This window comes from Streptomyces lavendofoliae, assembly GCF_014649735.1.
In the GTDB taxonomy this organism is placed as follows: domain Bacteria; phylum Actinomycetota; class Actinomycetes; order Streptomycetales; family Streptomycetaceae; genus Streptomyces; species Streptomyces lavendofoliae.
Genome location: NZ_BMTP01000006.1, coordinates 283,099 through 339,737, shown reverse-complemented (window position 1 = coordinate 339,737; position 56,639 = coordinate 283,099). Strand labels below are relative to the sequence as shown.

52 protein-coding genes and 1 pseudogene (2 of these 53 only partly in view) are annotated in these 56,639 nt (G+C 74.6%); 19 read left to right on the top strand and 34 right to left on the bottom strand.

The features are described 5' to 3' along the window. The 3 genes from IE109_RS14375 to IE109_RS14365 all read left to right on the top strand — a co-directional run. Window positions 1-1,271, top strand: the end of a protein-coding gene (locus IE109_RS14375; protein WP_189551226.1) for a SpoIIE family protein phosphatase. It extends 1,330 nt beyond the left edge of the window; the window shows 1,271 of its 2,601 coding nt (coding positions 1,331-2,601); its start codon lies beyond the left edge, outside the window; it ends in the stop codon at window positions 1,269-1,271. 60 nt (window positions 1,272-1,331) lie between these two features. Then, the gene (locus IE109_RS14370; RefSeq protein WP_189551225.1) at window positions 1,332-3,719 is read left to right on the top strand and encodes a SpoIIE family protein phosphatase; all 2,388 of its coding nucleotides are present in this window, start codon (window positions 1,332-1,334) and stop codon (window positions 3,717-3,719) included. A 287-nt stretch (window positions 3,720-4,006) separates the two neighbouring features. After that, window positions 4,007-5,041: a DNA topoisomerase IB gene (locus IE109_RS14365; protein WP_189551224.1), complete on the top strand. Its 1,035-nt coding sequence runs from the start codon at window positions 4,007-4,009 to the stop codon at window positions 5,039-5,041. Here IE109_RS14365 and IE109_RS14360 read toward each other — a convergent pair whose 3' ends face one another. Continuing rightward, on the bottom strand, window positions 5,042-5,788 hold the full coding sequence (locus IE109_RS14360; RefSeq protein ID WP_189551223.1) for an SDR family oxidoreductase: 747 nt from the start codon (window positions 5,786-5,788) through the stop codon (window positions 5,042-5,044). It lies immediately after the preceding gene. Window positions 5,789-6,185: 397 nt separating this feature from the next. Here IE109_RS14360 and IE109_RS14355 point away from each other — a divergent pair, with 397 nt between their 5' ends. Next, window positions 6,186-7,412 (top strand): MFS transporter, encoded by a 1,227-nt coding sequence (locus IE109_RS14355; protein WP_229891014.1) that lies wholly within the window; start codon window positions 6,186-6,188, stop codon window positions 7,410-7,412. A 210-nt stretch (window positions 7,413-7,622) separates the two neighbouring features. Here IE109_RS14355 and rfaE2 read toward each other — a convergent pair whose 3' ends face one another. From rfaE2 to IE109_RS14270, 18 genes are all read right to left on the bottom strand, one after another. Then, a complete protein-coding gene (rfaE2, locus tag IE109_RS14350) occupies window positions 7,623-9,023 on the bottom strand; it encodes a D-glycero-beta-D-manno-heptose 1-phosphate adenylyltransferase (RefSeq protein ID WP_189551221.1) in 1,401 nt (466 codons plus the stop codon). After that, window positions 9,020-9,697, bottom strand: a complete 678-nt coding sequence (locus IE109_RS14345) for a D-sedoheptulose-7-phosphate isomerase (protein ID WP_189551220.1) — start codon at window positions 9,695-9,697, stop codon at window positions 9,020-9,022. Before IE109_RS14345 ends, rfaE2 begins: the two co-directional genes overlap by 4 nt. An 81-nt stretch (window positions 9,698-9,778) precedes the next feature. Beyond that, window positions 9,779-10,993, bottom strand: coding sequence for a glycosyltransferase (locus IE109_RS14340; protein ID WP_189551314.1), 1,215 nt, complete (start codon window positions 10,991-10,993; stop codon window positions 9,779-9,781). A gap of 188 nt (window positions 10,994-11,181) precedes the next feature. Then, the gene (locus IE109_RS14335; RefSeq protein ID WP_189551219.1) at window positions 11,182-12,147 is read right to left on the bottom strand and encodes a glycosyltransferase; all 966 of its coding nucleotides are present in this window, start codon (window positions 12,145-12,147) and stop codon (window positions 11,182-11,184) included. Window positions 12,148-12,163: 16 nt separating this feature from the next. Next, window positions 12,164-13,831, bottom strand: coding sequence for a carbamoyltransferase family protein (locus IE109_RS14330; RefSeq protein WP_189551218.1), 1,668 nt, complete (start codon window positions 13,829-13,831; stop codon window positions 12,164-12,166). A 97-nt stretch (window positions 13,832-13,928) separates the two neighbouring features. Further along, window positions 13,929-14,897: a UDP-glucuronic acid decarboxylase family protein gene (locus tag IE109_RS14325; RefSeq protein ID WP_189551217.1), complete on the bottom strand. Its 969-nt coding sequence runs from the start codon at window positions 14,895-14,897 to the stop codon at window positions 13,929-13,931. Between the two features lie 420 nt (window positions 14,898-15,317). Continuing rightward, window positions 15,318-16,412 (bottom strand): carboxylate-amine ligase, encoded by a 1,095-nt coding sequence (locus IE109_RS14320; RefSeq protein WP_189551216.1) that lies wholly within the window; start codon window positions 16,410-16,412, stop codon window positions 15,318-15,320. A 56-nt stretch (window positions 16,413-16,468) separates the two neighbouring features. Next, window positions 16,469-16,600 (bottom strand): hypothetical protein, encoded by a 132-nt coding sequence (locus IE109_RS33720; protein ID WP_268251475.1) that lies wholly within the window; start codon window positions 16,598-16,600, stop codon window positions 16,469-16,471. Then, window positions 16,597-17,505: a glycosyltransferase gene (locus IE109_RS14315; RefSeq protein ID WP_189551215.1), complete on the bottom strand. Its 909-nt coding sequence runs from the start codon at window positions 17,503-17,505 to the stop codon at window positions 16,597-16,599. The genes IE109_RS33720 and IE109_RS14315 overlap by 4 nt, the downstream gene beginning before the upstream one ends. After that, a complete protein-coding gene (locus tag IE109_RS14310) occupies window positions 17,502-18,500 on the bottom strand; it encodes a glycosyltransferase family 9 protein (protein ID WP_189551214.1) in 999 nt (332 codons plus the stop codon). Before IE109_RS14310 ends, IE109_RS14315 begins: the two co-directional genes overlap by 4 nt. Continuing rightward, complete coding sequence (locus tag IE109_RS14305; RefSeq protein ID WP_189551213.1) at window positions 18,497-19,504, bottom strand: glycosyltransferase family 9 protein; 1,008 nt, start codon at window positions 19,502-19,504, stop codon at window positions 18,497-18,499. The genes IE109_RS14310 and IE109_RS14305 overlap by 4 nt, the downstream gene beginning before the upstream one ends. Continuing rightward, the gene (locus tag IE109_RS14300; RefSeq protein ID WP_189551212.1) at window positions 19,501-20,100 is read right to left on the bottom strand and encodes a D-glycero-alpha-D-manno-heptose-1,7-bisphosphate 7-phosphatase; all 600 of its coding nucleotides are present in this window, start codon (window positions 20,098-20,100) and stop codon (window positions 19,501-19,503) included. The genes IE109_RS14305 and IE109_RS14300 overlap by 4 nt, the downstream gene beginning before the upstream one ends. Beyond that, complete coding sequence (locus tag IE109_RS14295) at window positions 20,097-21,098, bottom strand: glycosyltransferase family 2 protein (protein ID WP_189551211.1); 1,002 nt, start codon at window positions 21,096-21,098, stop codon at window positions 20,097-20,099. Before IE109_RS14295 ends, IE109_RS14300 begins: the two co-directional genes overlap by 4 nt. Window positions 21,099-21,243: 145 nt before the next feature. Then, a complete protein-coding gene (locus IE109_RS14290) occupies window positions 21,244-23,547 on the bottom strand; it encodes a prolyl oligopeptidase family serine peptidase (RefSeq protein WP_189551210.1) in 2,304 nt (767 codons plus the stop codon). Beyond that, the gene (locus tag IE109_RS14285; protein WP_189551209.1) at window positions 23,520-25,304 is read right to left on the bottom strand and encodes an N-acetylglutaminylglutamine amidotransferase; all 1,785 of its coding nucleotides are present in this window, start codon (window positions 25,302-25,304) and stop codon (window positions 23,520-23,522) included. Before IE109_RS14285 ends, IE109_RS14290 begins: the two co-directional genes overlap by 28 nt. A 387-nt stretch (window positions 25,305-25,691) precedes the next feature. After that, entirely contained in the window at window positions 25,692-25,865 is a 174-nt protein-coding gene (locus IE109_RS14280; protein ID WP_189551208.1) for a hypothetical protein, read from the bottom strand. A 2-nt stretch (window positions 25,866-25,867) separates the two neighbouring features. Then, window positions 25,868-27,211, bottom strand: a complete 1,344-nt coding sequence (locus IE109_RS14275) for an MFS transporter (RefSeq protein ID WP_229891012.1) — start codon at window positions 27,209-27,211, stop codon at window positions 25,868-25,870. Between the two features lie 532 nt (window positions 27,212-27,743). Further along, window positions 27,744-28,526, bottom strand: coding sequence for a DeoR/GlpR family DNA-binding transcription regulator (locus tag IE109_RS14270; RefSeq protein ID WP_189551207.1), 783 nt, complete (start codon window positions 28,524-28,526; stop codon window positions 27,744-27,746). 203 nt (window positions 28,527-28,729) lie between these two features. On the opposite strand from IE109_RS14270, the gene IE109_RS14265 reads away from it, so the two are divergent. From IE109_RS14265 to IE109_RS14250, 4 genes are read left to right on the top strand one after another with little or no spacing between them, the layout of a single operon-like run. Then, entirely contained in the window at window positions 28,730-30,262 is a 1,533-nt protein-coding gene (locus IE109_RS14265) for an FGGY-family carbohydrate kinase (protein ID WP_189551206.1), read from the top strand. Beyond that, a complete protein-coding gene (locus tag IE109_RS14260; RefSeq protein WP_189551205.1) occupies window positions 30,255-31,739 on the top strand; it encodes an FGGY-family carbohydrate kinase in 1,485 nt (494 codons plus the stop codon). The genes IE109_RS14265 and IE109_RS14260 overlap by 8 nt, the downstream gene beginning before the upstream one ends. Next, complete coding sequence (locus tag IE109_RS14255) at window positions 31,736-32,356, top strand: histidine phosphatase family protein (RefSeq protein WP_189551204.1); 621 nt, start codon at window positions 31,736-31,738, stop codon at window positions 32,354-32,356. The genes IE109_RS14260 and IE109_RS14255 overlap by 4 nt, the downstream gene beginning before the upstream one ends. 14 nt (window positions 32,357-32,370) lie before the next feature. Then, window positions 32,371-33,414 carry a 2-hydroxyacid dehydrogenase gene (locus IE109_RS14250; protein WP_189551203.1) on the top strand — a complete coding sequence of 348 codons (1,044 nt, stop codon included), beginning with the start codon at window positions 32,371-32,373 and terminating at the stop codon, window positions 33,412-33,414. Window positions 33,415-33,675: 261 nt separating this feature from the next. On the opposite strand, the gene IE109_RS14245 is transcribed toward IE109_RS14250, so the two are convergent. Then, entirely contained in the window at window positions 33,676-34,524 is an 849-nt protein-coding gene (locus IE109_RS14245; RefSeq protein WP_189551202.1) for an SDR family NAD(P)-dependent oxidoreductase, read from the bottom strand. Window positions 34,525-34,611: 87 nt separating this feature from the next. On the opposite strand from IE109_RS14245, the gene IE109_RS14240 reads away from it, so the two are divergent. From IE109_RS14240 to IE109_RS14225, 4 genes and pseudogenes are all read left to right on the top strand, one after another. After that, a complete protein-coding gene (locus tag IE109_RS14240) occupies window positions 34,612-36,129 on the top strand; it encodes an MFS transporter (RefSeq protein WP_189551201.1) in 1,518 nt (505 codons plus the stop codon). A 329-nt stretch (window positions 36,130-36,458) separates the two neighbouring features. Beyond that, window positions 36,459-36,872, top strand: a complete 414-nt coding sequence (locus tag IE109_RS14235; RefSeq protein ID WP_189551200.1) for an SRPBCC family protein — start codon at window positions 36,459-36,461, stop codon at window positions 36,870-36,872. A 6-nt stretch (window positions 36,873-36,878) separates the two neighbouring features. After that, complete coding sequence (locus IE109_RS14230; protein ID WP_189551199.1) at window positions 36,879-37,187, top strand: hypothetical protein; 309 nt, start codon at window positions 36,879-36,881, stop codon at window positions 37,185-37,187. Window positions 37,188-37,212: 25 nt separating this feature from the next. Next, window positions 37,213-37,419: pseudogene (locus IE109_RS14225) on the top strand (Orn/Lys/Arg family decarboxylase); the annotation flags it as partial. A 153-nt stretch (window positions 37,420-37,572) separates the two neighbouring features. Here IE109_RS14225 and IE109_RS14220 read toward each other — a convergent pair. Both IE109_RS14220 and IE109_RS14215 read right to left on the bottom strand, forming a co-directional pair. Next, complete coding sequence (locus IE109_RS14220) at window positions 37,573-38,187, bottom strand: zinc-binding metallopeptidase family protein (protein WP_373297703.1); 615 nt, start codon at window positions 38,185-38,187, stop codon at window positions 37,573-37,575. Window positions 38,188-38,269: 82 nt separating this feature from the next. Continuing rightward, window positions 38,270-39,508, bottom strand: coding sequence for an FUSC family protein (locus tag IE109_RS14215; RefSeq protein WP_189551312.1), 1,239 nt, complete (start codon window positions 39,506-39,508; stop codon window positions 38,270-38,272). Between the two features lie 135 nt (window positions 39,509-39,643). Here IE109_RS14215 and IE109_RS14210 point away from each other — a divergent pair, with 135 nt between their 5' ends. After that, a complete protein-coding gene (locus tag IE109_RS14210; RefSeq protein WP_189551196.1) occupies window positions 39,644-40,453 on the top strand; it encodes an SDR family oxidoreductase in 810 nt (269 codons plus the stop codon). Window positions 40,454-40,559: 106 nt separating this feature from the next. Here IE109_RS14210 and IE109_RS14205 read toward each other — a convergent pair whose 3' ends face one another. The 5 genes from IE109_RS14205 to IE109_RS14185 all read right to left on the bottom strand — a co-directional run bounded on the left by IE109_RS14205 (window position 40,560) and on the right by IE109_RS14185 (window position 46,161). Continuing rightward, complete coding sequence (locus IE109_RS14205) at window positions 40,560-42,218, bottom strand: catalase (protein WP_189551195.1); 1,659 nt, start codon at window positions 42,216-42,218, stop codon at window positions 40,560-40,562. A gap of 103 nt (window positions 42,219-42,321) precedes the next feature. Further along, the gene (locus IE109_RS14200) at window positions 42,322-43,107 is read right to left on the bottom strand and encodes a metallophosphoesterase family protein (RefSeq protein ID WP_189551194.1); all 786 of its coding nucleotides are present in this window, start codon (window positions 43,105-43,107) and stop codon (window positions 42,322-42,324) included. Beyond that, window positions 43,104-43,358 (bottom strand): hypothetical protein, encoded by a 255-nt coding sequence (locus IE109_RS14195; protein WP_189551193.1) that lies wholly within the window; start codon window positions 43,356-43,358, stop codon window positions 43,104-43,106. Before IE109_RS14195 ends, IE109_RS14200 begins: the two co-directional genes overlap by 4 nt. Beyond that, entirely contained in the window at window positions 43,355-44,239 is an 885-nt protein-coding gene (locus IE109_RS14190) for a nucleotidyltransferase family protein (protein WP_373297702.1), read from the bottom strand. The genes IE109_RS14195 and IE109_RS14190 overlap by 4 nt, the downstream gene beginning before the upstream one ends. Before the next feature lie 77 nt (window positions 44,240-44,316). After that, on the bottom strand, window positions 44,317-46,161 hold the full coding sequence (locus IE109_RS14185; protein WP_189551192.1) for a collagen-binding domain-containing protein: 1,845 nt from the start codon (window positions 46,159-46,161) through the stop codon (window positions 44,317-44,319). Window positions 46,162-46,295: 134 nt separating this feature from the next. Between IE109_RS14185 and IE109_RS14180 the strand changes: the two genes are divergently transcribed. Beyond that, window positions 46,296-48,236: an ABC transporter ATP-binding protein gene (locus IE109_RS14180; RefSeq protein WP_189551191.1), complete on the top strand. Its 1,941-nt coding sequence runs from the start codon at window positions 46,296-46,298 to the stop codon at window positions 48,234-48,236. Between the two features lies 1 nt (window position 48,237). Here IE109_RS14180 and IE109_RS14175 read toward each other — a convergent pair whose 3' ends face one another. Next, entirely contained in the window at window positions 48,238-49,083 is an 846-nt protein-coding gene (locus tag IE109_RS14175) for a GNAT family N-acetyltransferase (protein ID WP_189551190.1), read from the bottom strand. A gap of 47 nt (window positions 49,084-49,130) precedes the next feature. Between IE109_RS14175 and IE109_RS14170 the strand changes: the two genes are divergently transcribed. After that, entirely contained in the window at window positions 49,131-49,739 is a 609-nt protein-coding gene (locus IE109_RS14170) for a DUF6629 family protein (RefSeq protein WP_189551189.1), read from the top strand. Here the strand turns inward: IE109_RS14170 and IE109_RS14165 are convergent. The 4 genes from IE109_RS14165 to IE109_RS14150 form a co-directional block, all read right to left on the bottom strand. Then, on the bottom strand, window positions 49,736-50,512 hold the full coding sequence (locus IE109_RS14165; protein ID WP_189551188.1) for an amino acid ABC transporter ATP-binding protein: 777 nt from the start codon (window positions 50,510-50,512) through the stop codon (window positions 49,736-49,738). The two genes, IE109_RS14170 and IE109_RS14165, sit on opposite strands and share 4 nt — an antisense overlap. Before the next feature lie 8 nt (window positions 50,513-50,520). Then, a complete protein-coding gene (locus tag IE109_RS14160; RefSeq protein WP_229891010.1) occupies window positions 50,521-51,321 on the bottom strand; it encodes an amino acid ABC transporter permease in 801 nt (266 codons plus the stop codon). After that, entirely contained in the window at window positions 51,318-52,166 is an 849-nt protein-coding gene (locus IE109_RS14155; RefSeq protein ID WP_189551186.1) for an ABC transporter substrate-binding protein, read from the bottom strand. Before IE109_RS14155 ends, IE109_RS14160 begins: the two co-directional genes overlap by 4 nt. A gap of 230 nt (window positions 52,167-52,396) precedes the next feature. After that, the gene (locus IE109_RS14150) at window positions 52,397-52,906 is read right to left on the bottom strand and encodes a GNAT family N-acetyltransferase (RefSeq protein WP_189551185.1); all 510 of its coding nucleotides are present in this window, start codon (window positions 52,904-52,906) and stop codon (window positions 52,397-52,399) included. Between the two features lie 209 nt (window positions 52,907-53,115). On the opposite strand from IE109_RS14150, the gene IE109_RS14145 reads away from it, so the two are divergent. From IE109_RS14145 to IE109_RS14135, 3 genes are all read left to right on the top strand, one after another. Further along, window positions 53,116-53,538 (top strand): DUF4345 domain-containing protein, encoded by a 423-nt coding sequence (locus IE109_RS14145; RefSeq protein ID WP_189551184.1) that lies wholly within the window; start codon window positions 53,116-53,118, stop codon window positions 53,536-53,538. A 78-nt stretch (window positions 53,539-53,616) separates the two neighbouring features. Then, a complete protein-coding gene (locus IE109_RS14140) occupies window positions 53,617-54,039 on the top strand; it encodes a cold shock domain-containing protein (RefSeq protein WP_189551183.1) in 423 nt (140 codons plus the stop codon). 67 nt (window positions 54,040-54,106) lie between these two features. Next, complete coding sequence (locus IE109_RS14135; protein WP_189551310.1) at window positions 54,107-55,342, top strand: cytochrome P450 family protein; 1,236 nt, start codon at window positions 54,107-54,109, stop codon at window positions 55,340-55,342. Here the strand turns inward: IE109_RS14135 and IE109_RS14130 are convergent. Both IE109_RS14130 and IE109_RS14125 read right to left on the bottom strand, forming a co-directional pair. Next, window positions 55,310-55,558, bottom strand: coding sequence for a hypothetical protein (locus IE109_RS14130; protein ID WP_189551182.1), 249 nt, complete (start codon window positions 55,556-55,558; stop codon window positions 55,310-55,312). The genes IE109_RS14135 and IE109_RS14130 overlap by 33 nt on opposite strands. Window positions 55,559-55,623: 65 nt before the next feature. Next, complete coding sequence (locus IE109_RS14125) at window positions 55,624-56,103, bottom strand: NUDIX hydrolase (protein ID WP_189551181.1); 480 nt, start codon at window positions 56,101-56,103, stop codon at window positions 55,624-55,626. A 79-nt stretch (window positions 56,104-56,182) separates the two neighbouring features. Between IE109_RS14125 and IE109_RS14120 the strand changes: the two genes are divergently transcribed. Continuing rightward, window positions 56,183-56,639: the 5' portion of a uracil-DNA glycosylase gene (locus tag IE109_RS14120; RefSeq protein ID WP_189551180.1), read on the top strand. It continues 326 nt past the right edge of the window; 457 of the gene's 783 nt are visible here — the first part of the coding sequence; it begins with the start codon at window positions 56,183-56,185; its stop codon lies off the right edge, out of view.

The window sequence follows — 56,639 nt, the reverse complement described above, 5'->3', positions numbered from 1 at the left end:
TCGCCGAGCCCGGCGCCGGACTCGGCTCCCCGGCCGACCGGGCCTCCCTGCTGTACCGCCCGGTCGCCCTCGCCATCGCGCTCACCGAGGCCGTCACCGCCCGGCAGGTCTCCGCCGTCGTCACCGAGGAACTTCTGCCCGCGTTCGGCGGCCGGCAGCTGGCGATCTACCTCCTCGACGAGCGCCACATGCACCTGGCCTGGGAGACCGGCTTCCCGCAGGGCTTCCTCGACCGATTCGACGGCGTCCCGCTCGACGCCCGGCTCCCCGGCGTCGAGACCCTCACCACCGGCCGCCCCATCTTCTTCGAGTCCATGCAGCGGCTGGCCGCCGCCTACCCCGGCATCCCCATGGACGCCCACGTCGGCGCCCGGGCCTTCCTGCCCCTCATCGCCTCCGGCCGCCCCGTCGGATCCTGCATCCTCGGCTTCGACCAGCCCCGCGGCTTCAGCCCGGAGGAGCGCACCGTCCTCACCGCCCTCGCCGGCCTCATCGCGCAGGCCCTGGAACGCGCCCGGCGCTACGACTCCGAGGCGGCCCTCGCCCGCGGGCTCCAGGACGCGCTCCTGCCGCACCGGCTGCCCCCGCTCCCCGGCGTCGACACCGCGGGCCGCTACCTCCCCGGCACCCGGGGAATGGAGGTCGGCGGCGACTGGTACGACGTCATCGACACCGGCCGCGGCATCGCCCTCGTCATCGGCGACGTCCAGGGACACGGAGTCGCCGCCGCCGCGACCATGGGCCAGCTGCGCAGCGCCCTGCGCGCCTTCGCCCTCAGCGGGCACGACCCCCAGGAGGTGATGAGCGGGACCAACCGGCTGCTCATCGACCTCGACGCGGGCCAGTTCGCCACCTGCTGCTACATCGTCCTGGACGTGGCCACCGGCGTCACCCTCGCCGTACGCGCCGGCCACCTCCCGCCCCTGCTGCGTCACCCGGACGGCACAACGGAGGTCCTCGACCTGCCCGGCGGCGTGGTCCTCGGCATCGACGCCCGGGCGGCCTACCCGGTCACCCGGCTCCGGATGGCCCCCGGCGACGTCCTCGCCCTGTACACCGACGGGCTCGTCGAACGGCCGGGCACCGACATCGACGTGGGGATCGAACGGCTGCGCCGCACGCTCGCCGGCATCGGCACCCGCCCGCTCGCCGACAGCGCCGAGCGGCTCATCCGCGAGGCGTCGCCCGCCGGCGACAGGCCCGACGACATCGCCCTGCTCCTCGCCTCCCGGACCGCCCGCGGCGGCGGTTCCCCGAGCCGTACGGCATGAGCGCGGTTGTGCCCCACCGGGCGCCGACCGACCATGAGGAGACATGAGAAGGCAGGTGCCATGAGCGCGGTGCACGCGGCCGAGGGTGCCGACTTCCGCGGCCCCCTCGACGTCACGAAAGCGGCCACGGCCGTCCTGGACGCCGACGGAACCATCGTCGGCTGGGGCCCGGCGGCCCACGCCCTGCTGGGCTACCCGGCCGACGAGGCGGTGGGCCGCCCCATCGGCGCCCTCGTCGTCGACCGCCCCGGCGAATACCACCTCGCCACCCCTCTTCCCGGCGCCGCACGGGCCCGGCGCCAGGTGCTCCACATGCGCCACCGGGACGGCCACATCCTCCGCGTGGCGACCGCGACGCTCCCGCTGTCCCACGCCGGCACCGGGCCCGCCCGGCTGCTCGCGGTGGCCGACGCGAACGAGACGGAGCGGTGGGAGCGCCTCCAGTCGATGCTCCGGGGCCTGGCGACCCAGTCGCCCGTCGGGCTCGCGATCTACGACACCGACCTGCGCGTCGTGTGGACCAACCACGCCCTCTACCAGGAGATGGGCACCCTCCAGTACGCCGGGCTCGGCCCCGACGAGATGGTCACCCAGGGGGAGATCCTCTCGGACGGCTACCCGGGCACGCTGGAGGAGGCCATGCGCGGGGTCCTCGACACCGGCGAGCCGGTCATAGAGCTCCACTACAGCGGCCGCCCGCCCGCCGACCCCGAGCACGACCACGTCTGGTCCTGCTCCTACTACCGCCTCCAGGACGCCGACGGCCGCCCGCTCGGCGTCTGCGAGGAGACGGTGGACATCACCGCCCGCTACCTCGCCCAGCAGCGCCTCGACCTCCTCGTACGGGCCGGCGGCCGGGTCGGCACCTCCCTCGACATGACGCGCACCGCGCAGGAGCTCTCCGCGGTCGCCGTCCCCCAGTTCGCCGACGGCATCACCGTCGACCTCCTCGACGTCGTCCTGGAGGGCGATCAGCCGGTCCCCGGCACGGCGACCGCCAGGCGCGTCGTCCGCGTGTGGGAAGGACCCTCGGACCGCCCGCGCGACTCCCGGCCCCCCGACTGCGACTACCCGGCCGGCTCCCTCCAGGCCCGCTGCCTGGCCGCCGGACACCCCGTCCTGGAGGCGTCGCCCGGCGCGGACGGCGCGCGCTCCCGCCTCGCCGTTCCCCTGCGCACCGAGGCCGGGGCCTCGCTGGGCGTGGTGACCTTCTGCCGCGACCGGCACCCGGACCCGTTCGATTCCGAGGATCTGCCCCTGGCCGACGAACTCGTGGACCGCGCCGCCGTCTGCATCGACAACGCCCGCCGCTACACCCGCGAGCACGCCGCCGCCCTGACCCTCCAGCGCAGCCTGCTGCCCCGCCACCTGCCCCGCCTGACCGGGGTGGACGTCGCCCACCGCTACCTGCCGGCCGACAACAGGGCCGGCGTCGGCGGCGACTGGTACGACGTGATCGCCCTGCCCGGCACCCGCGTCGGCCTGGTCGTCGGCGACGTGGTCGGCCACGGCGTACGGGCCGCGGCCACCATGGGCCGCCTGCGCACCAGCGTGCGCGCCCTCGCCCGGCTGGACCTCCCGCCCGACGAACTCCTCACCCGCCTCGACGAGCTCATCACCCAGGACGCCCACGAACAGTCCACCACCCAGGCCGAGACCGACGACCCCGCCCTCGGCGTCACCTGCCTGTACGCCGTGTACGACCCGGTCACCGGACGGTGCAGCATGGCCCGCGCCGGCAGCCCCCTGCCCTCCGTCGTGGACCCGGCGACCGGACGGGTCAGCCACCCGGACGTACCCGCCGGCCCACCCCTGGGCCTGGGCGGACTGCCGTTCGAGAGCGCCGAGTTCACCCTGGCGGAGGGCAGCCTGATGGCGCTGTTCACCGACGGGCTCGTGCAGGGCCGCGGCCGCGACCGCGACACCGAACTCGACGCGCTGCACACCGTCCTGACCGAGCACCGCAGGCCCCTGGACGAGTTGTGCGACCGGATCGTGGCCACCCTGCTGCCCGGCCCCGTCGACGACGACGCCGCACTCCTGCTGGTCCGCACCCGCACCCTCGACAACCACGAGGTGGCCGCCTGGGACCTGGCCGACGACCCCGCGGCGGTCGGCCGGGCCCGCACCCTGGCCACCGGGCAGGTGGACGCCTGGGGACTCGACGGCGAACTGTCCTTCACCACCGAACTGGTCGTCAGCGAACTCGTCACCAACGCCATCCGTTACGCCTCAGGGCCCATCCAACTGCGGCTCATCCGCGACCGGACCCTCATCTGCGAGGTGTCCGACACCGGTCACACCTCGCCCCACCTCCGCCGGGCCGGCAGCGACGACGAGGGCGGCCGCGGCCTGTTCCTGGTCGCGCAGATGACCCAGCAGTGGGGCACCCGCTACACGCCGACCGGCAAGACGATCTGGGCGGAACAGCCGATTCCCCCGCCCTGACGGTACGGGTTTGGCCCGTGGACCGGCCGGAAACCCGTGGGGAACCCGAGGTCCGGAGGAGGTACGCCATGGCAGTGTCCCCACGGGCCGGCGCGCGTCCCCGGCCGCCCCGGCACGCGCCGCGCCGGCCCCACGCCGGACGGCGCACACGTCCGCGACACCGTCCGCCCACCACGCCAGGGCCGGACGGTCACCGGTCACGACCCGCTCGAACGCCGGACTGACCTCCACCTCGTCAGCGGACCTTCCGCCGGCCCCGCGTCCGTCGTCACGACGAGGAGGATGTGTTGCGTCTCCACCACAGCCGTCCCACCGACCCCGGCCACCGCCGCCTGCGCCACGGCCGGGGCTTCCGCTATCTCGACCCCTCCGGGCAGCCCCTGCGCGACCCGGCGGAACTCACCCGCATCAAGGCCCTGGTCATCCCGCCGGCCTGGCAGGACGTCTGGATCTGCGCCAAACCCAACGGCCACCTCCAGGCCGTCGGCACCGACGCGGCCGGACGCCGCCAGTACCTCTACCACCCCCGGTTCCGGGCCCAACAGGAACAGGCCAAGCACGAACACGTCCTGGACGTCGCCGAACGGCTCCCCACCGTCCGCGAGGCGGTAGAGGCGCACCTGGGCGACCGCGGCCTGACCCGGCGGCGCGTCCTCGCCACCGCCGTACGCCTCCTCGACCTGGGGTTCTTCCGCATCGGCAGCGACCGCTACGCCGAACTCAACAACAGCTACGGCCTGACCACCCTGCTGCGGGAACACTCCGCCTGCCAGGCCGGCACCGTCCTCTTCACCTACAACGGCAAACACGGCAAGGAGATCGTCCGCACCGTGGCGGACCCCGCCGCCTGCCGCACCCTCACCGCCCTGCTGCGCCGCCGCGGCGGCGGAGACCGGCTCCTCGCCTACTGGGAGCGGCCCTCCTGGCGCGACGTGAGCGGCGAGGACGTCAACGCGTACCTGAAAGAGATCGCCGGACTGGAGATCTCCGCCAAGGACTTCCGCACCTGGCACGCCACCGTCATGGCCGCCATCGCCCTGGCCGTCTCCGAGTCCGTCGCCCGCAGCGAGACCGCCCGGAAACGCGCCATCGCCCGGGCGGCCCGCGAAGTGTCCGGATACCTCGGCAACACCCCCGCCGTCTGCCGCGCCTCCTACATCAACCCGCGCGTGATCGAGTTGTACGAGGAGGGCGTCACCATCGCCCCGGCGCTGCCCCGCCTCGGTGACGAGGGCACCTACGGCATCCCCGCCACCCAGGGGCCCGCCGAGCGGGCCGTGCTGCGGATGCTGCGCACGGGACGCCCGCCCGGCACGGTCTGATCACGGCCAGGACGGCTCCTTGCGCGGCACCACGACCAGCTCCGACACCGCGCTGCCCGCCGGCACCGACAACGCGTACAGCACCGTGTCGGCGACGATGTCCGGGCTCTGCAGCATCGACACGTCGGCGTCGGGGAACCGCTCCAGGATGAACGGCGTCTCCATGCCGCCCGCGATGACCCCCGTCACACCGATGCCCGGGCAGTCCCGCTGCGCCTCCTTGAACAGCGTGTGCGTGAACGCCCGCAGACCGGACTTCCCCGCCGCGTACGGGCCGGCCTCCGTCCAGGTGCGGTTCGACGCCGTGGACAGGATGTTCACGATGTGACCCCCGCCCCGGGCGACCATCCGGCGGTACGTCTCCAGGCACAGGTACATCGGACCCAGCAGGTTCGTGGTGATCACCCGTGTCACCTCCTCCGCCGTCAGGTGCTCGATCGGCTTGGAGACGTCCACGGCCGCGTTGTTGACCAGGATGTCCAGCGCCTGACCGTCCCCGTCCAGCTCCCGGAACACCTCGGCGACGGCGCGCGCGTCCGTCACGTCCAGCTCCACGAACCGGACGTCCCTCCCGTCCTGCGCCAGCTCCTCGCACAGCTCCCGCGCCAGCTCCTTGCGCACGTCCGCCACCAGGACGGACGCCCCCGCGCCGGCCAGCGCCCGGGTGATGGACGCACCCAGCCCGCGCGCCCCGCCGGTCACCAGCGCCTGCCTGCCCCGCAGATCGACCCGTACTCCGCCGTCCATGTCCGCTCCTCCGCCTTCCGCAGTCCTTGCCTCCCACTGTGGCCCGCGCCACTACGCACGGCATGCCGGACGGTCACTGTGAGCAAACGCACCAGCGGAAGGAAAGACCAGGTCAGCCGCCCGGACCCCGCATTGACCAGGCCCGTTGTCCCCTCGCGACGCCGGTCCTTCTGTCACCATGGTCGACGCCGCGGAGGCCCGCTCCGACGAGGCACGCGGCAGCAGTCAGATCCGGTGGACCGGCCGTGCAGTGCAGCAGGTGCCTCACTTCCGCCGAATTCCGCCATCCGAGTCCACCGGCTCGTCACCCCCTCCGTTCACTGTGCCTTCTTCCTCCCCGCCCCCCACCCGCACGCGTGCCGACCACTCGCCCTGGCGCTCCCTCCGGTACCGCGGCATGCGCTGGTGGTCCGTCGCGAACCTGGTGTCCAACGCCGGTACGTGGATGCAGCTGACCGTGCAGAACCTGCTGGTCCTCCAGATCACCGGCTCCGCGGCCGCCACCGGCCTGTCGCTCTCCGTCCAGGCGGCACCCGGCCTCCTGGTGGGAGTCGCCGGCGGCGCCGCCGTCGACCGCTGGCCCCGCAAACGGACGGCCGCCGTCAGCCAGGCGCTGCTCGGCGCCGTCGCCTTCACCACCGCGCTGCTCATCGCCTTCGACCGGCTCGGCCTGGGCGTCCTGATGGCGCTCGCCGCCGTCACCGGCCTCATCGCCACCGTCGACGGGCCGGCCTGCGCCCTGCTCGGCAACGACCTGGTCCGCGCCGAGGACGTGCCGTCCGCGATCGGCGTCGGCTCCCTGGTCGGCAACGCGGGCCGGCTCGCGGGCGCCGGCCTCGCGGGACTCGCCGTCGGTGTCTTCGGCACGGCCGCCGCGTACGCCGCGAACGGCGTGTCCTTCCTGTTCGTCGCCGCGGTCATCCCGTTCCTGCGGCCCGTGGCGGCCGACGACCCCCGACCCGCACCCGCCGCGACACCGGACGACACCATGACCGTCCGCGAGGGCCTGGCGTACTTCGCCCGGCGCCCCCGGCTGGTCGCGCTGGCCGGCATCACCGGCATCAGCGCGGTCCTCGGCCGGAACTACGGATTGACCCTCGCGGTGCTCGTCACCGGACCGCTCGCCGGCGGAGCGGGTGACTTCGGCACCGTCTCCACGGTGCTCGCCCTCGGCGGCATCATCGGCGCCGTCATCGGCGCCCGGCTCCGCAAGCCCTCGGTACGCCTCGTGGGCGCCCTCGCCGCGGCGGGCGCGCTGCTCCAGGCCGTCGCCGGGCTCTCGCCGTCGATCGCCGTCCTGCTGGCCCTCGTGCTGCCGATGGCCGTCGTGGAGTCGGTCTCCGACACCGCCGGCACGACCGTCCTCCAGACCGCCCCGCCCGCCGACATGCGGGGCCGTGTCCTCGGCGTGTGGGGCAGCGTCAGGACCGTCTGGGGGCTGGCGGGCCCGCCGGCGCTGGGCCTGCTGATGGAACTGGCCGGAGCGCGCGGCGCCCTGGTGGCCGGCGGCCTGGCGATCGCCGCCGCGATCGGGGCGGGGCACCTTCTGCGGCGCCGCCGCGCGCCGGAGCCGGTGGTGACCCCGGTCCTCGCGCCGCACCCGGCGCTCTCCACGGCGGCCTGACCGCGCGTACCCACCCGGCCCGGCGGGCGGCGCCCCGGGCCGCGCCGCGGCGTACCACCGAGGCGAGCCCAGCCCGCCGGTGCGGCCGCCGCCCCGCCCCCGCCGGACACCCCCGGACGACTTCCCGGAGGGCGCCCGGCCCCGGGGCCGGGTGAAGCCGCCGGTGGCGACCCCGGAGCCGGACCCGGGGGCCCGAGCCGGAACACGTCCCTAGCGGCCCGGGGGGCGGATCGGGGTCGCCGCTTCGGCCGCGCGGCGGGCCAGCAGCGTGGTGGAGCGGCCGTCGAGGTACGGCAGCACCACCGCCTGGCCGCCCCACCCGCGCAGGACCTCCGCCTCCGGCAGGTCCTCCGCCGAGTAGTCGCCGCCCTTCACCCACACGTCCGGCCGCAGCCGGCTCAGCAGCTCCGCGGGCGTGTCCCCGTCGAAGACGGCGACCGCGTCGACGCTGCCGAGGCCGGCGAGCACCCGCACCCGGTCGGGGAGCGGGTTCAGCGGCCGGCCGGGGCCCTTCAGACGCTCGACCGACTCGTCGGAGTTCACGCACACGATGAGGCAGTCGCCGATCCGGCGGGCGCTCTCCAGCAGCCCGACGTGACCCGCGTGCAGCAGGTCGAAGCAACCGCCCGTCGCGACCACCGTCCCGCCGCGCGCCCGCACCTGCTCCGCCAGCAGGAACGGGTCGGCGTCTCGCACCTCCCGGCGCGGGGCCGACGGCGGCGTACGCCACAGCGACGGGTTGCCCGCGCCGCCCGCCGCGACGAAAGCGGCGGCCTCGGCCACCGCCCGCTGCACGGCCTCCTCTGGCAGGGCGCCGTCCGCCAGCGCGGCGGCCGTCGCGGCGGCGAAGCAGTCACCGGCACCGCACGCGTCGCCCTCCGCCCGGTACGGCGCGGGAACGAGCATCGGGGTCGCGGCGCCCGGCCGGGTCAGCAGGACCCCCCGCTCGCCGAGCGTCACGGCCACGGTCGCCACCCGCCAGCGTTCCGCCAGGTCGGCGCCCCGTTCCGCGAAGGCGCGCAGCGAGTCCCCGTCACCGCGGCACAGCGCCATCGCCTCGGCGGCGTTCGGCGTGACGATCCGTGAGCCGGGCACCGGCGCGTCGCCCTTGAGGTGCGGGTCCCACACCACCGGCACCTTGGGCGCGACCGCCGCCAGGTGCTCCCGCACCGCGCTCGCGGTGTGCCGCCCGTAGTCGGCGACGAGCACGGCGTGGGCCTGCCGCAGCGTGTCGCGCACCGCCGCGTCGGGCTCGCCCGGGTCGCCGCCGCCACGGTCGATCCGCACCAGCGGCCGACCGGACGCCAGCACCCGGGTCTTCACCGGCAGGGTGCCGTTCAGGGGCAGTTCCACCACCCGGACCCGGCCGCGCAGCGAACGCCGCACCGCCTCGCTGGCCGGGTCGTCGCCCAGCGCGGTCACCAGCACCACGTCCCGCCCGCCACGGGTGGCGAGCGCGGCGGCCAGCCCGGCACCGCCGGGGCGGCGCTGGTCCCCGGTGACGTCGACCACCGGGGCGGGGGCGTCCGGCGCCAGCCGGGTGGACACGCCCTCGATGTCCTCGTCCAGCAGGACGTCGCCCACGACCACCAGGGGTTTGTACTCGCTCATGACATCCTCCGCCGGACCGCGACCGGCGCCGCCGCGCCCGCCGCTCGAGTGGGCCGTCCCGCCACGCCCGGCCGGGCCGTCCCGGCGGCGACCGCCGCGTCGAAGGACTCGCACAGCAGGTGCACGGCCACGAGATGGGTCTCCTGGACGGTCGCGGTCGAGCCGGCGTCGACGCACAACGCCTCGTCGGCCGCCTCGGCCAGGGGGTTGGGCCGCGGACCGGTCAGCGCCCACACCCTGAGCCCGGCCTGCCGCGCGGTGACCGCCGCCGCGATCAGGTTGGCGCTGGTGCCCGACGTGGACAGCAGCACCAGGACGTCGCCGGGGCGGCCGTGGGCGGCCACCTGCCGGGCGTACACCTGGTCGAACCCGTAGTCGTTGCCGATGGCCGTCACACTGGACGTCTCGGCGTGCAGGGAGATGGCCGAGAAGGCGGGCCGTTCCCGCTGGTAGCGGCCGACCAGCTCGGCGGTCAGGTGCTGGGCCTGCGCGGCGCTGCCACCGTTGCCGGCGGCCAGCAGACGGCCGCCGACGGGGAGGACGGCCGCGAGGTGGCCGCCCCATTCCGCGATCCGGTCCAGATGGTGGCGCCGGAGCCGGTCGAGCGCGTCCTGCAGCGCCCGGCAGTGCTCGTGCGCCGCTTCGAGGGTGGGGGGAGCGAGGGGATCGGTCATGGCGTTCGGGCGTACCGCGTTCCTGCGGAACGGCGGCGCGGCCCACACCTCCTTCGGACTTCGTCGTACCGGTGGACCGGGTCAGGCCACGCCCGTCACGGCGGGCCGGGCGGCGAGCACCGCGGCGTACTCCTTCTCGGTGGCCGCGGCGATCCGCGCCCAGCCGTACCGGCTCAGCACCCTGCGCCGGCCGGCCGCGCCGCACGCCGCCCGCAGGGCCGGGTCGGCGAGCAGTTCCCCCACCGCGCGGGCCAGCGCGTCGGGGTCCCGGGGCGGCACCAGCCGCCCGGTCTCCGGGTCGGCGACGGTGTCGAGCTGCCCGCCGACCGCGCTGGCGACCACCGGCCGCCCGCACGCCATGGCCTCCAGCGGCACGATGCCGAACGGCTCGTAGTCCGCCGGGCACAGCACCACGTCCGCGCTCCGCAGCAGCGGAGCCACGTCCTCGGGCGCCACGCCCCCGGTGAACCGGACGCGGTCCGCGACGCCGGCGAGCCGGGCGATCTCCCGCAGCCGGCGTACCTCCGGGTCGTCGTGGAGCCGGTCCGCGGGCGGGCCGCCGACGACCAGCAGCTCCGTGTCGGGCAGCCGGGTCAGTGCCGTGACGGACACGGCCGCGCCCTTGCGGGGGACCAGCCGGCCGAGCTGGAGCAGCCGGTACCGGTGGCCGCCGTCCCGGTCGGCGGCCGGGCCGCTCGGGTGGAACACCTCGGTGTCCACGCCGCACGGCACGACGCCCACCTTGGCGGCGGGTACGCGCATCCGGCCCAGTTCGTACACCTCGTCGTGGCAGGTGGCGATCACCCGGTCGCAGCCGAGGCCGACCTCCCGTTCGAGGGCGACGCGCTCGGGCGGGCTGGTGTCGGCCTGCTTCTGGTGGCGCCGCTTCACCGTGCCCAGCGCGTGGTACGTGTGCAGGAACGGCAGGCGCGCCTCCCGGGTGGCCCGCAGGGAGGCCACGCCGGACATCCAGAAGTGCGAGTGCACCAGGTCGGGCGGCCGGTCCCGCCACTCGCGGGCCATCCACAGGCCGAAGTCCGCCATGTGGGGGAGGAGTTCGTCCTTGGGTATGGGCTCCGGCGGCCCGGCCGGAACATGGCGCACCTCGACGCCGGGGCGCAGCATCACCCGGTCGGGCAGGTCCCGGGCGTCGCGCCGGGTGTACACGGTGACGCGGTGGCCGCGGTCCGCGAGGGCGCTCGCGAGGCGGGCGACGTGGACGTTCTGGCCGCCCGCGTCGACGCCGCCGAGCACGGCGAGCGGGCTCGCGTGCTCGGACACCAGCGCGAGGGACATCCCGCCGCGGCCCGGCCCGCCCTCCGCGCCGCCGAAGACGCCGGCGTCCAGCGCCTCGACGACCTCGGCCTCGGCGTCGATGCCGTCGAGCGAGCCGGTCTCGTCGAGCGCGCCGGCGTCGGCGGGGTGCCGGCCGTGGTGGCGCCGGTCCGGGCCGGTGTCCACCGGCTCCAGGGGATCGAGGGATGTCATGAGCGCACCTCCGTCATCACGCGCTCCCAGTCGTCCAGGAAGCGTTTGAGCCCGTACCGTTCGAGGGCCGCCTGGCGGGCCCGCGCGCCGTCCTCGGCCGCCGCCTCCGGCTCGTCGAGATAGCGCCGGGCGGCCCGGGCCAGCACCTCCGGCCGCGTCGACAGCGTCCCGGCGCCCGGCGGGACCGCTTCGATCGCCTCCGTCGTGGCCAGCGCCACGACCGGCATGCCCAGGTGCATGGCCTCCAGCAGGGACAGGCCCAGCGACGTCCAGCGGATGGGGTGCAGGTACAGCCGGCGTTCCGCCATCGCCGCGTGCAGCCCGCTCTGCGGCAGGTCGGTGCTGCGGCACCGCTCCTCGGGTACGCCCAGGTGACCGGCCAGGCCCTCGGTGCGCATGCCGAACACGTCCAGCGGCGCCGCCTCGGACAGCGCGGGCAGCAGGTCGGTACCGGTGTACCGGCCCCTGCGCACCGGCTCGTTGACCACGACGGCCGCCCGCGCCAGGCGGCCGGTGTAGAGGTGTCCCGGGTCGACGATGCCGTGCTCGATCACCTCGGTCCGGGTCGAACCGTTGTCCCAGAACAGGCGGTTGAAGTGCGTGACGTGGACCAGCGTCACATCGTCCCGGTCGGCGCACGGGTGCCGGGTGTCGGGCACGTCGCCGTCGGGGGCGTTGTGCTCCAGGTACACCGCCGGCACGTCACGGCCCGGACGCCGCCCGCCCAGCCAGCGTTCGGCCAGGTCCCACTCGTGCGGGCGCTGGAGGACGACCAGGTCGACCGGCGTGTCCCGCAACCGCCCGGGTGTCACCTCCCGTACGGAGTCCGGCCAGGTGAAGGTGCGCGCCCGGCCGAGCCCGTCCGGCCCGCGGCCGGGGGTGACGGGCACCAGGTAGGTGTGGGGCCCCTGGACGAACGCCGTCGTCCACGAACCGTGCACATGCCACAGCAGGATGTTCATCGCCCGTCTCCTCCCGTCACCGCGCGGCGTCGTCGGTGTCGTCGGAGCGGAAGAAGTCCCCGCGCCGGACCGCGTACGGGCCGATGGCCAGCAGGTCCACGGGCGACGAGCCGAAGCACTCCAGGGCGTCGCGCGGGTCGTCCACCATGGGCCGGCCGGCCGTGTTGAGGCTGGTGTTGACCACCACCGGCAGCCCGGTGCGCCGCTCGAACTCGGTCAGCATCCGCGCCACCAGCGGCTCGGTGCGCCGGTCCACCGTCTGGATCCGGGCCGTGCCGTCGACGTGCACCACGGCCGGGATGCGGTCCCGCCACTCGGGCGCCACGTCGTGCACGAACAGCATGTAGGGGCTCGGGATCACCCCGTCGAAGATCTCCGACGCCCGGTCGGCCAGCACCATCGGCGCCACCGGCCGGAACTGCTCACGGCCCTTGACGTCGTTGAGCCGCTCCAGGTTGCCCGCGTGCCCCGGGTGCGCGAGCAGCGAGCGGTGCCCGAGCGCCCGCGGGCCGAACTCCGAACGCCCCTGGAACCAGGCCACGATCGCGTTGTCCGCCAGCGCCCCGGCCACCGTCTCCGCGATGTCCGCCGGCCGGTCGAACGGCACCGCGGCCGTCTTCAGCCAGGCGCCGAGCTCCGCGTCGGACCAGTCCCGTCCCAGGTCGGCACCCGGCATCGGGTCCGGGTCGTCCCCGCCGCCCGCCGCGAGCAGCAGCGCCCCGCCCAGCGCCGTACCGGCGTCACCGGCTGCGGGCTGGACCCACACCCGGTCGAACGGCCCCTCGCGGGCGATCCGCGAGTTGGCCACGCAGTTGAGGGCCACGCCCCCGGCGAGGGTGAGGACCCGGTCGTGCGTCCGGCCGTGCAGCCAGCGCACCAGGTCCAGCAGCGTCTCCTCCAGCACGGCCTGCGCGCCGGCGGCGATGTCGGCGTGGTCCTGGGTCCACGCCTCGTCCGGGCGGCGGCGCGGGCACAGCTCCGCCCACGGCACCCCGGTGGCGTGGAACCCGCCGTCACCCGTGGGGTACACGTACCGCCGGAGCTCCGGCAGCATCCTCGGTGTGCCGTGCGACGCGAGCGCCATCACCTTGAACTCGTCGGAGGAGCGCAGGAAGCCGAGGTGGTCGGTGAGCTCCTCGTAGACCAGCCCCAGCGAGTGCGGCAGGTCCTGCGCGTGGAGCGCCTCCAGCCGGTCGTGGACCCGGCGGGCCGCCAGGTGCGAGGCGCGTTCGCCGCGTCCGTCGAGGACCAGCACCGATGAGGTGTCGGCGTCCTCGGCGGCGAACGCGCCGGACGCGGCGTGCGCCATGTGGTGCGGTACGAAGCGCACGATGTCCGGGTCCAGGCCCGGCAGGGCCGTCCTGAGGAAGTGGGGCGCCTCACGCGCGTACGTCTGCCGCAGGTGGTCCCACGGGTCGTCCAGGCCCATCTCGTCGGCGGGCCGGGCGAGGCCGGGGTCGAAGGAGTACGCCACCGCGTCCAGGTCCTGGGGGCGCAGGCCGGCCCGCTTCAGGCACCAGGCGGCGGCCTTCTCGGGCAGTTCCCAGGCGGAGAACGGCAGTGGCCGCTTGCCGTGCTTGCGGCGCGAGAACCGCTCCTCCTCCGCGGCGGCGACGGTCCGGCCGTCGATGACCAGCGCGGCGGCGGGATCGTGGAAGAGGGCGTTGATTCCGAGAATGCGCATGGGGTCCCAGGCCTTTCGGCGAGTCGGGGTGGCAGCGGGTCGGGCCGTCGGCGGTTCGGACCGGCCGGACGGGGTGTCCGGGCGGGGCGTCCAAACGTCAGGAACGGGAGTCCTCGTGGTCGCGGAACCAGGTGATGGTGCGCCGCAGTCCCTCCTCGGCGTCGACGCGCGGCTCCCATTCGAGCTTGTCGCGGGCGAGCGTGATGTCGGGGCAGCGCACGGCAGGGTCGTCCGTCGGCCGCTCGATGAAGCGGATCTCCGAGCCGGAGCCGGTCAACTCGATGACCAGTTCGGCCAGTTCCAGCATGGTGATCTCGGTCGGGTTGCCGATGTTCACCGGTCCGCGCAGCCCGTGGGCCGCCGCGGCGAGGATGCCGCGCACGGTGTCGTCGATGTAGCACAGCGACCGCGTCTGGAGCCCGTCACCGGTGACGGTGAGGGGTTCGCCCGCCAGCGCCTGGCGTACGAAGGTGGGGACGGCCCGCCCGTCGTGGCCCCGCATCCGCGGACCGTAGGTGTTGAACAGCCGGACGATGCCGGCGTCGGTGCCGTGCACCTCGGCCTCGGCCGTGGTGAGCGCCTCGCCGAACCGCTTGGCCTCGTCGTACACGCTGCGCGGCCCCACGGGGTTCACGTTGCCCCAGTACCGCTCGTTCTGCGGGTGCTGCTGGGGGTCGCCGTACACCTCGGAGGTGGAGGCGAGCAGGAAACGCGCCTCGGAGCTGTGGGCGAGGGCCAGCGCGTGGCGGGTGCCGAGGCTGCCGGTCTCCAGCGTGTGCAGCGGCAGACGCAGGTAGTCGGCGGGGGAGGCGGGGGAGGCGAAGTGGAGCACCAGGTCCGGTGGGCGGTCCACGGAGAACGGCTCGGACACGTTCGCCTCGACGAGGGTGAAGCCGGGGTGGTCGAGCAGCCCGGATATGTTCTCCGGCCGCCCGGTGCTGAAGTCGTCCACACAGGTCACGGCGGCGCCCGAGTCCAGCAGCGCGTGGCAGAGGTGCGAGCCGACGAAGCCGGCGCCGCCGGTGACGACGGCGTGCTCCCAGCTGCGCGAGAAAGCGGTGTTCATGCGGTCTCCTCCGGACGGGCGCGGAACGCGGTGCCTACGCGAACGGCGGCCGAGTGCCCCTTGCACCTGCGACCAGGCTGGGCCGAACGGGCACCGGGGGCGCGGTGGTCTGGTCCGTTGGAGTGGTCACCCAAGGTGAGGGGCCCGCGGGCCGGTGCGTCCGGCGGGCGCTCCGCGATCTCCCCGGCCGCCGCGGAAGGCGTGCCGGCGGGGGAGCGGGCGGGCCGGAGGCGCGGTGAGGACGCGCGGGGGGTCGGCGGGGGAGGAGCCGTGCGAGGGGTACGACGCGCCGGTGTCCGGACCGGGCGGCCTGCGGTGCCGGCCGCCGGGGGGGGCGGGTGGCCCCGGGCCGGAGCCACCCGGGCCGGAGCCACCCGGGCCGGACCCACCCGGGCCGGACGCCGGCGGGCGAGCGCCCGGTCAGGGAGCGACGGTCTCGCTGATGATCAGTTCCGCCAGGGCCGGCAGGCCGCCCTCCGCGAGGGCGCGGCGCTGCTGGTCGGCGGGGGTGCCCTGCTGGAGCAGCCGGTGGATCAGCGAGGTCACCTCACGGGTGTCGCCGGCCTCGTCCAGCGCGGGGGTCACATGGTCCAGCAGCATGACCAGCACGTCACCGGCCCGGCGCGCCCTGCCGTCCGGGTCGACCAGCAGGCCGCTCAGGCCGTGCCGGGCGGCGTGCCAGTTGGACGCCTGGAGCAGCTCGGGCGGGCACTGGGGCAGGGGCAGACCCGCCTTCTCCTCCCGTATGGCCGTGGCGATCAGGCCGCGGACGATCCCGGCGAACATGACCGCCGTGTCGGCCCGCAGCTGCACGTCCGCGCAGCGCACCTCGACGGTCGGGTACTTGTCGGACAGCCGGGCCTGCCAGTACAGCTGGCCGGTGTCGGTGATGATGCCGGTGTCCAGCAGTGTCCTCACGCGGCTCTCGTGGTCCTCCAGCGAGGTGAAGCAGGGCGGCGGGCCGCTGACCGGCCAGCGCCCGAAGATCACCGTGCGCCAGCTGGCGAAGCCGGTGTCCTTGCCGTCCCACAGGGGCGAGTTGGCCGACATGGCGACCAGCACCGGCAGCCACACCCGGATACGGCTCAGGACGGCGACGCCCATCTCGCGGTCCGGCACGGCGGCGTGCACGTGCATGCCGTTGACGAGCTGTTCGGCCACCAGCTGCGGCGCCTGGGACCGCATCGCGAGGTAACGGGCCTTCCGGGTGACCGGCACCGGCGCCAGGTCCCGGTACGGGGCGGTGGCGCAGGCGGCGATCCGGCAGCCGTTCTTCTCCGCCGCCGTGCCGAGCGCGTGGCGCAGCCGCAGCAGATGGCCGCCGGCCTCCTCCAGGTCGGTGCACACGGGTGTCGCGACCTCCACCTGGGCCTGCAGCAGCTCCGACTGGACCTCGGCGTCCTCGACGATCGGCTCCAGACCGGCTGCCGCGCGCACCTGGTCCGCGAGCGGAACCGGGAGGCACGTGTCCGGATCGAGCAGCAGATACTCTTCCTCGACCCCAATGGTGATCATGTCGCTCCGGGTACCCTCTGCGCGATCGGATGAATCGGACATGGTCGTTCGCCTGGTCAGCTCGTCGGGTCGCCGGGGACGGCGCGGGTCACGGCGATGAAGCGGGTCACGGCGCCGGCGCCGGTCGCGAGCGCGCGGACGGCGACAGCGACAGCGGGGGCCGCGGCGATCGTACGGGGAGCCGTCACAGCACCGCTCCTTCCGTTTCCCCGGCGGTCCGGTCGCCGTCCAGGCGGCGGGCCGCCGCCTCCACGGCCGCCGGCAGCGGGCGGCGGTCCCGCAGCGCGACGGGCAGCCGCCCCAGCAGCCCGTACAGTGCCGCCCTGGCCTCGGGTTCCCGGCGCGCCCGCTCGGCTAGCCCGCGGGTGTGCCGCAGTGCCACGGCCAGGGGGCGGCGCAGCCACGCGGTGAGCGCGGCGTTGCGCAGCTGGACGGCGGCCCGGCCCGGCCGCACCCCGCCGAGCGGGCTGTGCACGGCCACGACGCCGGGGGAGTGGCACACCCCCCAGCCGCGGGCGGTCAGGTCGTACGCGAGCAGCGTCTCCTCACCGCCCACGAAGAAGACCGGGTGGTACCCGCCCGCTTCGAGGTACGCCTCCCGCCGGGCGACGGCGGCGCAGGCGAGGAAGCCCAGCACCGGCGGCCCCGGCAGGTCGGGGGCGGGGTCGAGCGGGGAGGCGGCGAGCAGGTCGTCGAGCGGGTCGGGCCCCCCGTCCGGCCCGACCCGTACGCGGGCGGCGAGCAGCCCCAGCCGAGGGTGGCGGTCCAGCAGGTCCGCCGCGCGGGCCAGGGCTCCCGGCTCCCACCACGAGTCGTCGTCGCTGAACGCCACGTACGGCGTCCGGGCGTTCCGTACGCCGAGGGTGCGGCCCGCCGCTCCGAGGTTGCGTCCCGCGGGCAGCACCGTCACGCAGGGGTGGCGCGCGGCGACCGCGTCGGGCGTGCCGTCCGCCGAGGCGTTGTCGACGACGATCACCGGCGGGCGCTCGGGCAGCGCCGCGAGGCGGCCCAGCGTGTCCAGCAGCTGCCCGCACCGGTTGTGGGTGATCACGACGACGCTGGTACGACCGTCGCCGGTCTCGGGGCTGGTCACGGCCGCGGCACCTCCGGATGGTCGAGCAGGGCCTTGAGGACGTCCTCCGGCCCGATGCGCAGCAGCTGGGGGTCCGGCTCCTGCCCGTGCGGGTCACCGGGAGGACCCGGGTGCCACAGCGCCACGTGCCGCGTACCCGGCGGAGGCCCCCACAATCGGGGTGAAACCGGACCGAAGAGGGTCACCGACGGCGTCCCGTACGCCACGGCCAGGTGGGCGATCCCGGTGTCGCCGCTGACCACTGCGGTGGCCTGGGCGAGCAGGGCGCCCAGCCGGTCGAAGGGCAGGCCGCCCCGGAAGGCGCGCAGGCCCCCGTCGTCGTCCGCCGCCCCGGGCGGTCCCGAGGCGTCCCCGTCCGGGCGCCTGGCCACGGCCAGCACCCGGTCGAGCAGGGCGTCCTCGCCCGGCCCGCCGGTCAGCACCACCCGGTGGCCCCGCCGCCGCAGTCCCCGCACCACCGCCGCGTACCGCTCCGCGGGCCAGCGCCGCGCCCCTGAGTCGGCGCCCGGGTGCACCACGACCGCGCCCGGCGCCGCGGACGGGACACCCGGCGCCGGGAGCCGCACGTCGCCGGGGTCGGCCGGGATGCCATACCACTCCAGGAGCCGGCACCAGCGGACCCGCTCGTGCTCGTCGGCCGTCCACGCGGGCCCCGCGATCTCCGGCGTGCCCGGGTGCGCGAACGCCAGCAGCCGGCCGGGCCGCAGCCGTTGCAGGAGCCGGTGACTCGGCGGCCCGTTGCCGTGCAGGTCGACCGCCACGTCCGGCGACGGCCCCGGCCAGTCCAGCCGCGCCGGTACGGCCCGGCCGGGCGCCGAGGCCGGCAGCAGCCGGTCGACCGCCCCGGACGCCGCCGCCGGCGCCGCCAGCTGCTCCGGCGCGGCGAGGACGATCTCGTACGCCGGGAACGCGCGACGAAGGGCCCGCAGCGCGGGGATCCCCGCCAGCAGGTCGCCCAGCCCGAGCGCCCGCAGCACGAGCACCCGCGGCCTCACGCGCCGCCCTCCAGCAGCTTCTCCACCGCCGCCACCACGTCCTCGGCCGTCACCTCGTCCAGGCAGGGGTGCCCCGGCACCGGGCACTGCCGGGCCCTGGTGTCCGCGCACGGCGCCCGCTGGTCGCCCAGCAGCACGTGCGGGACGCCGTACGGCCCCCAGCGCCCGGCGGGGACGACCGGCGAGAACAACGACACGATCGGGGTGCCGACGGCCGCCGCGAGGTGCGCCGGGCCGGTGTTGCCGACCACCACCGCACCGGCCGCCGCGAGCACCGCGGCCAGGTCCGACGGCTCCGTCCGGCCGCCCAGGTCCAGCCCGTCCCGGCCCGCGACCAGCGCGGTCAGCTCCCGCTCGTCGGGCCCGCCCGTGACGACGACCCGGTGTCCCGCGCCGGCCAGCAGCCGTACCGCCTGGACGCACCGCTCGGGGCTCCACCGCCGGGCCGCCACGCTCGCGCCCGGGTGGACCACCACGTACGGCCCCGGCCCGGTCAGATCCGGCGCGCCCGGCGCGTGCCGCACGCGCAGCCGCCCGTCGTCGCCCGGCGGGAGGGGGAACCCGGCAGCCTCGGCGAGGTCCAGGGCGGCCCGCGCCTCATGGGCGTCCGGCGCCCTGTGGTGGCGGACGTCCAGGAGCGAGCCGGGGGCGTCGACGCTGTCGGCGGCGATGTGCCCGATCCCCGCCATGCGCAGCAGCAGCGCGGCGGGGAGCGGGCTCTGGTGGAACGAGGTGAGGACCAGCGCGGCGTCCGCGCCGACGGCGGCGACCCGGTCGACCAGCCGGTCGATGCCGGCGCGCTCCACGGGCGGCGGGCTGAACCCCACCCAGGGGGCGTCCCACACCATGACCTCGTCCACGCCCGGCAGCAGCCGCCCGGCCGGAGCGCCGCGCGGCCCGCACAGCAGGGTCACCCGGTCCGCCCGGCCGGCGACCGCCCGTACGGCCGGCCCGGCGAGCAGGACGTCCCCGAAGCTGTCGAGGCGTACGACCACGGCCCTCATCCCCGCCTCCCGGACCCCGCCGCCCGGTCGCCCGCCGTGACGGAGTGGCCCGCCCGACCGCCGGCCGCCGCGCGGGGCTCGTCGAGGAGCACGTGCCGCACCGCGCCGAGCAGGTCCGCGCAGACCACCGGCGCGGCCGTCACCTCCTCCGGCAGGGTCCGTGCGGTGGGGACCAGCACACCGCGCGCCCCGGCGGCCAGCGCCGCGCCCATGTCCGCGCCGATGTCGCCGATCAGGACGCAGTCCTCGGGCCGTACGCCCAGCAGCCGGGCCGCCTCCGTCACCAGGCCCGGCGCGGGCTTGCGGCAGCCGCAGCCGTCACCGGGGGCGTGCGGGCAGTACGCCCACACGTCGAACGGCCCCAGCAGCGCGTCCACCCGCGCGTTGACCGCCCGCACCTGCGCCTCGGTCAGCAGTCCGCGCCCGATGCCCGACTGGTTGGACACCACCGCCGTGCGGATCCCGCGCTCCCGCAGCAGGCGCACCGCCCCGGCGGCGCCGGGCATGGGCCGGACCCGGTCCGGGTCGCCGTTGTAGGGGACGTCCTCGACGAGGGTGTCGTCCCGGTCGAACAGCACCGCCGCCGGGCGCGTCACAGGACGCCGTCCCAGGCCCCGGCCGACCGGTGGCGCACTTCCCCGGAGAGCCGGTGCCAGACGGCGACGGCGGGGATCACCGCGCTCGTCGCGGCCATCGTCACGATCTCGTTCGGCGTCCGGGGGCCGGGCGCGATCCGCGCCCGGGTGAACTCGGCGGTCCCCAGCGCCCACGCCGCCGCCGCGAGCACCGCCGCCCGGCGGCGGCCCGCGGCGGCCAGGAGCAGCCCCCCGACGCCCGCCGCGGTGACCGCCGCGTGCCGCCGGATCCGGCCGCGCGGGGCGGCGGCCCGCTCCCACCAGTCGGGGCCGTGCAGCCGCCTCATCAGCGCGTCGTCGGCGTTGCCCCGCTGGACCCGGACCGACACCCAGGGGTCGGCGGGGCGCACCGGATGGTCGGTGCGCCGCTCGCCCCGGACGATCCGCCACCCCGCGTCGACGACCCGCAGCGCCAGGTCGGCGTCCTCGCGAAACGCCCGCGGGAACCGCTCGTCGAAGCCGCCGACCGACGCGAGCACCTCGGTGCGGTACGCCATGTCGGCGGTGACCCAGAGGGCACCCTGGAGGCCCGCCGTGTTGCGTTCCCAGTCGGTGGGGCGCCGGTCGGCGGGCAGCGGCACCCGGACGACCCCCTGCACGCCACCGGTGTCGGGGGACGCCTCCGCCAGGTCGCGGACGAGCTGCTCGCGCCAGTGCGGGCCGACCCGTACGTCGTCGTCGAGGAGCACCGTCCACGGCTCGTCGACCGCGCGCATCCCGGTGTTGCGGGCCGCGGCCGGGCCCCGTCCGCCGCTGCGCAGTACCACGGCCCGGTCCGCGAGCGGCCCGAGCGCGTCGAGCGGCAGCGGGTCGCCGGGCGGCCCTGGGCGGTCGTCCACCACCAGGATCCGGCTCGGCTCGGGCCCCTCGCAGGAGGCGAGGGCGGTGAGGCAGTCGGCGAGGCAGGGGCGTCCGATGGTGGGGACGACCACGGCGTACGAGGCGATCGAGGGGATCATGCGTCCGCGCCTCCTCGGTCTCGGTCGGGTTCCGGAGCGGGCGCCGGATTGCCCGTTTCCGGTCACTTTAAGCCGACGAGACGGTCACCGCACGGGGTCGCCGACCGGGCCGTGGAGGCGCTCCAGCCCGCCCCGGCCCGGCCGCTCAGCCGGTCAGATGGCGTTCCAGCCAGTCGGCGGCGGCGCGCCGGAACAGCCGCCGGTTGTCCGCCCGGCGGAACTCGTGGCCCTCGTCCCGCAGCATCAGCAGCTCCGCCGCGTGCCCCCGCTCCCGGGCGGCTCGGACGATCTGTTCCGACTCGCCCGGGGGCACGTTCGTGTCGTGCTCGCCGTGCACCGCCAGCAGCGGGACGCGCAGTTCGTCGACGCGGCTCATCGGGGACAGCGCGCGCAGCAGCTCCCGGTCCCGCTCCGGATGGCCGTACTTGTGGGCCGCCGACTCGGCGATCCACGGCTCCGTGCCCGCGAAGAAGGTCCCGAAGTCGGACATGCCGCACACCGCGACGCCCGTGCGGAACAGGTCCGGGTGCCACACCAGCGAGGCGAGGGTGAGGTAACCGCCGTACGAGCGGCCCATCACCGCGAGCCGCGTCGGGTCGGCGCGCCCGGACAGGACCACATGCGCCGCGCAGTCCGCGACGTCCGCGATCGCGGCGTACCGCCCGGTGCCGAGGTCGGCGTCCACGAAGGACCGCCCGTAGCCGGAGGAGCCGCGCACATCGGGGGCGAACACGTCCAGGCCGCGCCCGGTCAGCTCGTGGTACAGCGGCTCGAACACCGGCCGCTCCTGCTCCTCGGGGCCGCCGTGCAGGTGGATCACACAGGGTGCCGGACGCCCCTCGGCGCGGCCCGGGGCCCGGTAGTACCAGCCGCCCAGCACCAGTCCGTCCCGCGCCCGGGGCCGCAGCGGCGCCGGACGCACGGCCGGTCGGCCCGGGGGCACGGCGTCCTCGTCCCGCGACGACCACGGGGTGCGCGCGGGCGCCGCGCCGCGGGGCAGCCACCACACGCCGGGGCGCCGCTGCGAGCCCGACAGGGCCAGCACCAGCCCGCCCGGCCCGGCCCGGCCGATGCGGGTGACCACCTCGTGCGGCAGGTCCACGTCCTGCGGCGGCGCGGTCCCGGTGGCACCGCCCCACGGAGCCGCCCCCGCCGCCTCGCTCCACGAGGCGGTCGCGCGGCCGAACGGGCCGGTCCCGTTCCCGCCGCCCCAGGGCGCGGACGCGCCGCTCCACCTCGCCGTCCCGTTCCCTCCGTCCGGCGGGCCGGCCGGCTCGCCGGACGGCGCCGCCGCCCCGGCGGCGTCGCCGCCGCCGACGGAGACGGGTACCGCCGCCGGGAGACCGAGGGTCTGGAACTCGCTGGCGCCCCGCACGTTCCAGGCCAGCGCGGCGGTGTGCCCGTCCTCGGCGAACGCCAGCAGCTCCAGGTCGCTGCCGTCCCGCTCGGCCAGCACCGACAGGCCGGTCCGCCTGCCCTCGTCGTCCAGCCCGGCGGCCAGCAGCGCCGCGAACTCGCGCTCGTGGTCGCTGCGCAGCCACACCGTGCGGCCGTCCGGCGAGAACCGGCCGATCCACGGGTCACCGTCGGCCACCCGGAGGACCGACCCGGTTCCGAGGTCGGCGGTGCGCAGCACCACGGCCTCCCGCCGTCCGCGCGGCCCGCGGCGTACCAGCGCCAGCCGGCCGTCCGGGCTCACGTCGCACACCCGGAGCGTCGCGGCGCCGCTCTCGGCGGCCACCAGCACGGGCGAGGCCAGCCCGTCGGGGTCGACCAGGTAGGCGCCGAGCCGGTCCCGCGCGGCGCCGTCGGGCGACGCCCCGCCGGGCCGCGGGCCCACCTCGCCCCGGTGCGCGCCGCCCAGCAGGGTGGCCTGCCCGTCCCGGTCGGCCCAGTCGGGCGGCAGCTCCCGCGGCAGCTCCCCGAACGCCTCCCGCTCCGGCGCGGCGGCGTCCTCGCGGACGAGCCGGCCGAGCGCGGGCGGCGGTTCGGCGACGGTGACCGCCACGGCCGAGCCGTCACGGGTCCAGCAGCCCAGGTAGGCCGAGCTGCCGGCGTCCGCGCCCGCCACGATCCGGCGGCCGGTCCCGTCCGGGCGCACGCACAGCACCCGGGTGAGCTCGCCGCCGCCGGGCGCGACCGTGTAGGCGATCCACCGCCCGTCGGGCGACCACGCCACTTCGGTGACCGGGTCCGGGTCGGCGTCGAGCAGGTGGAGGTCAGGCCCGTCGACCGACCCGTGCACCGGTCCGGTCCAGAGCTGGGGCACCCCCGTGCGGTCGCAGATGAACGCCACGCGTTCACCGGTGGGGTCGGCCGACGGGTACCAGCAGCCGTGCGCCACGAGCGGCTGGGGGGTGTCCCGGGCGCCGGCCGCGTCGGCGAGCGGCACCAGGAGAGGTGCCGCCGACGACGCCCCGGTCAGCTGATCCTGTGCGTCTGCAGCCATATCTCCAGCAACGCTACGTGCCACAGGGCGTTCGCCCCGCGCTTCGTACGGTGGTCGTCCGGGGCGGCGAGCAGCTCGGCGAGGTACTCCTCGCGGAAGAGGCCGCGCGCCTTCGCCTCCGGGGCGTTCAGCGCCTGCCGCACCCGTTCGAGGACGGGCCCCGCCATGTGGCGGATGGCCGGCACCGGGAAGTACCCCTTCGGCCGGTCGACGACCTCGCGCGGCAGCAGTGCCCGACCGGCGTCCTTCAGCACGCCCTTGCCGCCCTGCGCCAGCTTCAGCTCCGGCGGGCAGGCCGCGGCCAGCTCCACCAGCTCGTGGTCGAGGAACGGCGTACGGGCCTCCAGGCCCCAGTCCATGGTCATGTTGTCGACCCGCTTGACCGGGTCGTCCACCAGCATCACGTGGGTGTCCAGCCGCAGCGCCGCGTCCAGGGCGGTCTCGGCGCCGGGTGCGGCCATGTGCTCGCGGACGAACCGGCCGGAGGCGTCGTGGTCGGTGAGCAGATGGGGCTGGAGGATGCGGGCCATGTCGGAGTGCGGCCGGTCGAAGTACACCTCGGAGTACCGCTCGGGCTCGCGCTCCCGCTCCACGGCGGCCAGGTCCGGGTACCAGCGGTAGCCCGCGAACACCTCGTCGGCGCCCTGACCGCTCTGGACGACGCTGACCTCCTTGGAGACCAGCTCGGACAGCAGGTGGAAGGCGACCACGTCATGGCTGATCATCGGCTCGCTCATCGCCGCGATCGCCCCGTCGAGGGCCGTCGACACGCGGTCGGAGGGCACCATCAGCTGGTGGTGGTCGGTCTCGTACCGGCGGGCGATCAGATCGGAGTACGTGAACTCGTCACCCTCCTCGCCGCCCTCCGCCTCGAATCCGACGCTGAACGTCGCCAGGTCCTTCTGGCCCTCCTCCGCCAGCAGACCCACGATCAGCGACGAGTCGAGCCCGCCGGAGAGCAGGACGCCGACCGGCACGTCGGCGACCATCCGCCGCCGCACCGCCGTGCGCAGCGCGTCCAGCACCGCGTCCCGCCAGTCACGGGCGTCCATCCCCGCGAACTCGGGACGGCGGGTGTACGACGGCTGCCAGTAGCAGCGGTCGGTGTACGAGCCGTCCCGCTCCACCACCCGCACCGTCGCGGGCGGCAGCTTGCGGACCCCGGCGAGCACCGTGCGCGGTGCCGCCACGGTGGCGTGCCAGCTGAGGTACTGATGCAGCGCGACCGGGTCGAGCGAGGTGTCGACCCCGCCGCCGGCGAGCAGGGCGGGCAGGGTGGAGGCGAACCGCAGCCGGCCGGGTGTCTGGCTCAGGTAGAGGGGCTTGATGCCCAGTCGGTCCCTTGCCAGTACCACCCGGCCGGTGTCGTTCTCGACGATGACGAACGCGAACATGCCCATGAAGTGGTCGACGCAGTCGGTGCCCCACTGTCTGTAGGCCTTCAGGATCACCTCGGTGTCCGAGGTGGAGAAGAACCGGTGCCCCAGGGCGCACAGCTCGTCGCGCACTTCCTGGTAGTTGTATATGCACCCGTTGAACACCCCGGTGAGCCGGGCCTCGGTGTCCGTCATCGGCTGCGCGCCGCGCTCCGAGAGATCGATGATCTTCAGTCGGCGGTGCCCCAGTGCCACGGGCCCCTGCGACCAGATGCCCCGGCCGTCGGGTCCGCGGGCCGCCAGCCGGTCCGTCATGCGTTCCACGGCGGCCACGTCCGGCCGCCGGTCGTCGAAACGGATCTCACCGCTCAGCCCGCACATACGGCACCCCCCAGCGCATCGGGGACCTCAGCGTCCTCCTCGACCCCACGTGAATCAATCACCACAACTCCTCCAAGACAGGGAGAGCGGGAACCTGCCCGCCGCTGGTTCCGGCTGTACCCGGCAGCCCGCTCCGTACCGGCGGGTGCCCCGTTGATCGCGGAGCATTCCTGGGCGTGTCGTCACGGGCGGTGACACCGCGTCCTTCAGGGTGTCCGAGGGCCGGCTCCCGCTCGGCCCGGTGGCGCCGCGTGCGGCGTGGGGCGTGCCGTCGGGCGAGGTGCCGACGAGGTGCCGGGCGAGCCGTCGCGCACGGGCTCGTACGCCGGCCTCGCACGCGGCGGTGAGGGGCGGGCGCCGTACCGCCCGCCCCTCACCGGCACCGTCTCATCCCCGGTTCCTCTCCTCACCGGGCTGCTCCGTCTGCTCCTCCTCGGTGGCGGGCCGCTCGCCCTCGGCCTGGGACGGAGTCGAACGGGCCACGTCGGGGTGTTCGTCGACACCCGGCTCCCGCTCGCCCTCCGCCTGTGAGGGGGTCGGATAGTCCCACGCATCACTCATGGCTACGCCTCCGGCGACTCGTTCCGTGCCCGCGATGCCGGGCCGGGGGGCGACGAGTACCCCGGCGCTCCCGCCGCTACCGGCTCGGGCAGCCGCAGGAACAGGGTCATCACGGCACTCGCCAGGTACAGCCCCGCGAAGATCCACATCACCCCCTGGACGCCCAGCGGGCCGAGGAACACGCCCACGAGCGCCGGCCCCAGGAAGGCGCTGGCCCCCGCACCGAGATTCAGCGCGGACATCGCCTGCCCCTTGTGCGCGGGGTCCAGCGACGGCATCAGCGCCGACAGCGGTACGTACCCGGCGAGCGTCGCGCCGAACAGGCCGACCAGCACCATCGCCAGGGCGTAGTCGTCCCCGCCCCACCGCGTGCCGTAGTACAGCAGCAGCGTGGTCGCCGCGCAGCCGACGCCACCGCACCAGGCGACGGTGCGCTGCCATCCGATCCGGTCACCGACGACCCCGAAGACGAGGTTGAAGAAGATGTTCGTGGCGAACATCGCGGACAGCAGCTGGAGCCACTCGCTGAGGGTGAAGCCGAGGGTCTCGGTGAAGAAGACCGGCAGGAACACCAGGAAGCCGAACTGCGGCGCCGTGTTGATGGCCCGCACGACCGCGCCGGTCCCGATCCTCGGGTTGCGCCAGACGATCGCGAGGGACCCGAGCAGCGTGGCGACCGGGCGCTCCCCGGCGGGGGCGAGCCGCCGTGCGCCGAGGGGCTCGCGCACCAGCAGCAGGGCGATCAGGCCGCCCGCGAGGACCAGCCCGAGCGCCAGCCACAGCGTGCCGTACGCACCGATCCGGGGCACCGCGAGACTGGCGACCAGCGACCCCAGCGTCGGCAGGCCGCCGGTGAAGGCGAACCAGAACCAGCCCACCGCGGAGCCCAGCCGGCGTCGCGGGGTCACCGCCGTGACCCAGACGAGGAACCCGTACGCGAAGAGCGGATAGCCGAACCCGCGCAGCCCGTAGCTCACCAGCAGCGGCCAGTAGCCGCCCGTCGGCACGGCGAACGCCAGGAAGACCACCTGGAAGACGCCCCACACGCCCAGCCCGAGCAGCATCACCCGGCGCGGACCCCACAGGTCCGACAGCGCCCCGGAGCACCAGGCGGCGACGCTGGCGGTGACGCCGTAGACGCCGAACAGCAACGCCACCCGCTCCCTCGACACGCCCTGGTCCATGAGGTACGGCGACAGGTACCCCGCCTCGACCCCGTCGCCGATCATGAAGACCAGGACGCCGAGGAACCCCCAGGCGAGTGCCCGGGGAATGCCGATCCTGTCCAGCCAGTGCTTCGGGGGGGTGTCCTCCGCGGAGGAGGACGGGTCCATCACGACGGCCACGGGAACCACTCTTTCGGCGGAGTCGGGAGAAAACGCGGGGCGGCGGCCCGGGAGGCGCCCCTGAGCGGAGAGCGCCCCGGGATCGCCGGAAAGGCACCCGGCACGGGAACCGGAAACGCAGCCGGAGCGGGAACCGGAAAACAACCGGGAAATCGCCGGCCGAGCGCCGGAAGGGCGCCGCGGTGAATCCCCGGAAGGGAATCCGGGGATTCACCGGGAAAAGCACTCCGGGAGCATCCGGAAAAGCACCGGGAGAATACCGGGGAACGCCGGCGGCTCGGGCGGAGCGCCGGTCGCCGCGCTCCGGTGCGTCACGATGAAACGGCCGGGCGGGAAAGGCGTCAATGAGCGGGAGGAAGACCTCGCGGCACCGGCCCACCGTGGCGTGAAATCGCCGGTACGCGCCCCGACGCCACCGCACGCCGCCCACCGTCGCCCCAGCTCACGCCCCGGGGTCAGGAGGACGTGTCGATGACCGGCCGAGTGAAGACGATGTGATGTTCACATGACTTCCGCCGGGTCCGGAGCGGTGTCACCGGGAGGTGTCGACGGTCCGCACGTCGACACCTGTGTCCCGCAGCCGCCGCACCCGGGCCGCGGGCGCCGCGTCGTCCACCAGCACCAGGTCGAAGTCGGTGAGCGGGGCGAGCGCGTACAGCCCCTGGCTGGCGAACTTGGTGTGGTCGATGAGCAGCACCCGACGCGCGGCGGACGCCATCATCGCCCGCTTGACCTGCACCGTCTCGGGCGACATGTGGTAGCAGCGGTCCCCGGTGACCGCAGTCGTCGACATGAACAGCACATCCGCTCGGTACGACTCCACGCTCCGGGCCGTGTGCAACCCCATGAAGGCGTCGTACGCGGGGAAGTACGTGCCCCCGAGCGCGATCAGCGTCACCCCCGCCTCCCTCGACAGCGCGGTGACGGCGGGCAGCGAGTTGGTGATCACCGTGAGCGGCGTGCGGTTGGCCATCTGGCGCGCCAGGCTCAGACAGGTGGTCGAGTCGTCGAGCATCACGATCTGCCCGGGCGCCAGCAGGTCCGCGGCGGCCCGCGCCAGAAGCTGCTTGGTCCGCGCCATCGTGGTCATGCGCTCGCTCACGCTGCCGTGGAACTGGGAGGACGGCAGACAGCTCGCCCCGCCGCGCACCTTCCGCAGCCACCCCTGTGCCTGCAACGCGTCCAGGTCGCGGTGGACGGTCATCACACTCACGCCGAACTCGTCCGCCAGGTCGTTCGTCCGGACGAACCCCTTGGTCGTCACCAGCTCGCGGAGCCTGCGCCGCCGCTCGTCCTGCGCGTCCATCCGGGTCATGGCGTCCGGCTCCTTGCCACCGTGTGCGAATCTCACGTGAACTTAACACGGCGGTCACCCCGCGCCGCCCGCCCGGGCGGCGCGCGCTCGCCACCTCACACGACGGCGACCACCCGTCACGGGATAATCGCGCGGCCGATTGACCACCGGGCCGGCCGCGGGTTTGTCTGGCGTCCGCGAGCGAAGGGGCAGGTATTCCGGTCATGACGGTTCTCACCATCGACGTCGGCACGTCCGTCATCAAAGCGGTCGTCTTCGACGAGCGGGGACAGGAAAGAGCGCTGTCCCGCATCGGCACCGAGGTGCTCCGCCCCCGCCCCGGCTGGGCCGAGCAGGACATGGACGCCGTGTGGAACGCCGTGGTCCGCACCGCCCGCGACGCCCTGGCCCGACTCGGTCCGGGCGACGACCCCGTACGGATGGTCGCCTTCACCGCCCAGGGCGACGGCTGCTGGCTCGTCGACGCCGCCGGCCGCCCCACCGGGCCCGCCGTCCTGTGGTCCGACGGCCGCGCGGGCGGCCTGCTCACCCGCTGGGCCGCCGACGGCGTCCTGGCGGAGGCATACCGCCGCAACGGCTCCCTGACCTGCGGCGGCATGCCCAACGCGGTGATCAGCTGGTTCGCCGCGCACGACCCCGGGCGCCTGGAGCGCTCCCGTACGGCACTGACGGCGGCCGGCTGGCTGTTCCTGAACCTCACCGGCACGATCGCCATCGACGAGTCAGACGCCTCCGCCCCGTTCCTCGACCACACCACCGGCACCTACGACCCCGAGGTCATCGACCTGTTCGGGTTCGGCCCGTACGCCCGCCTCCTGCCCCCGGTGGTCGGCGAGCACCAGCGCGTCGCCGGTCTGACCCGGCACGCCGCGGACGAACTGGGCCTCCGGGCGGAACTGCCCGTCGTGATGGCCCCGTACGACATCGCCGCGACCGCCCGGGGCGCCGGCGCCGTCGAACCCGGCCAGGCGTGCGCCATCCTCGGCACCACCCTGTGCACCGAGATCGTCGCCGCCCGGGTGGACACCTCCGGCGAGCCGTGCGGCATCAACATCGCCTACGGCGGCCGCGACCGCGTCCTGCGCGCCTTCCCCACGCTCTCCGGCACCGAGGTCCTCGACTGGGCGTCCCGCCTCCTCGCCGTCCCCGGGCCCGCCGCCCTGGGCGAGCTGGCGTTCGGCAACGGCGCAACCCTCGGTAACGCGCCCCGGCCGGGCCGACCGGCGTTCCTGCCGTACCTCTCGCCCGCCGGGGAGCGCGCGCCCTTCCTCGACCCGCGCGCCCGCGGCACCTTCTGGGGCCTGTCCCTCGACCACACCCCCGCGGACCTCGCCCTCGCGGTGTTCGAAGGACTCTCGCTCGTCGTCCGCGACTGCCTGCGGGCGTCCGGCACCGACGTCCACGAACTGCGCCTGTGCGGCGGCGGTTCCGCCAGCGACGCCTGGTGCCGCCTCATCGCCGACGTCACCGGCGTCCCCACCGCCCGCAGCGCGGACACCGAGCTCGGGGCCAAAGGGGCCTTCCTGACCGGGCTCGTCGCCGGCGGCGCCGAGCCCGGCATGCGCGAAGCCGCCGCCGAGTACGTCCGCATGCGCTCCGTCTGGGAGCCCGACCCCCGACGCGGCGCCTACTACGACGGGCGCTACGAGTCGTTCCTCACCTGGCGCGCGGCCGCCCGCTCCCTGGGCTGGTCGCCCGCCGCCGCCCCCGACGTACAGGAAGCCCCCCATGTCTGATGCCCCGGCCGCCGACGCCGTCCACATCGGCCTCGACCTCGGCACCCAGAGCGCCCGCGCGGTCGCCGTCGACGGCACCGGCCGGCTGGTCGCCGCCGCGTCCCGCCCGCTCACCGGCCGGCGCGACGGCGTGCGCCACGAACAGGACCCCGAGCAGTGGTGGTCCGCCGTCGCGGCGGCGTGCCGCGACACCCTCACCGGCATCGAGCCCGACCGCGTCCGCGGCCTGGCCGTCGACGCCACCTCCGGCACGGTCCTCCTCGCCGACGAGCGCGGCGGGCCCCTCACCCCCGGCCTGATGTACGACGACGGGCGCGCCCGCGCCTACACCGCCCGCGTCAACAAGGCCGGGGAGGACGTCTGGCAGGAACTCGGGTACCGGACCATGCAGCCGTCCTGGGCGCTGCCCAAGCTGCTGTGGCTGCTGGACAACACCGACTTCCCCGGCGCCCGGCTGCTCCACCAGGCCGACCTGGTCACCTGGCGGCTGGCCGGCCACCAGGTCGCCGCCGACGCCGGCCACGCTTTGAAGACCGGCTACCACCTGGTCGACGAGCGGTGGCCGGAGGACGAACTGGCCCGGCTCGGCGTCCCGGTCGCACTGCTGCCGGACGTGGTCCGGCCCGGCACCGTCATCGGCACCGTGTGCGCCGACGCCGCGTCCGCGACCGGGCTCCCCGCCGGCACGCCGATCGTGGCGGGCACGACGGACGGCTGCGCCGCGCAGATCGGCGCCGGGGCGCTCGCCCCCGGCGCCTGGAACGCGGTGCTCGGCACCACCCTCGTCCTCAAGGGGGTCAGCCCCCACCTCGTACGCGACCCCGGGGGAGTGGTCTACTGCCACCGCGGACCCGGCGGGACGTGGCTGCCCGGCGGCGCGTCCAGCAGCGGCGCCGGAGCCCTGACCCGGCGCTTCCCCGGCGCCGACCCGGACGCCCTCACCGCCCGGGCCGCCGCGACCGGGTCCACCGCCGTCGCCTACCCCCTCGTGGGCGGGGGCGGCGAACGGTTCCCGTTCCGCGCCCCCGACGCCACCCCGTTCGTCCTCGGCGACGTGGCGGGCGACGCCGAGGAGTTCCACGCCCTGCTGCTGGGCACGGCCTGCGTCGAACGCCTCTGTCTCGACCGCCTCGACCACATCGGCGCGCCCGTCGGCGGCCCGCTCACCTTCACCGGCGGCGGCGCCCGCAACCGCTACTGGTCGCAGCTGCGCGCCGACGTCCTCGGCCGCGCGGTCGGCATCCCCGAGCACGCCGAGAGCGCCACCGGCATGGCGGTGCTCGCCGCGACCGCGTCGGGCGCCACCCTGGAGGAGGCGGCCGCCGCCATGGTTCGCCTCCGCGACGAGCGGGTCCCCGACCCGGCCCGCCATGCCCGGCTCACGCCCGTGTACCTCGACTTCGTCGACGAACTGACCAGGCGCGGCTGGCTGGAGCCCGCCGTGGCGGCACACGCCCACGGAAAGGCAGAGCAGTGACCGACTTCGTCCTGGTGCGCCACGGCGAGACCGCCTGGCACGCGGAGAACCGCTACGCGGGCCGCACCGACGTGCCGCTCACCGGGCGCGGCCTCGCGCAGGCCGCCACACTCGGCGCCTGGGCCGCCGGCCGGCGGCTCGACGCCGTCCTCTGCTCCCCGCTGTCCCGGGCCCGGCTCACCGCCGAACCCGCCGCGACCGCGCTCGGGCTCACCGCCCGCGTCGACGAGCGGCTGTACGAGCTGGACTTCGGGCGCGGCGACGGGCTGACGCGCGAGGAGATGGCCGAGGAGTTCCCCGACGCGCTGGCCGCCTTCCTGACCGACCCGGTGGCCCACCACCTGCCGGGCGGCGAGGACCCGGTGGCGGCGGCCGGCCGTGCGGTCGCCTGCCTGGAGGAGGTCGCGCGGGAACTGCCCGGCGGCCGCGTCCTGGTCGTCGCCCATTCCACCCTCGTACGCCTGGCGCTGTGCGAACTTCTCGGCATCCCGCTCGCCCGCTACCGCCGGGTCTTCCCGGCCCTGGAGAACGGCGCCCTGACCGAACTGCGGCTGCTGCCCGGACGGCAGGCGTCTCTGCTGCGGCTCAACGCACCCGCCGTCCCCATCACCCACTGAACGGGAGCACCACCGTGACCACCACCGTCCTCGCCGCCGGCGACCACTTCGTCCTGCCCCGGCTCCTGACACGGGAACTGCGCGCCGCCGCCCCGGAAGGCGCCGTGCTGGACGTACGGGAACTCCGCCTGCCCTGGCCGCACACGCCCTTCGGCCCGGTCGCCGGGGTCGACGAGGCGTCCGGCACCGAGGACGAACTCATCGAGGCGCTGAACGGCGTCCGGATCTGCCTCACCCAGATGGCCCCGCTCACCGAACGCGTCCTGACCGCCTGTCCCGACCTGGAGCTGTTCTGCGTCAGCCGGGGCGGCCCGGTCAACGCCGACCTGGAGGCGGCCACCCGCCACGGCGTCGCCGTGTGCTACGCCCCCGGCCGCAACGCCGTGGCCACCGCCGAGCACACCCTCGCGCTGATCCTCGCCGCCGCCCGCGGCATCGGCGACGTCCACACCGACCTCAAGCACGCCGTCTGGCGCGGTGACTACTACGACTACGACAACTGCGGCGTCGAGATCGACGGCTCGGTCGTCGGCCTGGTCGGCTTCGGCGCGATCGGGTCCCGGGTGGCCCGCGTCCTGGCCGCCATGGGGGCCGAGGTCCTGGTCCACGACCCGTACGTGCGGCCCGAGGCGGTGGAGGGCGTCGCCGCGCTCGTGCCCCTGGACGAGTTGCTGCGCCGGTCGCGGATCGTCTCGCTGCACGCGCGCGTGACGGACGAGACCAAGGGCATGGTCGGGGCCGCCGAGATCGCCGCGATGCCGCCCGGCTCGGTGCTCGTCAACTGCGCCCGGGGGGCGCTCCTCGACTACGAGGCCGTGTGCGACGCCCTGGACTCGGGGCACCTCGCGGGCGCGGGCTTCGACGTGTTCCCCGCCGAGCCGGTCCCGGCCGGCGCCCGGCTGCTGTCCACGCCGGGCGTCGTCCTCACCCCGCATATCGCGGGCGCCAGCCGGGAGGTGGCCCACAAGGCGGCGCGCATCGTCGCGGAGGACGCGGCCCGGTACCTGCGCGGCGAACCCCTGGCCCACTGCGCCAACCCGCGGGTGCTGGGGGGCTAGGGCGTGTCTTCCGGATCTTGCCGGGCTCGCGTGCCCCGGCACGCGCGTCCGCGGCGTTGTCGTCGGTCGCCCATGCTCCGCGGGGGCTCCCTCCTCCGCCTCGCGTCCGCACGCACCGGACCCCGCTCCCCGATCCGGCCCGATCCGAAAGACCCGCCCTAGGCGGCCGGTCGCCGGCCGTCGGCGTCGGCGTCGGCGTCGGCCGTGCGGGGCGGGGACGGGCACGCGTACGGGCCGGCTCAGGTGCGAGCGAGGGCGGCCTCAGGTGCCGGGCCGGGTGCGGGTGAGGTTGCGGTTGTTTCGGGTGCGATTCCGGTTCCGGGCGCGGGGGCGGGGTTCCGACAGGAACCGCTGGCCGAGGGCCGTGAGACGGTCGGGCAGCGGTTTGACGACCGTGCCCAGGACCCTGGTCGCCGCCGATCCGGCGGTCACCCTGCCCCGGCCGCGCCGCAGGGCCGCGAACCCCTGCTCGGCGACCACGGCCGGATCGTCCTTCACCATGCGCCCCAGCCGGGTGCCGGCCATGCCCGCGCGACGGAAGAAGGCGGTCCGGGTGGGGCCGGGCATCAGGACCGTCACCGTCACGCCGGTGCCCCGCAGCTCCTCCCGCAGTGCCTGGGCGAACGACTGCAGGAACGACTTGGAGGCGTTGTAGACCGACTGGAACGGTCCGGGGGCCATCGAGGCCACCGAGGAGGTGATCATGAGCCGTCCCGCGCCCGCCGCGATCATGCCGGGCAGCAGCCGGTGCGCCAGGTGGACCGTCGAGCTGACGTTGAGGTCGATGATCCGGGCGTGGTCCGCCAGGTCGACGTCGGTGAACGCCCCGCCCGCGCCCACCCCGGCGTTGAGCACGGCGGCGGCCACCGGCCGGCCGGTGGCCAGCACCGCCGCGTAGAGCTGCTCGACCCCGTCGTACACGGCGAGGTCGGCCCGGACGGCGACGACACCGGCGCCGAGGTCGCGCAGCTCGTCGGCGACGGCCGTCACGGCCGCGTCCTCGGCGCACACCACGAGGTCGAACCCCCGGCCGGCGAACACCCGGGCCAGGGCGAGGCCGATCCCGCTCGACGCGCCGGTCACCACCGCCAGGGGCTTCACGGTGTCCATGGGCCGGCGGGTACCCACCGGCCCCACCGTTTCACCGCCTTGACCATCGGGTACCCGCCCGCAGTCTTCACGCCTCGGAGGTGACCCATGAGTGAGCCGGAGCTCGGGAAAGCGTCCCACGGGACGGTGACCACCCAGGTACCGGCGCGGCTGGACAGATTGCCCTGGTCGCGCTGGCACTGGATGATCGTCATCGGCCTGGGGACCGTCTGGATCCTGGACGGCCTGGAAGTCACCATCGTCGGCAGCATGGCCGGCCGGCTGTCCGAGGAGGGCAGCGGCCTCGCCATCAGCAGCGCGCAGGTCACCGGTGTCGCCGCCGCGCTGTACGTGGCGGGCGCGTGCTCGGGCGCGCTGTTCTTCGGCTGGCTCACCGACCGGTTCGGCCGCAAGAAGCTCTTCCTGATCACGCTCGCGGTCTACCTCGTCGCCACGGCGCTGACGGCACTGTCCTTCTCCGTCTGGTGGTTCTTCGTCTTCCGCTTCCTGACCGGCTTCGGCATCGGCGGCGAGTACGCCGCCATCAACTCCGCCATCGACGAGCTGATCCCCAGCAAGTACCGCGGCCGCGTGGACCTCATCATCAACGGGAGCTTCTGGCTCGGCGCCATGGGCGGCGCCCTGCTGTCCGTCCTCGCCCTCGACACGGACCTCCTCCCCAAGGACCTCGGCTGGCGGATCTCCTTCGGTCTCGGCGTGGTCCTCGGCCTGGTCATCCTGCTCGTCCGCCGCCATGTGCCCGAAAGCCCCCGCTGGATGTTCATCCACGGTCGCGAGGAGGACGCGGAGCGGCTGGTGGAGGACGTCGAGCGGCAGGTGGAGGCCGACACAGGCCGGCCGCTGCCCGAACCGGCCGGGGCGATCACCATCAAGCAGCGGCACAGCGTCGGCTTCGTGCAGATCGCCCGCACCCTCTTCCGCGCCTACCCGCGGCGGGCGGTGCTCGGCCTGGCCCTCTTCATCGGCCAGGCCTTCCTCTACAACGCCATCACCTTCGGCTTCGGGGCCATCCTGGTGACATTCTTCGACGTCGGCACCGGCTCGACCGGGTACTTCTTCGCGGTCATCGCGTTCGGCAACTTCATGGGCCCCCTGCTGCTCGGCCGCCTGTTCGACACCTGGGGCCGGCGCCCGATGATCGCGGGCACGTACGTCATCTCCGGCGTCCTGCTCTTCGTGACGGCGTGGATGTTCTCCAACGGCTGGCTGACCGCCACCACCATGACCCTCAGCTGGTGCGTGGTCCTCTTCTTCGCCTCCGCCGGTGCCAGCTCGGCGTACCTCACGGTCAGCGAGATCTTCCCGATGGAGACCCGCGCGATGGCCATCGCGTTCTTCTACGCGGTCGGCACGGCCGCCGGTGGCATCTCCGGTCCGCTGATCTTCGCCGGGCTCACCGAGAGCGGCGTGGTCGCGGAAACGGTCCTGGCCTTCTGCATCGGTGCCACGCTGATGGTGGCGGCCGGTCTGGTGGCGTGGTTCTTCGCCGTCGCCGCGGAGGGCAGGTCGCTGGAGGACATCGCGACCCCGCTGTCCGCGCAGGCCGCCGAGGCCGAGGCCGCGGGACGGCCGGCCGGTGCCACCGCGCGCACGGCGGCCCCGTGACGGCGGCGCCCTGACGGTCGTCACCCCTGACGGTCGTCACCCGTGGCGGCGGCGCCTCGACGGCGGCGCCGTCACGGTCGGCGCCCCGACGGGGGGCGAGGGTGCCCGATTGGATCGAACGCCGCTTAATGGTTTATCGTTCATACAGTCGGTTGTGAAGACGCCTTCACGACCGCCACACACTGCCCCGGCTGGTTCCCCCGTCCAGCCGGGGCTTTCCTTGTCTCCCTTCACGCTTCCCCCACCTTTCCTGCCGGCTTCAGCTGCGGCAGGGAGGGCACCCGTCAGTGCGGACACCCTTGAGCCGACGAACGAGGAACGGTGGAGCGATGACCGAGTACGAGCGTTCCCGCACGATGCCGGCCCTGCCCGAGCACGTCTTCGACCAGGCCGCCAACATCGACCAGCTCGACCACTGGCTGCCCGAGGCCCTGCACGTGCACCCCGGGCAACTGCCCGCCGTCACCGTCCACGAGGACCGCACCGACGAGGACACCTCCGCCCTGTTCCGCGCCGAGAAGGACCAGATGCGCCTGGAATGGGGCACCAGGGAGCAGGGTGCCTACGCCGGTTGGCTCCAGGTGGCCGGCATCGACAGCGGAACCAGCGAGGTGACCGTGCACCTGTCGTTCTTCGAGGAGAGCCACGACCCGGGCGAGGGGCCGGTGAACGACGCCCTCGACCGCAGCCTCGAACGCCTTGAGGACCAGGTGCGGCTGCGCGTCGACAACGCCGCCGGCTGACCGGCCGTGCCGCCGAAGAAGCACTTCGCGGTCGCCGCCTCCGGAGAGTGGACCGACGAGGAGGAGGGCCGCCGGCGCCTGCCCGCCGGTGAGGTCCACGCCTGGGAGCCCGGCCTGAACCAGACCGTCTGCGGACTCGCCCTCAGCAAGTCCCGGCTCGGCCGGTTCCCACACGTCACCTGGCAGGACGCGCTCCCCGAGTCCGGCGGCTCGGCCGACCGGGTCCGGCGCGTCTGCCCCCGCTGCGCCTCCGTCGCCGGCCGCCGGGGCACCGACGCGAAGCCGCGCTGGCAACGCGTCCGCCCCCGGCCCTGACCGCGACACCGGTACCGGGCGGGTCGAGCGGGTGCCGTGGGAGAAGGCCGCCGGCCGGGTCACCGCCGAGATGCTCACGCCCTACCCGCCCGGCATCCCGGCGGCACTGCCCGGCGAACGGCTCAACTCCGAGGTCCTGCACTACCTGCGCAGAGGTGTCGAGGCCGGGATGGCCGTCCCCGACGCCGCCGACACGGAGGTGAAGACGATCCGGGTGTCCGTCGAGGACTGACCGCACCCGCGAGCCGGCCGGAGGTCCGCCGGCCGGACACCACCCCGAACGGCCGGCCGGAGACCGGGGGAGCGCCGCCCGGAACCGGCGTACGTCCGGGGGGCGCCCCGGTCGGCCTCACCGGCCGGCCGCGGCCATCTCCCGCAGGCAGGCTCAGGCCCGGCCGGGCACCTCCGGCCGCAGCAGCACGTCGGCCGCCGTGCACGCCAGGGCCTCCGCCGCGGCCGGCGTCACTTGGCGCCCGCGCGGCCCGGCCGCGGCCTCGGCGAACTCGGGCGTGTGGTCCGACGCGTCCGCACCCATGATGGCGACGAACGGATGGATCGACGGCACCCTCGTGCCCACGTTGCCGATGTCCGACGACCCCAGGCACACGCCGGGCACCGGCTCCGACAGGCCGATGCCCGGCACCTCGCCGAGCGCCCCGCGCACCGCCAGCGCCGCCCCCAGACCGGCCGCGGCGATCAGGTTGTGGCCGCAGGCGTGCCCCAGCAGCGGCAGCGCGTCGTACTCCATCAGCAGCGCCACGCACGGGCCGTCACCGCTGCCGGCCCGGCCGGTGAACGCGGCCGGCAGCCCCGCCACCCCGCGGAGCACGGCGAACCCCTCCCGTTCGAGTTCTCCGCTCAGCAGCCGCGCCGCCTCCCGCTCCTCGAACGCCGTCTCCGGCGCGCCGTGCAGCGCGAGGCTCACCTCCCACAGCCGCTCGGCGCGTGCGGCGACCTCCTCCCCGATCCGGTCGTACACGGACTCCGGGCTCGGGGACACGGGGGCCTCCCTCATCGGTGGACGGACACCCGCACGTGTTCCACGCCCCCGGCGCCTGATGCGTCCCGGGGCCGTACGGGGTTCAGCTCTCCACCCCGGGCCGCCGTTCCGCGCCGCCCTCGCCGCGCAGCCGGCGGCGCAGCGCCGCCAGACGCGGGTGGCGCTCGCTCAGCTCGGCCGAGCGCCGGTCCAGCTCCTGCATCAGCCGCTCGCTGCGCTTGTCGAGGTCCAGCTCGTCGAGGATCCGGTCGATCTCGGCCAGCAGCGCACCGTGCAGTTGCCACTGGCGGGGATGCTCCCGCACGTCCTCCAGCAGCATTTCGGCGACCCGGTCGCGGGTGACCCGGCTCGCGGCCAGGGCGGCGGTCAGCCGCTCCTCGGCGTCCTCCGCGTTGGCGGCCACCTGGGTGGTGATCAGCAGGGCGAAGCTCTCGATGGCGTCGGCCATCTCCTCGAACAACTCCTTGAGCCCCGCCGACACGTCCGCCGGGAACAGGGACTCCTCCGTACGGAACTTGGCCAGGTCGGTCATGCTCCGGGTCAGCACCCGCAGCACCACGGCGCAGATCTCCAGCGTGTCCAGACCGGTGCGGAGCACCACCCGGGACAGCAGCCCCTCCCGCACGCGGGGGTTCATCCGCAGGCTCTCCTCGGCCTGCCGCAGCGACGCGTCGACCTCCACGATGTCGTGGTCCAGCCGGCGCGCCTCGTGCAGCCGGGCGGCGGCGTGCGGGAACGGGATGTGGCCCTCGGCGATCTCCGCGCCCATGGAGCGGAACATGCGGCCCATCGCACGGGCCAGTCCGTCGATGGACGCCCCGGCCGACTGCGTCCACACCGGCGGCGCGAACAGCAGGTTGAAGAGCAGTCCTACCCCGGCGCCGATCAGCGTCTCCAGCACCCGGTGCCAGGCCGCGGAAGTCGCCTGGGACACACCGAGGACGAGCATCGCGCTGATCGCGACCTCGGGGACGAACTCGTCCACCCGCACGAACCGGCCGATGATCAGCGAGGTGAAGATCGTCAGGCCGAGACTCCACCAGGTCAGTCCGACCAGGGCGGTGAACCCGATGGCGATGAGGACCCCGACGACGACCGAGTTGACGCGCCGGATCCCGGTGGTGAGGGTCGCGTACAGGGTGACCTGGACGACCAGGAGAGCGGTCAGGGGAGCGGTCAGCGGCGCGGGTTGCGCCGGCAGGACCATCAGGGCGACGACGAAGGAGATGACGGCGGCGGCCGTGGAACGCAGGGTCTGCGCCGCGACGGGTTCGGTGGTCCGCCGCACCAGTTTGATCACGGGTGCTGATACGTCCGGCATCCCCTTCACGTGCCCGATCATGAGCAACTCAGCACACTTCAGTCCCAGGAACCCCTCGTACGCCGTTTCGCCTCACCCGTCACGTGGTACCGCCAAGGTCCTGAGCGCATGTCACGAACTCGCCGAGGAGGCACGATGAACCCGCCCGTGAACCGGGGCACTCCCGTCGCCGTCGTCACCGGCTCCGACTCCGGCATCGGCCGGGCCACCGCCGTACGACTCGCCGCCGAGGGCATGGACGTCGGCATCACCTGGCACGCCGACGAGGAGGGCGCGCGGCGGACCGCCGAGGAGGTGCGGGGGCACGGCCGTCGCGCCGCGATCGCGCACCTCGACCTGACGCGGCTGCCGGAAGCCGCCGGCGTCGTGGACGAGCTGGCCGGCGAACTCGGCCGGATCGACGTCCTGGTGAACAACGCCGGCACCGGCACGGCCACGCCCTTCCTGGACATGTCCTACGACACCGTCCGGGAGGTGCTGGACGTCGACCTGATCGGGCCGTTCCTCTGCTCGCAGGCCGCCGCGCGCCGCATGATCGAGCAGGGCGACGGCGGGCGGATCGTGAACGTGACGTCCGTGCACGAGCACCAGCCCCGTGTCGGGGCGGCGCCCTACTGCGCGGCCAAGGGCGGGCTCGGGCTGCTCACCCAGGTCATGGCGCTGGAGCTGGCGGAGTACGGCATCACCGTGAACGCCGTCGCGCCCGGCGAGATCGCCACCCCGATGACCGGCCAGGACGACGAGGACGTCCGCAGGCAGTCCCGCCCGGGTGTGCCCCTGGGACGCCCGGGTGACGCGCGGGAGGTCGCCTCGGTGATCGCGTTCCTGGCGGGGGAGGACGCGTCGTACGTCACCGGCGCCTCCTGGGTCGTGGACGGCGGCATGCTCCGGATGGGCCCGCAGGCCGGCTCCCACCTGGAGAGCGACGCCTGGCGCCGCCCCTGACCCCGCCGCGCGGGCGGTTCACCGGGCGGACCCGCCGCGGTCCGGGTCCGGCCGTGCGCGAGGGCCCCGCCGGTGACGGCGGGGCCCTCGGTCACGGCGCGGCGGATCAGCGGGTGACGGCGTGCCGCTCGTTGGGCACGCAGTGCGTCATCGTCAGACCCTCGACGTCCCGGGGCGGGTTGTCCCCGAGGTTGGCCAACCGCTTGCGGTCCTCGTCGGTGAGGTCCTGGCTCGCCAGGGGTTCGAGGTGCGCCACATCCCGTGGGGCGATGCCGAGGCCCTCGCCGACGCGCAGCCCCAGGTCGTTCTCGACGAGCAGGAAGTGCCAGACCATCCGTTCCTGCACCGGCCGGTCGCACTGCTTCAGCAGCCCGACGAAGTTGGCCACCAGGTCGTCCCGCTCCCACTGCTCCATCAGCAGGTAGCGCTGGCCGGCCTGGAGGTAGTCGTTGGTCCGGGGGATCCGCTTGCGGGTGAGCCTGCCGCGGATCTCCGGGCCCTGCTCGTCGTGCGTGGGATACCGGCCCTCGCGCAGCCCGCCCCGGATCGACGGCTCGTAGTTGACGTCGGCGTTCTCACCGGCGCCGTCCACGTGGTACGTCATCAGCCCGTCGCGCTGGTTGGTCCGGACGTCCGCGTTCTTCGCCCGGTTGACGGGCAGCTGGAGGTAGTTCGGGCCCACCCGGTAGCGCTGGGTGTCGCTGTACGAGAAGGTCCGGCCGACCAGCATCTTGTCGTCCGAGAAGTCCAGGCCGTCCACCAGCACACCCGTGCCGAAGGAGATCTGCTCGTTCTCGGCGAAGAAGTTCTCCGGCATCCGGTCGAGCACCATCCGGCCGACCGCCTTCGGCGGGAAGTCCTGCTCCGGCCAGGTCTTGGTGTCGTCCAGCGGGTCGAAGTCCAGCTCCGGGTGGTCGTGGTCGTCCATCATCTGGACGAGGAGCTCCCACTCCGGGTACTCGCCGCGCCCGACCGCCTCGTAGAGGTCCTTGGTCGCGTGGCCGAGGCCCTGCGCCTGCACGTTCGCGGCGTCCTCCTCGGTCATGCTCCGCACGCCCTGCTTGGGCATCCAGTGGTACTTGACCAGCTTGGTCTCGCCCTGCGCGTTCACCCACTTGTAGGTGTTGACGCCGAAGCCCTGCATATGGCGGTAGTCGGCCGGGATGCCGCGCGGGCTGAACAGATTGACCAGCATGTGCATCGACTCCGGCGTCTGCGACATGAAGTCGAAGATCCGGCGCGGCTGCTGCTCGAAGCTGACCGGGTTCGGTTTGAGGGCGTGGATCACGTCGGGGAACTTGATGGCGTCCCGGATGAAGAAGACGCCCAGGTTGTTGCCGACGAGGTCCCAGTTGCCGTCCTCGGTGTAGAACTTCACGGCGAAGCCGCGTGGGTCGCGCGCCGCCTCGGAGGAGTCACGCCCGCCGATCACCGTGGAGAAGCGGACGGCCAGGTCGGTGCGCTTGCCGCGCTCCTGGAAGAGCTTGGCGCGGGTGTAGCGGCTGATCGGTTCGTCGCCCCACGCGCCGTACGCCTCGAAGTAGCCGTAGGCCGTCACTCCCCGCGCGTGGACGACACGCTCGGGGATGCGCTCCCGGTCGAAGTGGCTGATCTTCTCCAGGAACTGGTAGTTCTCCAGCGTCGCGGGGCCCCGGGCCCCGACCGTGCGCTGGTTCTGGTTGTCGTAGACCGGGTGGCCCTGCCGGTTGGTGAGTACCTTCCGGTCGTCGTCGGGGGCGGGACCCCGGCTCGAAACGTCCGTCACGATCCTCGGCTCCTCTGCTTCTCTTGTGCGCTTACGTCCGGAATTCGACCTATGTGTGGCAGTATGCCCCGTCACTGGCCTCCCGGGGCGTCCGGGCGGCGCACTAGTGGGCACCCACCGCGCCGGCCCGTGCCGTCACACCGCCGTCGCCCGCCGCGCCCCCGGCGTGCACCGGCAGGTGGTAGACGGCGAAGGCCCGGCCGATCACCGGCTGGGCGACATTGCGCACCCGTACGCCCTCGCCGGTCATCCCGTGCTCGGTCCCGTGGTGGGCGTGGCCGTGCACGGCGAGGTCGGCGCCGCCCTCGTCCAGCGCCTCGGCCAGCAGGTAGCTCCCCAGGAACGGATAGATCTCCAGCGGCTCACCCGCGAGGGTGTCCGGCACGGGCGCGTAGTGCGTCAGCGCGATCCGTACGGCGCAGTCCGCCTCCCGCAGCATCGTCAGGGACTTCCGCAGGCCGTCCGCGCAGCGCCGGGTGTAGCGGATGAAGTCCTTCATCTCCGGCTCGCCGAACTCACCGCCGCTGCGCCCGGCGAAACCGCCGCCGAACCCCTTCGTCCCGGCGACGCCGACGCGCACGCCGCCGATGTCCAGCACCGTGCCCTCGCCCTCCAGGACGGTCACCCCCGCCCGGTCGAGCGCCGCGGTGACCTCGGCCTCCTGGTCGCTCTGGTAGTCGTGGTTGCCCAGGACGGCGACCACCGGCACGCCCAGTCCGGCCACCTCCCCGGCCACGACCTCGCCCTCCTCGGCGGTTCCGTGCCGGGTCAGGTCGCCGGCGAGCAGCAGCAGGTCCGCCTGCTCGTGCAGCGTGTCGAAGGCCGGCCGCAGGGTGCCCGCGCTGCCGGGGCCCAGGTGGATGTCGCCGACGGCCGCTACTCGGATCACGACAGCTCCTCGGGGTGGTCGGGGGCGTCCGCGCAGACGACGACCAGGTCCTCGCGCAGCGGCAGCCCGGCCAGTTCCTCCTGCGCGATCCGCAGGATCTCGGCCCGGCAGTCCGCGCTGGCGACGGTGCCGTACAACATCACCCCGGTACCGCGCTGCTCGATCCTGATGCCCAGCTCGGCGATGTCCTCGCTGGCCAGCCGGTCCCGCAGGTGCGCGATGCGGTACTCGGCGGTGTCGGCGGCGCTCATGGCGTTGCCTCCCGTGGTTCGATCACGTTCAGGCGCTCCAGCAGGTACAGGAACGCCTCGGGCATCGGGGAGCCTTCGTTCTCCCGGCGCAGCAGGTCCCAGTCGATCTTCTCCCGCAGGGTGCGGGCGATCGGCAGGACGGCGCCGAAGTCGCAGTGGTGCTCGGAGAAGGCGGCCAGCAGGCTGCCCACCAGGTCGGTCGGCGCCAGCACCGGCATCCGTACCGAGTCCACCGGCAGGGTGTGGGCCCGGTCCAGCAGGTCCCGGGTCACCGGGTGCCGGGCCAGCTCGAAGATCAGGTCGATCTCCTCGCCGTGGCTCCGCGCCTTTATCAGCCAGTCCTCCGGCGGCACTCGCACCTGGATGCCGGCGGCCTCCAGGTCCTCGGCGATCGCCTGGGCGTCCTCGCGGAGGATGGCGAAGTCGGTGTCGTGCTGGAGGCTCTTCGGCACCCCGTGCGCGTACGCCGCCACGCTGCCGGCCAGGGCGAACGGGTGGCCGGCGGCCTTGAGCAGCGCCGCCACCTGCTTGGTGGCCTCCAGGATGGCCTGCGTACGGTCCGGGGGGTGGCTGCCCGCGGGGCCTCCGGGGACCGCGGGGAGGGCGGGGCCTCCGGGGACCGTGGCGCCCTCGGCCCCCGCGCCGGCCGTGCCGCCCGCGGCGCCTGCGGGGCGGCCGGGGGTGCCGGGACCGCCGGGGGTGTCAGGGGCGCCGGCCGGTGTCGTGCCGCCCGTGGGGGTGCCCGGGAGCGCGTCGCGCGGCTCGCCCTCCACGGCTCTGCCCCCGGCCAGCCGGAGCCCCAGGGGGCCGGTCGACCGGTTGGGGTCGTCGGGCCCGGGCGGTCCGTCGGACCGGGTGGCGTCTTGCGAGTGGTTCCTCACGGGTGCTCAGCCCTCCTCGTCGGCCTGCGGGAGGCGGTTCGGGTACCCGGACTCCCGCCATTTATGGGCGGTCCCGCTCACTGCCCGGGGTCCCGGCGAGCACGGCGGGACGCCCTGGTCAGGGCGGTACCGATGGCCACGAGCAGGGCGGCCGCGGCACCCAGGAGCCAGAGCCTCGTCCGGGAGCCGGTGTCCGCCATGGCGGACACCGCGGCGGTGCCGGGCGGCGTGTCCGGCGCGCCGCCGCCGGACGCGGTGCCGGGGGCGGAGTCCTGGGCGGGCGAGACTTCGGCGGGGGAGGGCCCGGAACCGGGGCGGGTGTCCGTGGCGGCTTCGGCGGGGGCGGCCGGGCCGGTGCCCGGCTCCGCCTCCCCCTCCCCGGCCGCCCCCGGACCCGGCTTCGCCTCCGGGTCCGGCTCCCGGCCCGTGTCCGGGCCCACCCCCGCCTCCGCCTTCCGGCCCGGCTCCCCCGCCGGGCCCGGCTCCGTGCCCGGCTTCGCCTCCGGACCCGGTTCCGGCTCCGCCCCCGCCATCCGTACCGCCTCCGGGGCCGCCGCACGGCCCGGTGACGGTAGGGGGGCGGGCGCCGCGGTCCGGTCGCACTCCGGCTCCGCGGCGAACGGGGCGCTGCGGACGCCGCCCGCCCGGGGGGTCGACCGGAGCGAGCGGACCACGACGTCGCCCTCGATGTCGGCCGGGCTCCGGTCGGTCAGCTCCGCACGCGGTGCGTAGACCGAACCGCGCAGGGTGTCCCCGGCCGCCAGGGTCAGGTGCGTGGTGTCGGCGAAGGTCCACAGGACGTACCGCGCGTCCCCGTCGTCGAGGCCCGTCGTCCTCGGCGTGCGCCAGGACAGCGCGCCGCCCTCGGCGGTGGTGTCGACGGCGACCACGAGGGGCCTGGTCGCCGTGGGCCGGTTCTCCACCACCAGTTCCCGGACGGCGGCGAGCTGTGCGCCGGTCAGCCGCAGGACGTTCGTACGGTCGTCGGCGAGCCGGATGCGCACCGTGCTGCCGGGTGCGTGGGTGGCACGGTGCGGGGTCACCGTGGCCGGACAGCGGGCCAGGGCGTCGGCGTGCCGCCGGTGGCCGGTGAACAGGGCGCCGAAGTCCAGCGGCCCCCGGGCGGGGCCCACCGACGCGGGCGGCTGGGCGGTGGTCAGCTCGACGCGCGGTGTCGTGCCGTAGCCGGCCCCGGCGGCCACCAGGCGGGTCTTCACCGGCGCGCCGTCCATGCCGGTGGTCCGGGCGGCGGCGCCGGTCAGGTCGCCGACCTTGACGTAGTGGTCGCCGGCCACCCGCAGGACCGCGTCGGCCGCGCTGTCGGGGAGGTCGACCGTGCCGTGCACCAGGAGGCCGGTGGGGCGGGCGTCGCCGGGCGCCGTGTAGCCGCCCGCGCGGTGCGGCGCGATGCCGAACCGGGAGCCGAGGGTCAGGTCGCCGCCCACCGCGACGGGCGTGGCGGCGCCGGTACCGGCCAGCAGCGCGTCCCGCCGCGTCACGACGCCGAAGCCGAGGTTCGGGGCCATCGGATTGCCGGTCGCGGACGGCGCCTGCGCCGTGAGCGCCCCCGACACCCGGACACCGGTGGTACGCGCCACCCCCGGCGCCCCGGCGGCCCCCTCGGCACCGCGCACCCGAAGGGCGACGCGCCCCCCGTTCCTTCCGCGCTGCCGCGCAGCGCCGGGTCCGCCGTGCCCCGCGCGCGCTTCCGACCCGCCGCCCACGTCCGGCCCGCCGGGCGCGCCCCGCTCGCCGGCACCCTCCGGCGCCTCGCGCGCCGGCCATCGCGTCCCCTGGGCAGTGGCCGCCCGGTCCGCCCCGGGGATTCGGTGCCGCTCGGGCGTGGAGGCCGTGGTGCCGGGGCTCATCGCGCACAACCCGCACAGCACGGCCGGAAGCACGACCAGTCCAGTCATTCGCATAGCGGTGAAAATAGGATCATCTGATCCATGTGGATCGCGACGCGCCCACCCCACAAGGGGACGTTTCACCCGATCGGCGGCGGGGGAGCGGTGCTGCGACGGCAACGGGGCCGTGGCAACCGGGGGTGGGAATCGTGCGTGACAAGAAGCTGTTCCGGCGGGCCTGGAAGGCGGAGCCGCCCATCTCCGACAGCGAGCGCGAACTCTTCGGCGGCGCCCTGCGCTTCGACTACGGCTGGGTCACGCACGAGTACGCCATGCTGGACCTCAAGCCCCTGTCCGCAGTCCGCGCCCTGCCCCACCTCGTCGGCGGCACCCTGCGCATCGCCTGGGAGGCGGACCGGCGTTCCCTGCTGACCGTCGGGCTCACCGAGGTCGGCCAGGGCATCGCCCAGGCGCTGGGACTGCTCCTGACGAACCAGGTCCTGCACGCGCTCCTCGCCGAGGGCACCACCGCCGAACGCCTCCGCGCGGCCCTCCCCGCGCTGATCGCCGCCGGGGTGCTCGCCGTCGTCAACGCGGTGCTCGCCAGCCTCTCCACCGCCGGCACCGGCCGCCTGGAACCCAAGGTCGAGCGGCTCGCCACCGAGAAGTACCTGCACCGCGCGGCGGGCGCGGAACTCGAGGCCATCGAGGACGGGGCCTTCCGTAAACTCCTGGACTCCGCCCAGTTCGGCGCGCTGGCCGCCCGGAACCTCATCGGCGCGTGCGTCGGTGCCGTCAACGGCGTCTTCACCATCGTCGCCGCAGCCGGCGTCCTCACCGTGCTGCACCCGGCACTCCTGCCGCTGCTGGTACTGATCACCCTCCCTCGCGGCTGGGGAGCCATGCACGTGGCGCAGCGCCGCTACGCCTCCCGTATGAACTGGATCGAGCACGAACGGGCCGCCCGTCTGGTCAACAACCTCATCACCAGCCGGGAAGCCGCCCAGGAGGTACGCGTCCACCAGGTCGGGCGCTACCTCCTGGACCGGTTCCACGACATGGCGGAGACCTCCGAGGCCGAGCAGACCCGCCTCGCCCACGGACGCGCCGTCACCGAGCTGCTCGCCGCCGCCCTCTCCGGCGTGGCCGCCCTCCTCACCTACGCCACCCTCGGGGTCCTGCTGGTCACCGGCCGCATGGACATCGCCATGGCCGGCACCGCCGCCCTCGCGGTACGCACCGGCTCCGCCAGCCTCAGCGCCCTGATCACGCACATCAACACCCTCCACGAGGAGTCCCTGTACGTCCGCGACCTGGACCGCTTCACCGCCGAGGCCGAGAAGCGGGCCATCCCCGCCGGCGGTACGCCCGTACCGGAGTTCCCCGAGAAGATCACCTTCGAGAACGTGAGCTTCCGCTACCCCGACCGAGACGAACCCGCGCTGAGCGGTGTGTCCCTGACCATCACCGCCGGCTCCGTCGTCGCCCTGGTCGGCGCGAACGGGTCGGGCAAGTCCACCCTCGTCAAGATCCTCGCCGGACTGCACCGGCCGGTCGACGGCCGGGTCCTGTGGGGGGACACCGACCTCGCGGAGGCCGACCGGCTGGACGTCTTCCGCCACGTCGCCGTCCTCGACCAGGACTTCCAGCGCTGGCCCTTCACCCTGCACACCAACATCCGCATCGGACAGCCCGACACCCCGCCGGACACGGGCCGCGTCGAGCGGGCCGCCGCGTACTCGGGCGCCGACCGTCTCGGCGCCACCCTGCCGCGCGGCTACGACACCCTGCTCGCCCGGCAGTTCCGGCACGGCTCCGAACTCTCCGGCGGACAGTGGCAGACGGTCGGCCAGGCCCGCCTGCGCTACCGCGAGACCCCGCTCGTCATCGCCGACGAGCCGACCTCCGCCCTGGACCCCGAGGCGGAGATCGAGTCCTTCCGGCGCATCCGCGCCCTCGCCGGCGAGGGGCGGACCGTGGTGCTGGTCAGCCACCGCATGGCCGGAATCCAGTCCGCCGACGTCATCCACGTACTCCACCGGGGCCGGCTCGTGGAGTCGGGCTCCCACGAGGAGCTGATGGGCCGGCCGGACTCCCGCTACCGGCGCATGTACCTGCTCCAGGCCGAGCAGTACGGCACCGGGAGGTGAGTCACCCCAGTTCCAGGGTGGTGATGCCGAAGACCCGGTCCCCCGCGAACGGACGGACGGGCCCGGTGTACATACGGGCCGTCGCGAACGTCGGCACCAGCCCCCTCGCCTCGGCCATCCGCACGGCGGCCGGGTTCGACTCCGGCACGTCGACGGCGATCCGGTCCGCCCCGGAACCGTCCACGAGCGCGTCCAGCAGCACCTCCGCGTCGCCCGCGGAGTCGGCGAACAGCGGGCCCACCCGGAACCCCTCGTGCGCCGGACGGATCACCCCGTAGCCCGTCACCCGCCCGTCCACCACCCGCGCGAGCGCCAGGTGGCCGGGCGCGTCCAGCCACCGCTCCAGGAACCGGGGCCGCTCGGCCGGGTGGCACCCGGCGTCGTACGCGGCGATCGCGGCGAGCCCCACCTCGGCGGCCGGCACCACACCCGCCCCCGGAGCGCGCCCGGCCACCGAACCCACCCAGCGCGCCGACCGGTGCGCCAGGGCGAATCCCGAGCGGCGGTAGTTGTCCTGCTGCGCGGGCACCCCGTCGAGCCCGACCGTGCGGTCACCCGCGTGCGCCAGCGCCGCCCGCCAGGTGGCCAGGCCGTGCCCCAGGCCGCGCCGGTCCGGTCGCACCAGATAGAAACCGAGGAAGGCGTACGTATCGCTGTAGTTGACCACCGAGACGGCCGACACCGGTTCCCGCTCGCCGTCCAGCCTGCCGAGGAAGAACCCGTCGGGATCCTGCGCGAAGAAGCCCGTCACGTCCCGCAGACCGGGGTTCCAGCCCTCCGCGACCGCCCACTCCCGCACCACCGACCAATCCTCCGGCGTGGCTCGCGACACCTGAAGCGCTGACAAGGGATCTCCTCCCGGCCGTTGTGCGGTCGTCCCCTTACGCTACCCGCATGTGCTGGAACGCGACGGCCGATCTCGCGGCCGGCACCGTCATCGCCACGGTCGGCGCCGTCTGCGTGGTACGCGCCCGGAACCCGCGCGAACTGCCCCTCGCCGCGCTGCCGTTGCTGCTGGGCGCCCATCAGGTCGTGGAGGCCGCGGTCTGGGAGGCCGGCGGCGGCAGCGGCCCGGCGACCCTGGCCTGGGCCGTCATCGCGCTGCCGCTGCTGCCCGTGTGGGTGCCGTTCGGCGTCCTGCTCGTCACCCCGCCCGGACGGCGCGCCCGCCTCGCCGTTCCGGTGGCCGCCGGGCTCGCCACGGCGGCGGCGCTCGCGTACCGCCTCGCCGACGGGCCGGTGACGGCCCACATCCGGGGCCGCACCATCGGCTACGTGCTCGACCTGCCGTACGCGCCCCTGCTCATCGGCGGCTACCTGCTGGCCACGGTCGGCGCGCTGCTCCTGGCGGCCGACCGGGCCCTGCGGCTGCTCGGCGCGGTGATCGCGGCCGGGGCGGCGCTGTGCGTGCTGCTGTGGCGCACCGAGTTCGTCTCCACCTGGTGCGCCTTCGCCGCCGTGGCGTCGCTGATCCTGCTCGCCAGGATCCGGCGCACCGCCTAGGGCGCGTCCGGGCCGGGTGGTTCGGCGGCGGCCGGGTCGAGGATGCGGGTCAGGAAGTGCCGGGTGCGGGCGTGCCGCGGCTCGCCGACGACCTGCGCGGCCGGGCCCTCCTCGACGATCCGGCCCTCGTCCATGAACACCACCCGGTCGGCGACCTCCCGGGCGAAGCTCATCTCGTGCGTGACGACCATCATCGTCATGCCCTCGGCCGCCAGCATCCGCATGACGGCCAGCACGTCACCGACCAGCTCGGGGTCGAGCGCCGACGTCGGCTCGTCGAACAGCATCACCTCCGGGCCCATCGCCAGCGCCCGCGCGATCGCCACCCGCTGCTGCTGCCCGCCCGACAGCTGGGCCGGGTACGCGTCCGCCTTGTCCGCCAGCCCCACCCGCTCCAGGTTGTCCCGGGCGACCCTCGCCGCGTGCCCCTTGGCGCGCCCGAGCACCCGCCGCTGTGGCAGCGTGAGGTTCTCGGTCACCGTCACGTGCGGGAAGAGGTTGAACTGCTGGAAGACCATGCCGATCCGGCGGCGCACGGCGTCGATGTCGACGTCCAGGTCCGTGACCTCCGTACCGCCCACGAACACCTGGCCCCGGGTCGGCTCCTCCAGCAGGTTCACACAGCGCAGCAACGTCGACTTGCCCGAGCCGGACGGCCCGATGACGCACACCACCTCGCCGGTGGCGACCTCCAGGTCGATGCCGCGCAGCACCTCGTTGTCGCCGAAGGACTTGTGCAGGCCGCGGATCTCGATCTCGTTCGGTGTCGGCATCGGCGTCCTCACTTGGCCCTGGCGGCACGGGCCTCGAGGCGTCGCACCACGAAGCTCAGCGGAATGGTCACCAGCAGGTAGCACAGGCCGGCGACGAGGATCGGCGTGGAATTCGCGGTCTGGCTCGCCAGGTCGCGGCCGAACTTGGTCAGTTCGCGCTCGTCCAGCGTCACCCCCAGGAACAGCACCAGCGAGGAGTCCTTGAACAGCAGCACCAGCTCGTTGGTGAGCGGCGGGATGATGATGCGGTACGCCTGCGGGAGGATCACCGACACCATGGCGCGGGCGTGCGAGAAGCCCAGCGACCGGGCGGCCTCCATCTGGCCCTTCGGCACGGCCTGGATGCCGGCCCGGATCGTCTCCGCCATGTAGGCCGCGGCCACCAGCCCGAGGCCGAGGGCGACCTTGCCGTACGTGCCGCCCGGGATCTCCGTACCGGGGAACGCCAGCGGTACGGCGACCCCGACGAAGATGAAGATCAGCAGGGCGGGCAGGCCGCGGAAGATCTCGATGTAGACGCTCGCGGCCCACCGGTAGGGCGCCACCGACGACAGCCGCATCAGGGCGATGAGCAGCCCGAGGACCAGCCCGAAGGCGAACCCGGAGAGGGTGTACACCACCGTGTTGCGCAGCGCGGTGGTGATGATGTCGGGGAACAGCCGCTCGGCGAGGTCGGCCTGCGCGAACTGGTTCTGCAGCCGGTCCCAGTCGGCCAGGACGGCGATCACGACGATGACGGCGACGAAGACCGCGTACTGGGCGCCCTGCGAAATCCGCCTCCGCTGGCGCCTCGTCAGCCGTGAGGTCACGAGCGGGCCTTGGGCAGGGGGCCGATCCACTGCTCGTAGATCTTGTTGTACGTGCCGTCGGCCTTGGCGTCGGTGATCGCCTTGTCGATCGCGGCGCGCAGCTTGTCGTTGCCCTTCTTCACCGAGAAGCCGTACTGCTCACCGGTCTCGATGTTCTGCCCGAGGGCGAAGGCGTCGGCGTTGGCCTTGTCCTTGAGCCAGCCCCGCACGACCGGGTAGTCGATGACGACGGCGTCGACCTGGCCGGTGCGCAGACCGTTCAGCACGGCGTCGGAGCTCTCGAACGCCACCGGGTCGAACCCCTGGCTGGTGGCGTAGCTCTCGCCGGTCGTCTCGGCCTGGGCCCCGAGCTTCAGCTTCTTCGCCTTGACCTCGGCGAGGGTGGTCACACCGCTCTTCTTGGTGGCGAGCAGGGCCTGTGTGGCGTCGAAGTAGGGGACGGAGAAGTCGACGTTCTTCTTGCGGTCCTCGGTGATCGTCATTCCGGCGGCCGCCAGGTCGCACTCGCCGGAGTTGAGGAACGCACCGGTCTTGAAGTTCTCGAACGGGGTGTCGAGGATCTCCTGTTCGACGTCGAGATTCTTCGCCACCAGGTCGACCAGCGCCACGTCGAAGCCGACGATCTTGCCGTCCTGCTCGAACTGGAAGGGCGGGTACGGCAGATGGGTGCACGTCGTGAGCTTGCCCTTCTCCACCACGGGCACCCCGCCCGCCGCCTCGCCGGGCCCCTCGTCGCCGTTGCCGCACCCGGTGGCGGTGAACAGCAGTCCGGCCGCCGCGGCGCCGGCGGTGAAGACGGTACGGGTGCGGTGGGCGCGTCGCTTGCCGCCGGCAGTCCTCGTCACGGTTGACCTCCATGGGCGCGTGGGCGGCCTTCGGACGGCGCCGGGGGTGACGCCGGTGACGCGGCCGCCGGGCGTGATCGTATGACACGGAGGGCGCGCCGTCGCGGAGATCGGCCACGCGGACGCGGACGCGGGCGGGCCCGCCGTCCCGCTCGGCGACCGTCGCTCGTCCCGCGGACACCCGCCTCCGATGCCGCCGGGCCTCCCGGGCCCGCCCCCCCGCGCGGCGCTCATGCCCCCTCGGGCCCGATCCTCCGGCGGAAGCAGACCCGGTCCTGGCCCGGGCCGTCGTAGTCACGGTGCACGGGAACCCCGTCCACCTCGTGGTCGCCGCCCACCACGCTGAACCCCAGCGCCCGGTGGAACGCGACCGCCCCGTCGTTCCCCGGCTCCACCACCGCCCGCACCTCCCGCCGCCCGGCCTCGGCGGCCCGCTCGAAGAAGGCGGTGTACAGCCCGCGCCCCAGGCCCCGCCCCCGCAGCGCCGGGTCGACCCCCACGAAATGGACGAAGCTGTCCTCGTCGTCGTCGGCCGAATGGAAACCGACCAGGAACGCCTTGACCCCCGTGCTGTCCTCCGCGACCAGGCTCGTACCCGCGAAGAACTGCAGGTACAGCCTGGGCAGCGGCGACGACGGTCCGCGGGTCGCCGCGGACGAGGGCGATCCGCCGCACCACCTGTGCGCGCAGTCGGCGAGGGTGCGGTGGTCGGACACGCGCGCCCGGCGCATCATCGGCATGTCTATCCCCTTAAGGCTCGGTGTGCTCGGTGTGCCACCAGCGAGGGTTCGGGTCGCTCCCTCCCCTCCCCACCATGCCGCCCGCCGCGCGACACGGCGCGGCGACACGGAGGAGTGACATCCCCTCCCGTCCCGCCCCACGAGCGCTGCGGCACGATGAAGGCCGGTCACCCGGCGGACGGTGACACGGTGGGAAGTGAGGGGTGGACATGTCGTCACGTCGCGTCCTGCGAGGGGTACTCGTCCTGCTCGCGTTGTTCGTGCTGGTCACCGGCCTGCTGGAGATCGTCGTCGGACCCTCCCTGCTGCCCGGCACCCCGCGGGTCAGCACTACCGTGGACAGCAACTACCGTTTCTTCGCGGGGATCTGGTGCGCGCTCGGCGTCGTCCTGCTGGCCGTCGCCCGGCGCCCGGCCGAGCACGCCACCGCCTTCCGAATGGCGTTCGGCGCCGTGTTCCTCGGCGGTGTCGCCCGTGGCGTGTCGTACCTCGACGTCGGCGCGCCGCACCCCCTGCACACGGCCTTCATCGGGGTGGAACTGCTCCTGCCGCCGCTGATGCTGCTCTGGTACGCCCGGGTGCACCGCACGGCCCCCGCCGGGACGCTGCGGGGGGAGGGCGAACGGCTGTAGATTCACCGCCGAGCCGAGCGGGCCCCAGGGGGACGCGTCCGGGTGGATGAGCAGTGGTGTCGGCGTGGAGGTACGGCTGTGCTGATGATGGGCAAGATCCTGCGGTTCGACGAGGTCCGCGGTTACGGCTTCATCGTCCCCCGGGAAGGGGGCGAGGACGTCTTCATGCACGCGAACGACCTGGTGGACGACAAGTACCTGTACCAGGCGGGCCGCGAGGTGGAGTTCTACCTGGAGATGGGCGACAAGGGGCCCAAGGCCTCGGAGATCCGTCTCGTCCACCAGCCCGCCCGCCGCCCGGTGCCCGACACCGCCCTGGCGCCCAGGGACCACGACGACCCCGACGACGACACGCTCGACGTGCTGTCCACCGCCGAGTTCCAGGCCGAGCTGACCGAGGTCCTCATCGACGCCGACGGCACGCTGACCACCGCCCAGCTCAAACGGGTGCGTACCCGGGTCGCCGAACTGGCCCGCTCGCACGGCTGGGTGGAGGGCTGACGACCCGCGCGGCCCGCCCTCGCAGACGGACAGGAGACCGCTCATGAACGCCGACCGACCGCACCGCATGGACCCCGCCGGTGGCTGCCCGCACGCGGCGAACGCGCGGCTCCTCGCCGAGGGCGCCGTCGCACCCGTCGTCCTCCCCGGCGGCATACCCGGCATGGCCGTGCTCGGCCACGAGGCGTTGAAGCGGTTCCTCACCCACCCCCACGTGGCCAAGGGCGCCGAGCACTTCGCCGCCCTCAGGGACGGGCTGATACCCGACGGCTGGCCCTTGCGCACCTTCGCCACCGTCCAGGGCATGACCACCGCCGACGGCGCCGGCCACCGGCGGCTGCGCTCCCTCGCCGGCCAGGCCCTCACCGCCGGGCGGGTGGCGGAACTGCGCCCCCGTGTCGAAGCCCTGACCGCCCGGCTCCTCGACGATCTGGAGGAGACCGCGAGGACCGGTGACGGCGTCGCCGACCTGCGCCGCCACTTCGCCCTGCCGCTGCCCCTGGGCACCATCTGCGAACTGCTCGGCGTGCCCGCCGAACACCACGACCGGCTGCACCGGCTGTCCAGCCGGCTCGTCTCCACCGACATCGGCCCCGAGGAGGCCATGGCCGCTGACCGGGAGATGGCCGAAACGCTCGGCGCCGTCGTGGCGGCCCGGCGGGCCGGTCCCGGCGACGACCTGACCAGCGCCCTGATCGCCGCTCGCGAGGCGGACGGCGACCGGCTCGGGGAGGCGGAACTCATCGGCACCCTGCTCCTCATGGTCGTCGCCGGTCACGAGACCACGCTGAACCTCATCACCAACGCGGTCCGCGCCCTGTGCGGCCACCGCGACCAGCTCCGGCTGGTCCTCGGCGGAGGCGCCGGCTGGGGCGACGTCGTTGAGGAGACGCTGCGCTGGGACAGCCCCGTGAGCCACTTCCCCTTCCGCTATCCCACCCGCGACCTCACCCTCGACGGCACCCCGATCCCCGCGGGCACCCCCGTACTGGCCGGTTACTCGGCCGCGGGCCGCGACCGGGCCGCCCACGGACCCGACGCCGAGAGGTTCGACGTCACACGCGCCGCACGCGGCACCGGCACCCGGCACCTCTCGCTCGGCCACGGGCCGCACTACTGCCTGGGCGCCCCGCTCGCCAGGCTGGAGGCCACCATCGCCCTGGAGAGGCTCTTCACCCGCTTTCCGGACCTCGACCTCGCCGTGCCCGAGGAACGGCTGCCGCGCGTCCCGAGCTTCGTGGGCAACAGCGTGCGCACCCTGCCCGTACGGCTACGGCTGCGAGGTGGCGGCGCCGCCCGGTGAGCGCAGGGCGGACACCATCCGCAGCAGCCGGGCCTCATTGCCCGTCAGTCCGGCCCGGCGCAGCGCCTCGTCCGCCTCCGCCATCGGCGACGACAGGTACACGCCCGCCATCGGAGCGAGCTCCGGGTCGGTGAGCACCGCCTGTGTCGCCTCCAGCAGCCGTATGTACGCCTGGACGGCGGCGCGCTCACTCATGGTCAGGGTGGTGGTGGTCATCTCTCGCTCCCTGTCGACCGGTTGGTGGGGTCCCCGCCGTACACTCTGGCGCACGCCACTGACAATCAGCCCTCGTCGCGTCCCCGTACGTACTCCGACAGCCGCTCCAGGAACACCCGCTGCCCCGCGACGAGCCGGGGCGCCGCCTCCGCCGGGACCATCCACGCCACCCGGTCGACCTCGGGGAACTCCCGCGTCCGCCCCGATCCGCGCGGCCACTCCATGCTGAACGTGCCGGGCACCACCGCCGCCGGGTCCAGATCCGCCTCCACCGCCCACACGGTGACGATCTTGCCGCCGGCCTGGCGCGTCTCACCGAGCGGCACGAGCTCGCCGTCCGGCACCGGCAGACCGAGCTCCTCCACGAACTCGCGCCGCGCCGCCGCCTCGGGCGTCTCGTCCGGCCCGTACTCGCCCTTGGGGACCGACCACGCCCCCGCGTCCCGGGACGCCCACAGCGGGCCGCCCATATGGGCGACGAGCACCTCCAGCTCCCCGCCCGAGGTGCGGAACAACAACAGGCCGGCGCTTCGCTTCACGGTCATGCCGGGAGTCTGCCCGACGCCCCCCGCGTTAGCGTCGGTACGGGGAACGATCACCCCGAGCGAGGGAGCGGGAGGTCACATGTCCGTGTCCGAGGGGTCCGGCGCCGGCCGGACCGACGACCCCGGCCACCCCGGGCGGGCGGCCGCCGGGGCCCCGTCGGTGCCCGTGCTGGACGAGCGCGTCACGCACTGCCGCGCGTGCCCCCGGCTGGTCGCCTGGCGGGAGCAGGTGGCCCGCGAGGGGCGCCGGGCGTACACCGGGTGGGACTACTGGGCCAGGCCCGTCCCCGGCTTCGGCCCCGACGACGCCCGGCTCCTGGTCATCGGCCTCGCCCCCGCCGCCCACGGCGGCAACCGCACCGGCCGCATGTTCACCGGCGACCGCTCCGGCGACGTCTTGTACGCCGGGCTGCACCAGGTCGGGCTCACCAGCCGGCCGGACGCCACCGACGTCCACGACGGCCTGCGCCTGTACGGGGTGCGCGTCACCGCCCCGGTCCACTGCGCCCCGCCCGCCAACAAGCCCACGCCCGCCG

What these genes read in the sequence shown, in the direction of transcription:
- IE109_RS14370 (WP_189551225.1), top strand. Translation starts at nt 1,332, where the DNA reads ATGAGCGCGGTGCACGCGGCCGAGGGTGCCGACTTCCGCGGCCCCCTC.
- IE109_RS14360 (WP_189551223.1), bottom strand. Translation starts at nt 5,788, where the DNA reads ATGGACGGCGGAGTACGGGTCGATCTGCGGGGCAGGCAGGCGCTGGTG.
- IE109_RS14355 (WP_229891014.1), top strand. Translation starts at nt 6,186, where the DNA reads ATGCGCTGGTGGTCCGTCGCGAACCTGGTGTCCAACGCCGGTACGTGG.
- rfaE2 (WP_189551221.1), bottom strand. Translation starts at nt 9,023, where the DNA reads ATGAGCGAGTACAAACCCCTGGTGGTCGTGGGCGACGTCCTGCTGGAC.
- IE109_RS14345 (WP_189551220.1), bottom strand. Translation starts at nt 9,697, where the DNA reads ATGACCGATCCCCTCGCTCCCCCCACCCTCGAAGCGGCGCACGAGCAC.
- IE109_RS14340 (WP_189551314.1), bottom strand. Translation starts at nt 10,993, where the DNA reads ATGTCCCTCGCGCTGGTGTCCGAGCACGCGAGCCCGCTCGCCGTGCTC.
- IE109_RS14335 (WP_189551219.1), bottom strand. Translation starts at nt 12,147, where the DNA reads ATGAACATCCTGCTGTGGCATGTGCACGGTTCGTGGACGACGGCGTTC.
- IE109_RS14330 (WP_189551218.1), bottom strand. Translation starts at nt 13,831, where the DNA reads ATGCGCATTCTCGGAATCAACGCCCTCTTCCACGATCCCGCCGCCGCG.
- IE109_RS14325 (WP_189551217.1), bottom strand. Translation starts at nt 14,897, where the DNA reads ATGAACACCGCTTTCTCGCGCAGCTGGGAGCACGCCGTCGTCACCGGC.
- IE109_RS14320 (WP_189551216.1), bottom strand. Translation starts at nt 16,412, where the DNA reads ATGATCACCATTGGGGTCGAGGAAGAGTATCTGCTGCTCGATCCGGAC.
- IE109_RS14305 (WP_189551213.1), bottom strand. Translation starts at nt 19,504, where the DNA reads ATGAGGGCCGTGGTCGTACGCCTCGACAGCTTCGGGGACGTCCTGCTC.
- IE109_RS14295 (WP_189551211.1), bottom strand. Translation starts at nt 21,098, where the DNA reads ATGATCCCCTCGATCGCCTCGTACGCCGTGGTCGTCCCCACCATCGGA.
- IE109_RS14290 (WP_189551210.1), bottom strand. Translation starts at nt 23,547, where the DNA reads ATGGCTGCAGACGCACAGGATCAGCTGACCGGGGCGTCGTCGGCGGCA.
- IE109_RS14285 (WP_189551209.1), bottom strand. Translation starts at nt 25,304, where the DNA reads ATGTGCGGGCTGAGCGGTGAGATCCGTTTCGACGACCGGCGGCCGGAC.
- IE109_RS14280 (WP_189551208.1), bottom strand. Translation starts at nt 25,865, where the DNA reads ATGAGTGATGCGTGGGACTATCCGACCCCCTCACAGGCGGAGGGCGAG.
- IE109_RS14270 (WP_189551207.1), bottom strand. Translation starts at nt 28,526, where the DNA reads ATGACCCGGATGGACGCGCAGGACGAGCGGCGGCGCAGGCTCCGCGAG.
- IE109_RS14265 (WP_189551206.1), top strand. Translation starts at nt 28,730, where the DNA reads ATGACGGTTCTCACCATCGACGTCGGCACGTCCGTCATCAAAGCGGTC.
- IE109_RS14260 (WP_189551205.1), top strand. Translation starts at nt 30,255, where the DNA reads ATGTCTGATGCCCCGGCCGCCGACGCCGTCCACATCGGCCTCGACCTC.
- IE109_RS14245 (WP_189551202.1), bottom strand. Translation starts at nt 34,524, where the DNA reads ATGGACACCGTGAAGCCCCTGGCGGTGGTGACCGGCGCGTCGAGCGGG.
- IE109_RS14240 (WP_189551201.1), top strand. Translation starts at nt 34,612, where the DNA reads ATGAGTGAGCCGGAGCTCGGGAAAGCGTCCCACGGGACGGTGACCACC.
- IE109_RS14235 (WP_189551200.1), top strand. Translation starts at nt 36,459, where the DNA reads ATGACCGAGTACGAGCGTTCCCGCACGATGCCGGCCCTGCCCGAGCAC.
- IE109_RS14215 (WP_189551312.1), bottom strand. Translation starts at nt 39,508, where the DNA reads ATGCCGGACGTATCAGCACCCGTGATCAAACTGGTGCGGCGGACCACC.
- IE109_RS14210 (WP_189551196.1), top strand. Translation starts at nt 39,644, where the DNA reads ATGAACCCGCCCGTGAACCGGGGCACTCCCGTCGCCGTCGTCACCGGC.
- IE109_RS14195 (WP_189551193.1), bottom strand. Translation starts at nt 43,358, where the DNA reads ATGAGCGCCGCCGACACCGCCGAGTACCGCATCGCGCACCTGCGGGAC.
- IE109_RS14185 (WP_189551192.1), bottom strand. Translation starts at nt 46,161, where the DNA reads ATGCGAATGACTGGACTGGTCGTGCTTCCGGCCGTGCTGTGCGGGTTG.
- IE109_RS14170 (WP_189551189.1), top strand. Translation starts at nt 49,131, where the DNA reads ATGTGCTGGAACGCGACGGCCGATCTCGCGGCCGGCACCGTCATCGCC.
- IE109_RS14165 (WP_189551188.1), bottom strand. Translation starts at nt 50,512, where the DNA reads ATGCCGACACCGAACGAGATCGAGATCCGCGGCCTGCACAAGTCCTTC.
- IE109_RS14150 (WP_189551185.1), bottom strand. Translation starts at nt 52,906, where the DNA reads ATGCCGATGATGCGCCGGGCGCGCGTGTCCGACCACCGCACCCTCGCC.
- IE109_RS14145 (WP_189551184.1), top strand. Translation starts at nt 53,116, where the DNA reads ATGTCGTCACGTCGCGTCCTGCGAGGGGTACTCGTCCTGCTCGCGTTG.
- IE109_RS14135 (WP_189551310.1), top strand. Translation starts at nt 54,107, where the DNA reads ATGGACCCCGCCGGTGGCTGCCCGCACGCGGCGAACGCGCGGCTCCTC.
- IE109_RS14130 (WP_189551182.1), bottom strand. Translation starts at nt 55,558, where the DNA reads ATGACCACCACCACCCTGACCATGAGTGAGCGCGCCGCCGTCCAGGCG.
- IE109_RS14125 (WP_189551181.1), bottom strand. Translation starts at nt 56,103, where the DNA reads ATGACCGTGAAGCGAAGCGCCGGCCTGTTGTTGTTCCGCACCTCGGGC.